The 54,292-nt window shown below is 66.9% G+C and carries 61 protein-coding genes (1 of these 61 cut by a window edge); 36 read left to right on the top strand and 25 right to left on the bottom strand.

The window, feature by feature from the left end:
• The 4 genes from hflK to D5084_RS03100 all read left to right on the top strand — a co-directional run.
• Positions 1-712 carry the 3' portion of an FtsH protease activity modulator HflK gene (gene hflK, locus D5084_RS03115; protein ID WP_128514057.1) on the top strand. Its footprint begins 467 nt before the window's first position, so 712 of the gene's 1,179 nt are visible here — the last part of the coding sequence; its start codon lies off the left edge, out of view; its stop codon occupies positions 710-712.
• A complete protein-coding gene (gene hflC, locus D5084_RS03110; protein ID WP_435532656.1) occupies positions 712-1,659 on the top strand; it encodes a protease modulator HflC in 948 nt (315 codons plus the stop codon). Before hflK ends, hflC begins: the two co-directional genes overlap by 1 nt.
• Entirely contained in the window at positions 1,656-1,844 is a 189-nt protein-coding gene (locus tag D5084_RS03105) for a DUF2065 domain-containing protein (protein WP_128514055.1), read from the top strand. Before hflC ends, D5084_RS03105 begins: the two co-directional genes overlap by 4 nt.
• A gap of 159 nt (positions 1,845-2,003) precedes the next feature.
• Positions 2,004-3,458, top strand: a complete 1,455-nt coding sequence (locus D5084_RS03100) for a DegQ family serine endoprotease (protein WP_238382506.1) — start codon at positions 2,004-2,006, stop codon at positions 3,456-3,458.
• A 102-nt stretch (positions 3,459-3,560) separates the two neighbouring features.
• Here D5084_RS03100 and D5084_RS03095 read toward each other — a convergent pair whose 3' ends face one another.
• Positions 3,561-3,962: an OB-fold nucleic acid binding domain-containing protein gene (locus D5084_RS03095; RefSeq protein ID WP_128514054.1), complete on the bottom strand. Its 402-nt coding sequence runs from the start codon at positions 3,960-3,962 to the stop codon at positions 3,561-3,563.
• A gap of 105 nt (positions 3,963-4,067) precedes the next feature.
• Between D5084_RS03095 and D5084_RS03090 the strand changes: the two genes are divergently transcribed.
• On the top strand, positions 4,068-4,391 hold the full coding sequence (locus tag D5084_RS03090; protein WP_128514053.1) for a 2Fe-2S iron-sulfur cluster-binding protein: 324 nt from the start codon (positions 4,068-4,070) through the stop codon (positions 4,389-4,391).
• A gap of 75 nt (positions 4,392-4,466) precedes the next feature.
• On the opposite strand, the gene D5084_RS03085 is transcribed toward D5084_RS03090, so the two are convergent.
• Positions 4,467-4,874 (bottom strand): hypothetical protein, encoded by a 408-nt coding sequence (locus D5084_RS03085; protein ID WP_128514052.1) that lies wholly within the window; start codon positions 4,872-4,874, stop codon positions 4,467-4,469.
• Between the two features lie 92 nt (positions 4,875-4,966).
• Positions 4,967-6,169, bottom strand: a complete 1,203-nt coding sequence (locus tag D5084_RS03080; RefSeq protein WP_128514051.1) for a pyridoxal phosphate-dependent aminotransferase — start codon at positions 6,167-6,169, stop codon at positions 4,967-4,969.
• Positions 6,170-6,253: 84 nt separating this feature from the next.
• Here D5084_RS03080 and D5084_RS03075 point away from each other — a divergent pair, with 84 nt between their 5' ends.
• Positions 6,254-6,529: an FAD assembly factor SdhE gene (locus D5084_RS03075; protein ID WP_128514050.1), complete on the top strand. Its 276-nt coding sequence runs from the start codon at positions 6,254-6,256 to the stop codon at positions 6,527-6,529.
• Between the two features lie 77 nt (positions 6,530-6,606).
• Entirely contained in the window at positions 6,607-7,104 is a 498-nt protein-coding gene (locus tag D5084_RS03070) for a MarR family winged helix-turn-helix transcriptional regulator (RefSeq protein WP_128514049.1), read from the top strand.
• Positions 7,105-7,224: 120 nt separating this feature from the next.
• Here D5084_RS03070 and D5084_RS03065 read toward each other — a convergent pair whose 3' ends face one another.
• Together D5084_RS03065 and D5084_RS03060 are read right to left on the bottom strand one after the other, a co-directional pair.
• Positions 7,225-7,674 carry a DUF1178 family protein gene (locus D5084_RS03065; RefSeq protein WP_128514048.1) on the bottom strand — a complete coding sequence of 150 codons (450 nt, stop codon included), beginning with the start codon at positions 7,672-7,674 and terminating at the stop codon, positions 7,225-7,227.
• Positions 7,675-7,728: 54 nt separating this feature from the next.
• A complete protein-coding gene (locus tag D5084_RS03060) occupies positions 7,729-8,268 on the bottom strand; it encodes an NUDIX hydrolase (RefSeq protein ID WP_128514047.1) in 540 nt (179 codons plus the stop codon).
• A 164-nt stretch (positions 8,269-8,432) separates the two neighbouring features.
• Between D5084_RS03060 and D5084_RS03055 the strand changes: the two genes are divergently transcribed.
• From D5084_RS03055 to D5084_RS03010, 10 genes are all read left to right on the top strand, one after another.
• Complete coding sequence (locus tag D5084_RS03055) at positions 8,433-8,948, top strand: glutathione peroxidase (protein ID WP_128514046.1); 516 nt, start codon at positions 8,433-8,435, stop codon at positions 8,946-8,948.
• Entirely contained in the window at positions 8,945-10,084 is a 1,140-nt protein-coding gene (locus D5084_RS03050) for an acetoin utilization protein AcuC (protein WP_238382505.1), read from the top strand. The genes D5084_RS03055 and D5084_RS03050 overlap by 4 nt, the downstream gene beginning before the upstream one ends.
• Positions 10,081-10,623, top strand: a complete 543-nt coding sequence (thpR, locus tag D5084_RS03045) for an RNA 2',3'-cyclic phosphodiesterase (RefSeq protein ID WP_128514045.1) — start codon at positions 10,081-10,083, stop codon at positions 10,621-10,623. Before D5084_RS03050 ends, thpR begins: the two co-directional genes overlap by 4 nt.
• A 74-nt stretch (positions 10,624-10,697) precedes the next feature.
• Positions 10,698-11,726, top strand: a complete 1,029-nt coding sequence (locus tag D5084_RS03040) for an N-acetylneuraminate synthase family protein (RefSeq protein ID WP_128514044.1) — start codon at positions 10,698-10,700, stop codon at positions 11,724-11,726.
• Positions 11,723-12,502 (top strand): glycosyltransferase family 25 protein, encoded by a 780-nt coding sequence (locus D5084_RS03035; RefSeq protein ID WP_128514043.1) that lies wholly within the window; start codon positions 11,723-11,725, stop codon positions 12,500-12,502. Before D5084_RS03040 ends, D5084_RS03035 begins: the two co-directional genes overlap by 4 nt.
• Positions 12,499-13,251, top strand: coding sequence for a hypothetical protein (locus D5084_RS03030; RefSeq protein ID WP_128514042.1), 753 nt, complete (start codon positions 12,499-12,501; stop codon positions 13,249-13,251). Before D5084_RS03035 ends, D5084_RS03030 begins: the two co-directional genes overlap by 4 nt.
• Positions 13,248-14,378: a hypothetical protein gene (locus D5084_RS03025; protein ID WP_128514041.1), complete on the top strand. Its 1,131-nt coding sequence runs from the start codon at positions 13,248-13,250 to the stop codon at positions 14,376-14,378. The genes D5084_RS03030 and D5084_RS03025 overlap by 4 nt, the downstream gene beginning before the upstream one ends.
• Complete coding sequence (neuC, locus tag D5084_RS03020; RefSeq protein WP_128514040.1) at positions 14,371-15,495, top strand: UDP-N-acetylglucosamine 2-epimerase; 1,125 nt, start codon at positions 14,371-14,373, stop codon at positions 15,493-15,495. Before D5084_RS03025 ends, neuC begins: the two co-directional genes overlap by 8 nt.
• Positions 15,488-16,747, top strand: coding sequence for a 3-deoxy-D-manno-octulosonic acid transferase (locus D5084_RS18830; RefSeq protein WP_274378860.1), 1,260 nt, complete (start codon positions 15,488-15,490; stop codon positions 16,745-16,747). The genes neuC and D5084_RS18830 overlap by 8 nt, the downstream gene beginning before the upstream one ends.
• On the top strand, positions 16,744-18,042 hold the full coding sequence (locus tag D5084_RS03010; RefSeq protein WP_128514038.1) for a 3-deoxy-D-manno-octulosonic acid transferase: 1,299 nt from the start codon (positions 16,744-16,746) through the stop codon (positions 18,040-18,042). Before D5084_RS18830 ends, D5084_RS03010 begins: the two co-directional genes overlap by 4 nt.
• Before the next feature lie 44 nt (positions 18,043-18,086).
• Here D5084_RS03010 and D5084_RS03005 read toward each other — a convergent pair whose 3' ends face one another.
• The 11 genes from D5084_RS03005 to D5084_RS02955 form a co-directional block, all read right to left on the bottom strand.
• Positions 18,087-19,034, bottom strand: a complete 948-nt coding sequence (locus D5084_RS03005) for a Gfo/Idh/MocA family protein (RefSeq protein WP_155523090.1) — start codon at positions 19,032-19,034, stop codon at positions 18,087-18,089.
• Positions 19,028-19,816, bottom strand: a complete 789-nt coding sequence (locus D5084_RS03000) for an SDR family NAD(P)-dependent oxidoreductase (protein WP_128514036.1) — start codon at positions 19,814-19,816, stop codon at positions 19,028-19,030. The genes D5084_RS03005 and D5084_RS03000 overlap by 7 nt, the downstream gene beginning before the upstream one ends.
• A complete protein-coding gene (locus tag D5084_RS02995) occupies positions 19,809-20,516 on the bottom strand; it encodes an acylneuraminate cytidylyltransferase family protein (RefSeq protein ID WP_128514035.1) in 708 nt (235 codons plus the stop codon). The genes D5084_RS03000 and D5084_RS02995 overlap by 8 nt, the downstream gene beginning before the upstream one ends.
• Before the next feature lie 24 nt (positions 20,517-20,540).
• Positions 20,541-21,965 carry an amidase gene (locus tag D5084_RS02990; protein ID WP_128514034.1) on the bottom strand — a complete coding sequence of 475 codons (1,425 nt, stop codon included), beginning with the start codon at positions 21,963-21,965 and terminating at the stop codon, positions 20,541-20,543.
• A gap of 71 nt (positions 21,966-22,036) precedes the next feature.
• The gene (locus D5084_RS02985) at positions 22,037-23,059 is read right to left on the bottom strand and encodes an ABC transporter substrate-binding protein (RefSeq protein WP_128514033.1); all 1,023 of its coding nucleotides are present in this window, start codon (positions 23,057-23,059) and stop codon (positions 22,037-22,039) included.
• A 33-nt stretch (positions 23,060-23,092) separates the two neighbouring features.
• A complete protein-coding gene (locus tag D5084_RS02980; protein WP_128514032.1) occupies positions 23,093-23,893 on the bottom strand; it encodes an ABC transporter permease in 801 nt (266 codons plus the stop codon).
• Complete coding sequence (locus D5084_RS02975; RefSeq protein ID WP_128514031.1) at positions 23,886-24,797, bottom strand: ABC transporter permease; 912 nt, start codon at positions 24,795-24,797, stop codon at positions 23,886-23,888. The genes D5084_RS02980 and D5084_RS02975 overlap by 8 nt, the downstream gene beginning before the upstream one ends.
• Positions 24,798-24,799: 2 nt before the next feature.
• Positions 24,800-25,876 (bottom strand): ABC transporter ATP-binding protein, encoded by a 1,077-nt coding sequence (locus D5084_RS02970; protein ID WP_128514030.1) that lies wholly within the window; start codon positions 25,874-25,876, stop codon positions 24,800-24,802.
• A gap of 40 nt (positions 25,877-25,916) precedes the next feature.
• Positions 25,917-27,389: an amidase gene (locus D5084_RS02965; protein ID WP_128514029.1), complete on the bottom strand. Its 1,473-nt coding sequence runs from the start codon at positions 27,387-27,389 to the stop codon at positions 25,917-25,919.
• A 96-nt stretch (positions 27,390-27,485) separates the two neighbouring features.
• The gene (locus D5084_RS02960) at positions 27,486-29,123 is read right to left on the bottom strand and encodes an ATP-binding protein (RefSeq protein WP_162302364.1); all 1,638 of its coding nucleotides are present in this window, start codon (positions 29,121-29,123) and stop codon (positions 27,486-27,488) included.
• 105 nt (positions 29,124-29,228) lie between these two features.
• The gene (locus D5084_RS02955) at positions 29,229-29,573 is read right to left on the bottom strand and encodes a DUF6476 family protein (RefSeq protein ID WP_128514027.1); all 345 of its coding nucleotides are present in this window, start codon (positions 29,571-29,573) and stop codon (positions 29,229-29,231) included.
• On the opposite strand from D5084_RS02955, the gene D5084_RS02950 reads away from it, so the two are divergent.
• Positions 29,572-30,654 (top strand): RluA family pseudouridine synthase, encoded by a 1,083-nt coding sequence (locus D5084_RS02950; protein ID WP_128514026.1) that lies wholly within the window; start codon positions 29,572-29,574, stop codon positions 30,652-30,654. The genes D5084_RS02955 and D5084_RS02950 overlap by 2 nt on opposite strands.
• 297 nt (positions 30,655-30,951) lie before the next feature.
• Entirely contained in the window at positions 30,952-31,209 is a 258-nt protein-coding gene (locus tag D5084_RS02945; RefSeq protein ID WP_128514025.1) for a YjhX family toxin, read from the top strand.
• A gap of 118 nt (positions 31,210-31,327) precedes the next feature.
• Here the strand turns inward: D5084_RS02945 and D5084_RS02940 are convergent, their stop codons facing one another.
• Positions 31,328-31,879 carry a DUF4189 domain-containing protein gene (locus D5084_RS02940; RefSeq protein ID WP_128514024.1) on the bottom strand — a complete coding sequence of 184 codons (552 nt, stop codon included), beginning with the start codon at positions 31,877-31,879 and terminating at the stop codon, positions 31,328-31,330.
• A gap of 268 nt (positions 31,880-32,147) precedes the next feature.
• On the opposite strand from D5084_RS02940, the gene rpoH reads away from it, so the two are divergent.
• The 10 genes from rpoH (at position 32,148) to D5084_RS02890 (ending at position 41,526) form a co-directional block, all read left to right on the top strand.
• Entirely contained in the window at positions 32,148-33,044 is an 897-nt protein-coding gene (rpoH, locus tag D5084_RS02935) for an RNA polymerase sigma factor RpoH (RefSeq protein ID WP_128514023.1), read from the top strand.
• An 86-nt stretch (positions 33,045-33,130) separates the two neighbouring features.
• Positions 33,131-33,823: a phosphatidylserine decarboxylase gene (locus D5084_RS02930; protein WP_128514022.1), complete on the top strand. Its 693-nt coding sequence runs from the start codon at positions 33,131-33,133 to the stop codon at positions 33,821-33,823.
• Between the two features lie 3 nt (positions 33,824-33,826).
• Positions 33,827-34,579 carry a CDP-diacylglycerol--serine O-phosphatidyltransferase gene (gene pssA, locus D5084_RS02925; protein ID WP_128514021.1) on the top strand — a complete coding sequence of 251 codons (753 nt, stop codon included), beginning with the start codon at positions 33,827-33,829 and terminating at the stop codon, positions 34,577-34,579.
• Between the two features lie 83 nt (positions 34,580-34,662).
• Positions 34,663-35,280: a class I SAM-dependent methyltransferase gene (locus D5084_RS02920; protein ID WP_128514020.1), complete on the top strand. Its 618-nt coding sequence runs from the start codon at positions 34,663-34,665 to the stop codon at positions 35,278-35,280.
• A gap of 54 nt (positions 35,281-35,334) precedes the next feature.
• Positions 35,335-36,318: a Gfo/Idh/MocA family protein gene (locus D5084_RS02915; protein ID WP_128514019.1), complete on the top strand. Its 984-nt coding sequence runs from the start codon at positions 35,335-35,337 to the stop codon at positions 36,316-36,318.
• Between the two features lie 101 nt (positions 36,319-36,419).
• The gene (locus tag D5084_RS02910) at positions 36,420-38,246 is read left to right on the top strand and encodes a M3 family oligoendopeptidase (protein WP_128514018.1); all 1,827 of its coding nucleotides are present in this window, start codon (positions 36,420-36,422) and stop codon (positions 38,244-38,246) included.
• Between the two features lie 90 nt (positions 38,247-38,336).
• Positions 38,337-38,660: a hypothetical protein gene (locus tag D5084_RS02905; protein ID WP_128514017.1), complete on the top strand. Its 324-nt coding sequence runs from the start codon at positions 38,337-38,339 to the stop codon at positions 38,658-38,660.
• A 122-nt stretch (positions 38,661-38,782) separates the two neighbouring features.
• Entirely contained in the window at positions 38,783-39,820 is a 1,038-nt protein-coding gene (locus D5084_RS02900; protein ID WP_238382504.1) for a LysR family transcriptional regulator, read from the top strand.
• Positions 39,821-39,926: 106 nt separating this feature from the next.
• The gene (locus D5084_RS02895) at positions 39,927-40,751 is read left to right on the top strand and encodes a DUF481 domain-containing protein (RefSeq protein WP_128514015.1); all 825 of its coding nucleotides are present in this window, start codon (positions 39,927-39,929) and stop codon (positions 40,749-40,751) included.
• 319 nt (positions 40,752-41,070) lie between these two features.
• The gene (locus tag D5084_RS02890) at positions 41,071-41,526 is read left to right on the top strand and encodes an MmcB family DNA repair protein (protein WP_128514289.1); all 456 of its coding nucleotides are present in this window, start codon (positions 41,071-41,073) and stop codon (positions 41,524-41,526) included.
• Between the two features lie 56 nt (positions 41,527-41,582).
• On the opposite strand, the gene D5084_RS02885 is transcribed toward D5084_RS02890, so the two are convergent.
• Genes D5084_RS02885 through D5084_RS02875 form a run of 3 tightly spaced genes read right to left on the bottom strand, consistent with a single transcriptional unit; the run spans position 41,583 to position 45,658 of the window.
• Positions 41,583-43,784, bottom strand: coding sequence for an RNA degradosome polyphosphate kinase (locus D5084_RS02885; protein ID WP_128514014.1), 2,202 nt, complete (start codon positions 43,782-43,784; stop codon positions 41,583-41,585).
• 45 nt (positions 43,785-43,829) lie between these two features.
• The gene (locus tag D5084_RS02880) at positions 43,830-44,495 is read right to left on the bottom strand and encodes a P-loop NTPase family protein (RefSeq protein WP_128514013.1); all 666 of its coding nucleotides are present in this window, start codon (positions 44,493-44,495) and stop codon (positions 43,830-43,832) included.
• On the bottom strand, positions 44,492-45,658 hold the full coding sequence (locus D5084_RS02875) for an AI-2E family transporter (RefSeq protein ID WP_128514012.1): 1,167 nt from the start codon (positions 45,656-45,658) through the stop codon (positions 44,492-44,494). The genes D5084_RS02880 and D5084_RS02875 overlap by 4 nt, the downstream gene beginning before the upstream one ends.
• 220 nt (positions 45,659-45,878) lie before the next feature.
• Here D5084_RS02875 and D5084_RS02870 point away from each other — a divergent pair, with 220 nt between their 5' ends.
• Genes D5084_RS02870 through D5084_RS02860 form a run of 3 tightly spaced genes read left to right on the top strand, consistent with a single transcriptional unit; the run spans position 45,879 to position 47,303 of the window.
• Positions 45,879-46,142: a PepSY domain-containing protein gene (locus D5084_RS02870; protein WP_128514011.1), complete on the top strand. Its 264-nt coding sequence runs from the start codon at positions 45,879-45,881 to the stop codon at positions 46,140-46,142.
• 1 nt (position 46,143) lies between these two features.
• Positions 46,144-46,779, top strand: a complete 636-nt coding sequence (locus D5084_RS02865) for a cytochrome b/b6 domain-containing protein (RefSeq protein ID WP_128514010.1) — start codon at positions 46,144-46,146, stop codon at positions 46,777-46,779.
• Positions 46,776-47,303 (top strand): helix-turn-helix transcriptional regulator, encoded by a 528-nt coding sequence (locus D5084_RS02860; RefSeq protein WP_128514009.1) that lies wholly within the window; start codon positions 46,776-46,778, stop codon positions 47,301-47,303. Before D5084_RS02865 ends, D5084_RS02860 begins: the two co-directional genes overlap by 4 nt.
• Positions 47,304-47,359: 56 nt before the next feature.
• Here the strand turns inward: D5084_RS02860 and trhA are convergent, their stop codons facing one another.
• Both trhA and D5084_RS02850 read right to left on the bottom strand, forming a co-directional pair.
• Entirely contained in the window at positions 47,360-48,019 is a 660-nt protein-coding gene (trhA, locus tag D5084_RS02855) for a PAQR family membrane homeostasis protein TrhA (protein WP_128514008.1), read from the bottom strand.
• An 86-nt stretch (positions 48,020-48,105) separates the two neighbouring features.
• Entirely contained in the window at positions 48,106-48,762 is a 657-nt protein-coding gene (locus tag D5084_RS02850) for a ThuA domain-containing protein (RefSeq protein WP_128514007.1), read from the bottom strand.
• Positions 48,763-48,911: 149 nt separating this feature from the next.
• On the opposite strand from D5084_RS02850, the gene D5084_RS02845 reads away from it, so the two are divergent.
• Genes D5084_RS02845 through D5084_RS02830 form a run of 4 tightly spaced genes read left to right on the top strand, consistent with a single transcriptional unit; the run spans position 48,912 to position 51,213 of the window.
• The gene (locus D5084_RS02845) at positions 48,912-49,358 is read left to right on the top strand and encodes a hypothetical protein (protein ID WP_128514006.1); all 447 of its coding nucleotides are present in this window, start codon (positions 48,912-48,914) and stop codon (positions 49,356-49,358) included.
• Between the two features lie 3 nt (positions 49,359-49,361).
• A complete protein-coding gene (locus tag D5084_RS02840; protein WP_128514005.1) occupies positions 49,362-49,583 on the top strand; it encodes a helix-turn-helix transcriptional regulator in 222 nt (73 codons plus the stop codon).
• A gap of 23 nt (positions 49,584-49,606) precedes the next feature.
• A complete protein-coding gene (locus tag D5084_RS02835; RefSeq protein WP_149078351.1) occupies positions 49,607-50,248 on the top strand; it encodes a DUF2306 domain-containing protein in 642 nt (213 codons plus the stop codon).
• Positions 50,245-51,213, top strand: coding sequence for an NAD(P)-dependent alcohol dehydrogenase (locus tag D5084_RS02830; RefSeq protein ID WP_128514003.1), 969 nt, complete (start codon positions 50,245-50,247; stop codon positions 51,211-51,213). The genes D5084_RS02835 and D5084_RS02830 overlap by 4 nt, the downstream gene beginning before the upstream one ends.
• On the opposite strand, the gene D5084_RS02825 is transcribed toward D5084_RS02830, so the two are convergent.
• The 3 genes from D5084_RS02825 to proS are packed head-to-tail and all read right to left on the bottom strand — an operon-like array spanning position 51,210 to position 53,734.
• On the bottom strand, positions 51,210-52,199 hold the full coding sequence (locus tag D5084_RS02825) for a potassium channel beta subunit family protein (RefSeq protein ID WP_128514002.1): 990 nt from the start codon (positions 52,197-52,199) through the stop codon (positions 51,210-51,212). The genes D5084_RS02830 and D5084_RS02825 overlap by 4 nt on opposite strands.
• On the bottom strand, positions 52,166-52,396 hold the full coding sequence (locus D5084_RS02820) for a hypothetical protein (RefSeq protein WP_128514001.1): 231 nt from the start codon (positions 52,394-52,396) through the stop codon (positions 52,166-52,168). Before D5084_RS02820 ends, D5084_RS02825 begins: the two co-directional genes overlap by 34 nt.
• On the bottom strand, positions 52,397-53,734 hold the full coding sequence (gene proS, locus D5084_RS02815; protein WP_128514000.1) for a proline--tRNA ligase: 1,338 nt from the start codon (positions 53,732-53,734) through the stop codon (positions 52,397-52,399).
• Positions 53,735-54,292: the final 558 nt, after the last annotated feature.

Raw genomic sequence — 54,292 nt, 5'->3', positions numbered from 1 at the left:
CAAGGGTCTGATGCTGACGCGCGACCAGAACATCGTCGACATCGGCTTTCAGGTGGTCTGGAACATCTCGGACCCCGAGAAATATCTCTTCAACCTCGTCGATCCCGAAGAGGCGATCCGCGCGGTCAGCGAAAGTGCGATGCGCGACATCATCGCCCGGTCGGAACTGTCGCCGATCCTGAACCGCGACCGGGGTGTCATCGCCGCGGATCTGCGGACGGCGGTGCAGTCGACGCTTGACAGCTACAATGCCGGGATCACCGTGATCCGGGTCAACCTGCAGACCGCCCAGCCCCCGCGCGAGGTGATCGACGCCTTCCGTGCCGTGCAGGCCGCCCAGCAGGAACGCGACCGGCTCGAGAAAGAGGCCGACGCCTATGCCAACCAGGTCACCGCCGGCGCCCGGGGCGAGGCGGCGCGGCTTCTGGAAGACGCCGAGGCCTATCGCGCCCAGGCCGTGAACGGCGCCAAGGGTGAGGCGGCGCGCTTCCTGTCGGTCTACTCCGAATACGTGAAGGCGCCCGAGGTGACCCGGCGGCGGCTATATCTCGAAACGATGGAACGGGTGCTTGGCGGCATGAACAAGGTGATCCTCGATGGCGTCTCGGGCGGTGAGGCGGGGCAGGGCGTGGTGCCCTTCCTGCCGCTGAACGAGCTGGGACGGATGGCGCCCAGCCAGGGCGGCGGCGCCGTGGCAGGGGGGAACAACTGATGCGCGCGATCTATCTTGTCCCCGCCTTCGTGGTGCTTCTGGTGCTGGTCCTGTCCTCGGTCTTCATCGTGGACGAACGCAAGAAGGCGCTGGTGCTGCAATTCGGCCAGGTCGTCCAGGTCAAGGAGGACCCCGGCCTTGGCTTCAAGATCCCGCTGATGCAGGACGTGGTGTTGTATGAGGACCGTATCCTCGGCCTTCAGACCCAGCCGATCGAGGTCACGCTTCTGTCCGACCGCCGTCTGGTGGTGGATGCCTTCGCCCGCTGGCGCATCGTCAATCTGGTGGAGTTCCGCCAGTCGGTCGGCACCGCGGGGGAAGAGCGCGCCCGGCAGCTTCTGAGCAACATCCTCAGCCAGGCGATCCCGGAAGTTCTGGGCAACGCCACGCAGGAACAGGTGCTGTCGCAGGACCGTGCCGGCCTGATGAACCAGATCCTGACCATCGCCAAGCGCGAAGGCCAGGCCCTTGGCATCGACGTGATCGACGTGCGGCTGACCCGCACCGACCTGCCCGAACAGAACCTCGAGGCGACCTTCGCCCGGATGCGCGCCGAACGTGACCGCGAGGCGGCGGACGAACGCGCCCGCGGCGGCGAGGCCGCGCAGCGGGTGCGGGCGGCGGCGGACCGGACGGTGGTCGAGCTGACCTCGGACGCCCGGCGTCAGGCCGACGTGATCCGCGGCGAGGCCGATGCCGAACGCAACGGCATCCTGGCCGAAGCCTATGGCCAGGACCCGGAGTTCTTTGCCTTCATCCGGTCGCTTGCGGCCTATGAGGCCAGCCTCAAGGGTGCCAATTCGTCCATCGTGATGCAGCCCGACAGCGAGTTCTTCGACTATCTGCGGTCGGATGCCGGGCGCGCAAGCGGGGCGTCGGTCGGGCCGACGACTCCCGCCCCGGCGCCAGCGGCACCAGCGGTCGAAGGGGCTCCGACCAACCCGTGAGCCAGGTCGTCCTGGCCCTGGGGCTGGTTCTGGCGATCGAGGGGCTGGTGCTTGCGCTGGCCCCGCGCCGGATCGAGGATGCGCTGCGGCTGATCGCGGCGCTGCCCCCGGACCAGCGCCGCCTGATCGGGCTTTGCGCGCTTGCGCTGGGTGTGCTGATCGTCTGGCTGGTCAAGGCAGCCTGATCCGCCACCCCGGCGCGACATTTGCGTTCACATCCCTTTGAAGCGCCGCGACGGGGTTTGCATTGCGGGGGCCTTCCACTAACTGTTTTGTCAGCAGCGACGGGGAGAGGCTGTTCCGGCCGCCACCCCTGCCTGACCCGATGAACAGGAGTTCACATCGTGCCCGACCTCTCCCCTTCCATCCGCGCTGCCCTCCGCTCCAGCACGCTTCTGGCGCTGGTCCTGGGTTTCGGTCTCAGTGTCGCCCCGGCCAGCGATGTCCAGGCCTTCAGCGCCCCCGAGAGTTTTGCCGAACTGGCCGAGAAGATCAGCCCTTCGGTCGTGAACATCACCACAAGTACCGTGGTCGCCGCCCCGGCGGATGGGATGCCCATGGTGCCCGAAGGCAGCCCGTTCCAGGATTTCTTCGATGACTTCGGCGCGCCCGGTCAGCGGGGACCGCAGCGGTCCGAGGCGCTGGGATCGGGCTTCGTCATCAGCGAGGACGGCTATATCGTCACCAACAACCACGTCATCGAAGGTGCCGACGATATCGAGATCGAGTTCTTTTCAGGCAAGAAGCTGAAGGCAAAGCTGGTCGGCACCGATCCAAAGACGGATATTGCGCTGCTGAAGGTCGAAAGCGACACACCGCTGCCCTTCGTCAGCTTCGGCAACAGCGACCTGATGCGCGTGGGCGACTGGGTCATGGCCATGGGCAACCCGCTGGGCCAGGGCTTCTCGGTCAGCGCGGGCATCGTCTCGGCCCGCGGACGCGAGTTGAAGGGCGCCTATGACGATTACATCCAGACCGACGCGGCGATCAACCGCGGCAACTCCGGCGGGCCCTTGTTCAACATGGACGGCCAGGTTGTGGGGGTGAACACCGCGATCCTGTCGCCCAACGGCGGGTCGATCGGCATCGGCTTCTCGATGTCCTCGAACGTGGTGGCCAAGGTCGTCGATCAGCTGAAGCAATATGGCGAGACCCGGCGCGGCTGGCTGGGCGTGCGCATTCAGGACGTCTCGCCCGAGATCGCGGAATCGATGGGGCTTGAGGTGGCGGCGGGCGCGCTGGTGTCGGACGTTCCTGATGGTCCGGCCAAGGCGGCCGGGATCAAGGCCGGCGACGTCATCACCCGCTTTGCCGGGCAGGAAGTCGCAAGTGCCGGCGATCTGACCCGCCGGGTGGCCGATGCGCCGATCGGCGAGGCGGTCCCCGTGATCGTGCTGCGCGGCGGCAAGACCGAGACCTTGCAGGTCACGCTGGGTCGCCGCGAGGAGGCCGAGGCGGCGGCGGTGCCGGCTTCGGCTCCGGCAGAGGCCGGTCCCAAGGAAATGGAGACGATGGGCCTGACGCTGGCACCCGTGGACGACGAGATGCGCGCCAGGCTGGGGCTGGAGCCTTCGGTGCAGGGGCTGATGGTCCTTGGCGTCGATCAGGCCTCCGAGGCCTTCACCAAGGGCCTGGCCGAAGGCGACATCATCACCGAGGTCGGCCAGCAGAAGGTGGTGCGGTTGCAGGATCTGAAGGACCGGATCAAGGAAGCGAAGGATGCAGGCCGCAAGTCGATCCTGCTTCTGGTCCGCCGCGGCGGCGACCCGCGCTTTGTGGCGCTGTCGATCGAGGACTGAGCGCCGGAGTCAGGCTTTGGAATGGCGGCGGGGTCCTCTTCGCCGCCGTTTCGATTCCGGGGGGCGGAATTTTGCCGGTTTGGTTTCTTCGAAGAAATCGGGTTACGGCTGGTCTCCCGCCCGCGCCCCGTCATGCCGGAAGCCGGGATCCAGAAGCCGGTCCAGAAGCGGTGACAGGTCCTCGATCCGCTCGGCCACCACATGCACCACCCCCGCCTCGCGCTGAAGCCGTCCCGTCACCCGCAGCAGCCGCCCCGCGATCACTGCCCGGCGGAAGCGTTCGTAGACATTGGCCCAGACGACGACGTTCGCCGTCCCCGTCTCATCCTCCAGCGTGACGAAGATCACCCCCTTCGCCGTGCCCGGCCGCTGCCGCACCAGCACCAGCCCCGCCACCGTGACCCGCGCGCCGGCCGGAGGCTCGCCCAGCCGGGCGGCCTGCAAGGCGCGGGGCGGGCGCGGCCAGGAGGTGCCGCGCGGGGCAGGGGCAGGCAGCAGCGTCATGCGAACAGTACTAGAACATCCGTGCGGCAAGGCAAGCCCGCGCCCCTCTGGCAAAAGCCGGCAGACTGGCCTATGTCACGTCTGTCGATCCCGGGAGACCCAGACATGGCGAAGATCACTTACGTCGAACACAATGGCAAAGAGCACGTCGTCGAGGTCGCGAACGGCCTGACCGTGATGGAAGGCGCGCGCGACAACGGCATCCCGGGGATCGAGGCCGATTGCGGTGGCGCCTGCGCCTGTTCGACCTGCCATGTCTATGTCGATCCGGCCTGGGTGGATCGCCTGCCGCCGAAGGACCACATGGAAGCCGACATGCTCGACTTCGCCTGGCACCCCGATCCGGTCCGCTCGCGCCTGACCTGCCAGCTCAAAGTGACCGACGCCCTGGATGGCCTGCGCGTGCAGATGCCGGAAAAGCAGATCTGACGACCCGCTCATCGGTGACTTCCTCCCTCGTCGCTGATCTCCGGCGACGAGAAGCCGAAGGCGAACGAGGAGCCCTCAGTCCGTGGTCTTGCCCAGCCGGTCGGCCTTGCGCCGCACCAGCATCGACCGCAGGTCGTGCATCGCCAGCAGAAGCTGGTCCGTCACCGCTTCAAGCTGGGCATCCGTCGCCCGCGACTGCGCCCATTGCGTCGTCAGGTTCAGATGGTCCACCGTGCGCAGGATGTCGTCCACCTCGCGCATGGCAAGCTGCGCCTGACGCGCGGCAAGCCAGTCCTTGATCGCGGCCCGGTCGGCCTCGGTCAGCTGCACCTCGCCATGCGGCTTGATGGTGCCGTTCTTCACATTGACCGTGGCGATCTCGTCCATCTCGATCCGGCGCTGACGGTTTTCGGTGCCCAGACGGAACACCACGGCGCCGTTCTCGCGCACCCGGAAGTAATAATCGGGAAGATCAGCGGTCATTGTTTCTAAATGCCTATTTCGATCACATCAGGACAACCCCGGCGTGCAAGAGATATTCCTTCCCGAGCAAGGCAGAGTCGTCAACCCTGCCGTCAGACAAGACTGGCGCAGAAGGTCTGGATGCGGGCGCAGGCCTCGCGCAGCACCTCGTCCGAGGTGGCATAGCTGACCCGGAAATTGGGCGACAGACCGAAGGCCGCGCCGAAGACGACCGCGACCCCGGTCTCCTCCAGAAGTGCCGTCGCAAAGACCTCGTCGTTGGTGATGACGGTCCCTGCGGGCGTGGCCTTGCCGATGCAGCCCGAGATGTCGGGATAGACGTAGAACGCGCCCTCGGGCCTGGGGCAGCGGATGCCTTGCGCCTGGTTCAGCATCGACACCACCAGATCGCGGCGGCCCTGAAAGACCTTCCGCCAGTCGGCCAGAAACTCCTGCGGGCCCGACAACGCCTCCAGCGCCGCATGCTGGCTGACCGAACAGGGGTTCGAGGTGGACTGGCTCTGGATCGTCCCCATCGCCTTGATCAGGGCCACCGGGCCGCCGCAATAGCCGATCCTCCAGCCGGTCATCGCATAGGCCTTGGACACGCCGTTGCAGGTGAGCGTGCGGTCGTAAAGGCCCGGCTCCACCTCGGCCGGGGTGCAGAATTCGAAATCGTCGAAGACGAGATGTTCGTACATGTCGTCCGACATCACCCAGACATGGGGGTGCCGCATCAGCACATCGGTCAGCGCCTTCAACTCGGCGCGCGTATAGCCCGCGCCCGTGGGGTTGGACGGCGAGTTGAAGATGAACCACTTCGTCTTCGGCGTGATCGCGGCCTCCAGCTGTTCCGGCGTCAGCTTGAAGGCGGTCTCGATGCCCGCCACGACCGGGACAGGCGTGCCGCCCGCCAGCAGCACCATGTCCGGGTAGCTGACCCAGTAGGGTGCGGGGATGATGACCTCGTCACCCGGGTTCAGCGTCGCCATCAGCGCGTTGTAAAGGATCTGCTTTCCGCCGGTGCCGACGCTGATCTGCTGCGGCGTGTAGGTCAGCCCGTTCTCGCGCAGGAACTTGGAACAGATCGCCGCCTTCAGCTCCGGGATGCCGTCCACTGGCGTATACCGGGTCTTGCCGCTGTCGATCGCGCGTTTGGCGGCCTCGCGGATGTTTTCCGGCGTGTCGAAATCCGGCTCGCCCGCGCCCAGACCGATCACGTCGCGGCCCTCGGCCTTCAGCGCCTGTGCCTTCGTGGTCACGGCGATGGTGGGCGAGGGCTTCACCCTGGCCAGCGTGTCGGACAGGAAGGCCATCAACAGCCCCTTTCGATGGTGGAGTTTCCGTTGCGCCTGTCTTAGGGTCCGCCCTGACAGGGTTCAAGCAGGAACGATGGACGAATGGACGAGACGGCTGAAGCGCGCCTGAAGCGGATGAGGATGCGGTCCTGGCGGCGCGGCACCAAGGAGATGGACCTGGTGCTCGGGCCCTTTGCCGATGCGCATCTGGCCGACCTGTCCGTGCCCGATCTCGAGCTTTACGATGCGCTTCTGGCCGAAAACGATCAGGATCTGATGGCCTGGATCCTTGGCCAGTCCGTCCCGCCCGGTGCGCTCGCGCCGCTGCTGGCGCGGATCGCCGCCTTTGCCGAGACGCGGCTGAAAGCGGCAAGATAGGCGAAGTTCTTCGCAAGTTTACGGAATGTTTGCGCTTTGTGCCGATTCTGTCCCCGTCCGAATGGTGGAGAGATGGTATGACGCATTATGCCCCGGTGCTGGATGGATCGCAGAAGGCTTTCCTGTCCTGCTACCTTGACAACCTTGCCCTGGTGGAGCGGCTGCATCGGCTGCTGCTGGATGTGATCAAGGACGAATTCGAACGGCTGAACATCCTCGAGATCAACTCGGTCCAGGCGCTTTTGCTGTTCAACATCGGCGAGAACGAGGTGACGGCCGGCGAATTGAAGTCGCGCGGCTACTATCAGGGCTCGAATGTCAGCTACAACCTGAAGAAGCTGGTGGAACTGGGCTACATGCACCACCAGCGGTCGGAAATCGACCGCCGGTCGGTCCGGGTGCGGCTGACGGACAAGGGGCGCGAGGTGCGGGGGCTGCTGTCGGACCTCTTTGCCCGCCATGCCGAGGGGATCGAGAAGCGGGCGCTGATCGACGCTTCCGGGATGGATGAGATCAACATGTCGCTGAAACGGATGGAACGGTTCTGGACCGAACAGATCCGCTATATCTACTGATCCGCGCGCATCGCCGATCTTGGGCTGTCGTGGCGCGGTCAGACCTTTATCAAAGGTAAATGTCCGCAGCCAACCCCTTGATTTCAGGGGTATCGCAAAAGGCGCCGCGCGCGGCGCGTGTCAGTTGACCTTGCGGGCGGGCAGGAAGGGCAGGGGGGCGACCGGCAGGCCTTCCTCGATCATCGCCCGCGCCTCGTCGGGCCTGGCCTCGCCATGGATCGGCCGCCCCGGGGCTTTTCCGGCATGGATGGCGCGCACCTCGGCCGCGAAGTTCATCCCCACATATTCCGAATTCGCCTCGATCAGCCGCTTCAGCTCGGCAAGTTTCGCCTCCAGCTCGGACGCGGGGGCCGAGAGGTCGGGTCGTCCGGTGGTCTCGGGCGGTGTCGCGGCTGCGGCAGACCGCGCGGGGCGGACGGCGGGGGCCATGAGGTCCTTCGTCACCGAGGTGGAGCCGCAGACCGGGCAGGCCACCTGACCCGCCGCCTGCAACGCCTCGAAGGCGTCGGCGCCCTTGAACCAGCTGTCGAACCCGTGGTCCCCGGAGCAACGAAGACTGTATCGGATCATCTTTCGCCCGTCCGCATCGAAATCAGCCTCTACCTAATGAGGCCCGGCAAAAGGTCAATGCCCGCGGCCCTTGCCGTCGCCGAGGCGCGGGTCCGGGGCGGCGTCGTCATCTTCGGCCGCAATCGGGGCGGGACGACCGTCCTTGGGCGGCGTGAAGCCGGCGATGATCCGCGACAGTTCCGGTTCCGCGACCAGAGCTGCCGCCTCGTCCAGCGGGAACCATTTGCGGCGGCGTTCCTTCATTTCGGGAAAGCTGGAGGCCAGGCTTTCCACCCGCAGCCCGTAGACCGCGACGGCGCAGGGGATCGCGGTGCTGGCCGACAGACATTTCTGATAGCCGAACCGCCCGATGCAGCAGGGATTGATCTGGCCGTGCACGCCCGCCTCTTCCCAGGCCTCTTGCGCGGCGGCGGCCTCGGGGGCCAAACCGGGCATCGGCCAGCCCTTGGGGATGACCCAGCGCCCCGTGTCGCGGCTGGTAATCAGCAGCACTTCCACCCCCTTGCCGCCGTCACGCCAGCACAGGGCGCCATACTGCACCTTCACACCCCCGGCACCGGCATCCCGTGCCTGAATCTTCTGTTGCCAACCCATTCCACGCCTACCTGACCGCCCCTTTTCGGGACTGGCCGCTGCTCGCAATCCTCAACAGCAATATGGCATGATCGTGAAGAAAGTCCCAGCAAATTCAGGATAAGTTGACCAGGACAGAGGTCGGGTTATCTGACTGTGCGGCACAGGATGCAAAAGAGGGCAGCATGATCCGACGTGTGATTACCCTTGTGGCAGGTCTTGCGGCGATGCCTGCCCTGGCGGCCGAGGGGTTCCGCTTTGCCTCGATCGACGGGGGCGAGATCGACCTGGACGAATGGCGCGGCAAGCCGGTGCTGGTGGTCAACACCGCTTCGCTGTGCGGCTATGCCGGGCAGTTCGACGCGTTGCAGGCGCTGCACGAACGGTTCGGTGACCGCGCGCTGATCCTGGCGGTGCCCTCGGACGACTTCAACCAGGAGCTTGCCGATGAGGCAGCCGTCAAGGAATACTGCACACTGACCTTCGATCTGACCCTTCCGATGACGGAAATCACCCATGTCAAGGGCAAGGACGCGCATCCCTTCTATGCCTGGCTGCGCGACAAGACCGGCTTTGTCCCGGGCTGGAACTTCAACAAGGTGTTGATCGCCCCCGACGGCAGCATCGCGGGCACCTTCGGCGCGCCGGTCAAGCCCGAGGGGCCGCAGATCGCGGGCCGGATCGAGGCGATGCTGGAATGATCGAAGGCGCGCCGCCCGTCCGCTTGACGATGGCCGCGCCGCTGTTCATCGGGTCCGAGATCTATCGCGGCTCGTCCTACGGGTCGCGCCACCCGTTGCGGGTGCCCCGGGTCTCGACGGTGATGGACCTTGCCCGCGCCTTGGGCTGGCTGCCACCCGACCGCTTCCGGGCAAGCCCGCGGGCCAAGCCCGCCGCCTTGCAGCTGTGGCACGAGGCCCCCTACGTCGCTGCCTTGCAGCAGGCCGAGGCCTTGGGCGAGGCCACGCCCGAGATGCGCGACCGCTTCCACCTTGGCACCCTGTCGAACCCGGTTTTCCCGCAGGTCTTTCGCCGCCCCGCCACCGGGGCCGGGGGCACGATGCTGGCCGCAGAGCTTCTGGCCCGGACGCCCGGCGTGATCCATGTGCCGGGCGGGGGCACGCATCACGGGTTGCCGGGGCGGGCGAACGGGTTCTGCTATCTCAACGACGTGGTGCTGGGGATCAAGGTCCTGCAACGGGCCGGGCTGGGGCGGATCGTCTATGTCGATCTTGACGCGCATCATTGCGACGGGGTGGAGCTGGCCTTTGCCGCTGATCCGGGGGTGCGGATGATCTCGGTCCACGAAGAGGGGCGCTGGCCGTTTACCGGCGCGCTGGAGGATCGGGCAGGCGGCAGCGCGTTCAACCTGCCGGTGCCCAGGGGTTACAACGACAGCGAGGCGCGGGCCGTGCTGCACGGGTTGATCCTGCCGCGGGTGGCCGAGTTCCGCCCGGACGCGCTGGTGCTGCAATGCGGGGCGGACAGCCTGCGCGAGGACCCGCTGTCGCGGCTGGCCCTGTCGAACCGCGCCTATCTGGAGGCGGTGCGGGCGCTGCTGCCCCTGGCGCCGCGCGTGCTGGTGCTGGGCGGGGGCGGCTACAATCCGTGGTCGGTCGGCAGGCTCTGGACGGCGATCTGGGGCCTTCTGGCGGGACGCGAGCTGCCGGACCGCCTGCCGGAGGCCGCGCAGGACGTGCTGCGGGGGCTGGGCTGGGGCGGGGGCGGCCGACCGGTGCCCGAGCCCGAGATGTGGACGACGCTGCTGGACGCGCCGCGCGAAGGGCCGGTGCGGGAGGAGATCCGGGACCGGCTGGCGGTGCTGGCGCGGCGATGATCCGGGCGTTTCTGGGCATCGACCTGCCGCAGGCCGTGCGCGGGGCGTTGCAGGTGCAACAGGTGCTGATGGCGCTGCCGCGCAAGGTCGAAGCGCAGAACCTGCATCTGACGCTGGTCTTTCTGGGCGAATGTCCCGAGCCGGTGCTGGACGCCGCGCACGAGGGGTTCGACGCCCTGCGCGAAAGGCGGTTCACCCTGTCCTTGCAGGGGCTGGGGCTGTTCGGCAAGGCCAGGCCGCACACGGTCTGGGCCGGTGTCGCGCCTTCGGCTCCGCTGACCCATCTGCAAGCCAAGGTCGAAACCATCGCGCGCCGCGCCGGGTGCCCGATCGACGCGCGCAAGTTCGTGCCGCATGTCACGCTGGGACGGCTGCCCGCGATGGACCCTGCCGACACCGCCCGGCTGGAGCAGGCGGTGGCCCGGGGCGCAGGGTTCCGCAGCGAGCCCTGGGAGGTGAGCGAGCTGACCCTCTGGCGCAGCCATCTGACCGCGCGCGGTCCGCAGTACGAGGTGCTGGTCCGCTATCCGCTGGGCTGAGCCGCCCGTTGCCCTGGTCGTCTTGACAGGCGCGGCGGGCTGACGCACCACGGGCGGCAACGATGGAGACCCCCATGAAGATCGCCCACCGCGAGATCGGCCCCGGCCACCCCCCGCTTGTCATCGCCGAGATCGGCATCAACCACGGCGGCGACCTTGCCGTGGCGAAAGAGATGGTGCGCCTGGCCGCCGGTGCGGGCTGCGAGATGATCAAGCATCAGACCCACATCATCGAAGACGAGATGACCGAAGAGGCGAAGTCGATCTTCCCGCCGAACGCCGATGTCTCGATCTGGCATGTGATGGAGCGCTGCGCCCTCAGCCGGGACGAAGAGGCCGAGCTGAAGCGCTATACCGAAAGCCTGGGGATGATCTGGATCTCCACCCCTTTCAGCCGGGCGGCGGCGGATTTCCTGGAAACGCTGGACGTGCCGGCCTACAAGATCGGCTCGGGCGAGGCGGACAACCTGCCCCTGATCCGCCACATCGCGCGGAAGGGCAAGCCCGTGATCCTGTCCACGGGGATGCAGACCATCGAGACGATTCGCGCCAGCGTGGAGATCCTCGATCAGGCCGGGATCGACTATGCGCTGCTGGAATGCACCAACCTCTACCCCAGCCCGGCCGAGATCGTCAGCTTGCGCGGGGTGACGGAACTGCGCGAGGCGTTCCCGAAGGCGGTGGTGGGGTTCTCGGACCACTCCATCGGCCCGGAAATGGCCTTGGCCTCGGTGGCGCTGGGGGCCTGCATCCTGGAACGGCACTACACCGACACGCGCTATCGCAAGGGGCCCGACATCATCAACTCGATGGACCCGGCGGAGCTGCGGTTCCTGATCGACCGGTCGAAGGAGATCTGGATCGCAGCGAACAACCCCAAACAGCGGTCCGCGCCAGAGGAGGACGTCTATCGCTTTGCCCGTGGGTCCGTGGTCGCCGACCGCGACCTGCCCGAAGGCCATGTGATCGGCGAGATGGACATCTGGGCGCGGCGACCGGGGTCGGGCGAGATCGCGGCCTATGATTTCGACAAGGTGGTGGGCAAACGGCTGAAGCGCGCGGTGACGCGGAACACGCAGCTGAAGTGGGGGGATCTGGGGTGAGCCTCGCCCGCGCCGACATCGGCATCTGGCTCATCAACCTGCCCCGTGACGTGGACCGCCGCGCCCGGATGGAGGCGCAGCTGAAGGCACTGGGGCTGGAGGCGCGGCTGTTCCCGGCGATCGACGGCCGGGCCGAGGAGGGGCGGTTGATGCAGCGCGCCGATGCGCAGGCCTATGCGCGCAACATGGGGGCGCCGCTCTTGCCGGGAAAGCTCGGGGTCTATGCCAGCCATCTGGCGGTCTGGGAGGAGCTTCTGGCCTCGCCGCACCGGGCGGCGCTGATCCTGGAGGATGACGTGGTGTTTCACGACGACTTCCTTCAGGCGCTGGATACGGCGCTGGCCCATGCCGATCTGTGGGATCTGGTGCGGTTCAACTGCATCCGCGCCAAATGGCCGGTGACGCAGGCCCGTCTCGGCCCCTATCGCCTGAACGCCTATGTCGGCCCCTTCACCGGGAACGCCTGCTATCTGATCCACCGCGAGCTCGCCGCCCGTCTGGCCCCGCGCCTCTGGCCGCAGACCCGGGCGCTGGATCACGAGTTGAACCGGTTCTTCCTGCATGATTACCGCCAGCTCGGGCTGGAACCCTGGGCGAGCCACCCCGATGACGGTGGGACCAGCACCATCACAGGCACTGGCTTTGCGCTGGTGAGAAAGCCGCATTGGACCAGGCGTCTGCCGTACTACGGACAAAAGGCCGCGAACTATTTCCGGCGCGCCTTGTGGCTGTGGCGCAACGGGGCGCTTCGCGCGAAGGACGGGCGGGCATCGTGACGGATCTTCCGCTTCCCGTCCTGACCTTCCCGAAAGAGGTTGCGGCCTTCGTAAGACGCACCTATGCGGAAGCCGCCGTCATCCTTGAGTACGGCTCCGGCGGCTCGACCTTCCTGGCAGCCTCTTCCGCAGGCAAGCGCATCGTTTCCGTCGAAAGTGACCCCGCTTGGGCGCACCGCATGCGCGAGATTGCAAACGCGCATGACCTCCCCTCGCCACCGACGGTTGTCTATGCGGATATCGGGCCGGTCGGGGCCTGGGCGCGCGCGCTTGACCACCGGCATCTGAACGACTTTATCGGCTATGCCCAGGCCATCTGGGCAAGTCCCGACTTCGTGCATCCCGACGTCGTGCTGGTGGACGGACGATTTCGCGCCGCCTGTTTCATGACGGCCTATCTCTGCGCAGAGCGGCCGATAACTCTCCTGTTTGACGATTACAGCAAGCGGAGCGAGTATCATGTGATTGAACGGCTCGTGAAACCGACGCGTATGGTGGGCCGAATGGCCGTTTTCGACATTCGTCCGGAGATGAGACGCGAAGTAGAGCCCTGGCTTCTGCTCTCGACCTATTTTGAAGCGGTCTGTTCCTTCCGGGTGGGAGTGGCACCACGTGGGCCCAAGCTCAAGCGCCGTCTGGTCCGCAGCCTATCGCGGATGCTCAGCCTGCAACCGCAGAGCGACCCGACCCCGCCTGGCATGACACTGGGGCGTCTCTGGCGGAAGCCAGGGCCGAGGCAGTTGTTATGAACCAGGAAGCTTCGCTTTCCAGCATCGTGCTGCCCTCGGTAAGCTTGGTCGAGCGTGACCTGCCCGTGCGCGCCCAGCGTGGTCTGGGTGCAGATCCCGCCAACTGGCAAGAGTATGACCGTCGGACCCTTGTCTACGACGCGATCTACCTGCCGAACTCGGACCTGGTTCGTCTGTATCTGCCGCGTCTGCTCAATCTTCAGGGCATCCTTTTGCGCAGCCGGTTCTTCATTGACGGGCAAGAGACTCGCCCGACCCGGCATAAAGTCTTTCGCCGGTTCGAGGTTGTCGACTTCAGACATCGCAATCCACCGCCAGAGCGGATCGAGATCGAAACCGAGTCGATCGGAACATTTGAAGCCCGGATCAACCCGGCAGCGCATGAGGCCTTCAAGGGTCGGCGCGTGGTCTACACTTTGCTCCGAAACGAAAAGCTGGAATGGATACGGGACTGGCTGACATTTCATCAAGCCGTTCAAGGGGCGGACGCGGTGCTGATAGCCGACAACGGCAGCACAAGCTATAGTTCCAGCGATCTGCGGGAAGCCATTGCCGAAGTGCCGGGATATGTGGTTAGCCACGTTGTCTCCGTGCCGCTGCCCTGGGGTCCAAGGGGGGCTGCCCCAGGGGTGGATGACGGCAAATACCTCCAGACGGCACTCCTGAACCTCATGCGTGACCGGTTCCTTCTGCTCGCCGACGGAGTCCTGAACCTCGACGTCGATGAACTGCTGTTGCGACTCGGGCGAAAGAGCGTGTTCGATCAGGTGAAGCGTTGGGGATTCCTGACCTTCCCCGGTGAGTGGCGCTATCCGGATGCCTCTGTCGTGGACCCCCTGCACCGCGATCACATATTCCGCGACAGTTCGGACAAGCCCTGCGCAACGAAATACTGCTTCCGCCCCTCATCGCTGCTTGGCCGGATGTGCCTGTCGGTGCACAGCCTTGAACACATCAACCGGCGCCTCTTTTCTGGACGTCGGCAATTCACCTTCCTTCACTGTCGGAATATCTCGACCGGATGGAAGTACGACCGGACAAGGTTCGCCGACGGTAACATGAAAGTCGACCCGGCGACTGTGACCGCGTTGGACGCTGTTTATGGACGGCAAACCGAAAATGGATAGTCCGTCCCGCCACCTTCTCTTCCTCACCGGGACCCGCGCCGATTTCGGCAAGCTGGAACCCTTGGCCATCGCCGCCCGCGATGCCGGGCACCGGGTCACCTTCTTCGTCACCGGGATGCACCTGCTTGATCGCTACGGCCTGACGGTGAACGAAGTGCGGCGGCTCTCCGGGGTGGGGGTGCATGAATTCCTCAACCAGCGCCCCGGCGATCCGCAGGATGTGATCCTGGCCAAGACGGTCATGGGCTTTTCAGACTATGTCACCGAAAACCGCCCCGACCTGATCGTGATCCACGGCGACCGGATCGAGGCGCTGGCGGCCTCTCTGGTCGCGGCGACGAACTACATCCGCTCGGCCCATGTCGAGGGGGGCGAAGTCTCGGGCACCATCGACGAGGTGTTCCGCCACTGCAACTCCAAGCTCTGCACCAGCCATTTCGTCTCCTCCGAGGCGGCGGCGCGGCGCGTGGCGGCGCTGGGGGAACCCGCCGAGGCGATCCATGTCATCGGCTCGCCCGAGCTGGACTTCCACGCACGCCCCTCGGGCGTGACGCTGGACGAGGTGCGGGCGCGCTATGCCATCCCCTTCGCCGACTACGGCATCGCGGTCTTTCACCCCGTCACCTCGGAGCAGGACAGCATCGGTGCCCAGGCGGCGGACCTGTTCGCGGCGCTGGAGGCCTCGGGGCGCAACTTCGTGGTGATCGCCCCGAACAACGATCCGGGCTCCGAGGCTATCTTCGCCGTGCTCGACCGCCTGCCGAAGGACCGTTTCCGGGTGCTGCCCTCGATGCGGTTCGCGCATTTCTCGGAACTGATGAAGAACGCGGCCTGCATGGTGGGCAATTCCAGCGCCGGCGTGCGCGAGGCGCCGTTCCTGGGGGTGCCGTCGCTGGATGTCGGCACGCGCCAGACCAACCGGGCCGAGGCACCCTCGGTCATCGCCTGCAAGGCCAGCGACCGCGCGGTGATCCTTGACTTCCTGCACCACCACTGGGGTCGCAGGGCCGAACAGCATGACGGCTTTGGCAAGGGTTCGGCTGCGGAACGGTTCGTCGAGGTCCTGTCCCGCCCGGTCTTCTGGCAGCAAGGCCTGCAGAAGGCCTTCCGTGACTAGGACGCCGACTGCCCCGACCGGAGCGGCGCTGCGGGCCTATCTGGCAGCCAGCCGGGCCATCCCGCTGGTGGCGCGCCCCGCCCTGCGCCGCCGCCTGGCGCGCGGCAAGGAACTGCCCGACCGCTGGCGGGAAAAGCTGGGCGAACCCGGCCTGCCGCGCCCCGATGGCCCGCTGGTCTGGCTTCATGCCGTGGGTCTGGGCGAGACGCTGGCCCTGCGCGGGCTCATCGCGGCGATGGCGGATCAGGCGCCGGGGCTGGAGTTTCTGGTGACCTCCGGCACGCGCGGATCGGCCGAGGTCTTCGGCGCGAACCTGCCGCCCCGCACCCGCCACCAGTTCCTGCCGCTGGATGCGCCGCCCTTTCTGGCGCGGTTTCTGGACCATTGGCGCCCGGCGCTATCGGTCTGGGCGGAACAGGATCTCTGGCCCGGCGCGGTGGTGGCGACGGCGCGGCGCGGCATCCCGCTGGCTCTGGTCAACGCCCGGATGAATTACGCGGCTTTCACGCGCCGCAGACGCGGGGCCGGGTTGTTCGGCGACCTCCTGGCCCGTTTCGCGCTGATCGCCGCGCAGGACCAGGGCACGGCCCGTCACCTTGCGCAACTGGGGGCGCGTGACGTCCGCATCACGGGCTCGCTGAAGGCTGCGGCCCCGCCTCTGACAGCCGATCGGGGGCAGCTGGAACGGCTCGGCTCTGTGCTGGCCGATCGCCCGGTGGTGCTGCTTGCCTCGTCCCATCCCGAGGATGAGGCGGTGACGCTTGCGGCCTTGCGCCGCTTGCATCGCCGCCCGCTGTTGCTGATCGCCCCGCGGGAGCCGTCGCGGGGGGCGGAGATCGCGGCGCAGGTCGCGGCACTGGGCCTGCGCGCCTCCCGGCGCGGGGCGGGGCAGGGACCGGAGGCGGATGTCTGGATCGTCGACACGCTGGGCGAGATGGGGCTTTGGTATCGGCTAAGCCCCATCACGCTGGTCGGCGGCAGTTTCGGCGCGACCGAGGGGCATAACCCGTGGGAGCCCGCCGCACTCGGCTCGGCGATCCTGCACGGGCCGCGCATCGGCAACTTTTCCACCGACTATGCCCGGCTGCACGCCGCAGACGCCGCGTTGCAGGTCGATGCGGAAACCCTGGGACCCGCCCTTGTCGCCGACCATTCGCCCATGGCCGCACGCGGGCGGGCGCTGTCCACCGCCGCGCGGGGTGAGCTGGTGCCCCTGGCGCGCGATCTTCTGGCGCTGGGGGGCCTTTCATGAAGCTGTGGGCCTTTCTGAGGCTGTGGTCGCTGATGTGGCATCTGGGACTGCCCGCAGTGCTGGTCTACCTCTGGAGGCGTGGCCGCAAGGACCCGCTGTACGTCCGGCACCTGTCCGAACGCTTTGGCCGCCATCCGTCCGGCTTGCCGGGTGCGGTCTGGGTCCATGCGGTCAGTCTGGGCGAGATGCGATCCGCCGTGCCGCTGGTCCGGGCGCTGCTGGATCGGGGGGAACGGGTTGTCACCACCCATTTCACCCCTGCCGGCCGACGCGAGGCCGAACGGGTCTTTGCCACCGAAATCGCGCAGGGCCGTCTGGCCGCTGTCTGGGTTCCGTTCGAGACATCATGGGCTTACGCAGGGTTCTTCAAGACCTTTCGTCCGAAGCTGGGCCTGGTGATGGAGATCGAGATCTGGCCCCGGATGATCTTTGCTGCCAAGGACGCGGGCGTGCCGCTGTTCATGTGCAACGCGCAATACCCCAGCGATTCCATGGCGCGGGACGCCCGGTTCGGCTTGCGCCCCGCCCTGATGCGCGGCTTTGCCGGGGCCTTCGTCAAGTCAGAGCTGCAGGCGCAGCGGTTTGCATCGGTGGGGGTGCAGAACATCGCGGTGACGGGCGAACTTCGTTTCGACCAGCCGATCCCCGCTGCGCAACTGGCCGCCGCAAAGGCCCTGCGCCCCGGTCTTGGCCCGCGCCGGGTCATCGCCTTCGCCTCGGTGACCGAGGCCGAGGAAGGGCTGTTCATCGCCGCCGCGCGCGAGATCCTGTCGGTCCGCACCCCGCCGCTGGTGATCCTGATCCCGCGCGCGCCGGAACGCTTTGACGCGGTGGCGCGGATGCTGGCTGACAAGGGCGTCCTCTTCGACCGCCGCAGCACCCGCTTCAGCCGCAAGTTCGTGCAGCAGTCCCGGTCGCCGATCGACGTGCTTCTGGGGGATTCGCTGGGCGAGATGTATTTTTACCTGGCAATGGCCGACCGCGTGGTGGTCGGCGGCGGCTTTCAGCCCAAGGGCTCGCACAACATCATCGAACCTCTGGCGCTGCAGCGTCCCGTGATCGTCGGGCCGAACATCCAGACCATCGAATATCCGGCAGCCGAGGCGATTGCGGCCGGGGTCTGCCGTCAGACGACCGCAGAGCGACTGGTGCAGGATGTGCTGACCTGGCCCGATCCAGACCCCGAAACGATCCGGACCTTCATGGCCGCCCATGCCGGGGCAACCCGAAGGACGCTGGCCGCGCTGGAGCCGCTGCTTTCCAATTCTGACTTCAGGGCGCGCGGAACGAGTTGATCGCACTGCCCCCTCCGATGCGCTTCACAGGCCATTCGTGATGGTTACAGTTCCATCTCGATCTGGCCGGTGAACACCCGGGCTTCCCAGGCCGCCGCGATCAGCTCGTTCGTCGCGCGCATCCGATCAAATCGCGGGCGCAAATGATCTTCTGGCAAGTCCTCTCCGGCTGCGAGTGCCAGGAAATCCTGCATGGCCGCCAGGAACATTGCGTTGCGTTCAAAGGGAAAAACGCGGTGCTCTTGACCAGAAGCCGTCAGCACGTCCAAGCGCGCGGCCTGGAAATCCGTCTCTATCCTGCCAGAGGCGGTCGACAGTACCAGTCGCCGCACAAAGACAGGAGAGATGTAGTCCATCGCCACCGATCCCGCAGCGCCGGCAGGGGCGCTCAGGTGCAGGCTCGTTGCGAAATCGACACCCGGAAATCCGGCATGCCCAAGACTTCGGACATCGTGCAGACGCATCCCCGGAAACAGGGCCAGCATCAGGTCGATCTCGTGACACAGGTCCAGCAACACGCCGCCGCCTTCGGCTCGCGCGGCATAACTCTCGGCAAAGCGCCAGTTCTGGCGCCACTTCCGGACGTCATGACCGATCTCGGCATTAAAACGGAACGTCCGGGACAGGTCCATGGCCGCCAGCGCCCTGACGACCGGATGGTAGCGCATCATGAAGCCGATCATCGACCGGCGGGCAACCGGCTCGGCTGCGGTGTGGATCTCGGCGACCTGCGCTGCCCTCCAGGCCAAAGGTTTCTCGGTGTAGAACGGCCAGCCCCGGTCGGCACATAGCCGGATCAGGTCAAGCCTGATCGGGGTCTCCGTGGCGATGATCATGCCCGCCACATCGCGCCGAGTGGCCACTGTATCGCGCTGGAAACTCCGCCATGGGATCAGCTCTGCCCTGGCTCCCAGCGCGACAAGGTTCTCGGCATGGCGCCGCCCGATTGATCCCGCCCCGATGACAAGGATGGTTCCGGTCGGGATCACCACGCCGAGAACCCTCCATCGACATTGACCATCTGCCCGGTCATGTAGCCTGCCTGCGGGCTGCACAGGAACAGCATGACACCGGCGATCTCGTCGGGGCTGGCCATGCGGTTCAGCATGATCAACTCGCCGACGCGGCGCTGGAACTCTTCGGAATGGTTGTTGAAGACGGCCCCCGGAGCGATGGTGTTCACCGTCGCTCCGCGGTGGGCCCAATAGCCTGCAAGCCAGACCGTAAGCCCGTGGATTCCGGCCTTGGACACACCATAGGCGGCGAAGTTCTTGAACGGCATGCCGTCGTAGATCCGGTGATGCGCGCCGTTCAGGGCGTACATCGAGGCGACATTGATCAATGTGCAGGGCCATCTGCCCACGATGTCGCGGTCCATCTGCCGCGCGATCATGAAGGGGGCGGTCAGATTGGTGCGCATCGTCCGCTCCCAGTCGGTCACGCTGATGTCGGCGAAATCGGGAAACGGCTTGCCGGCCCCCATCAATAGCTCGCCCGTGATGGCGGCATTGTTCACGACCACGTTCGGTTGCCAGCCGTCAGCCAGGATTCGTCGGAAGATTTCGGACACCTGAGCTTCATCGCTGACGTCGAGTTCGTAGAATCGGAACCGCTCGTTCCCGGCATGGGCGTTCTGCAAAGCCTCTGCCCGCGTTCCTGGCAGGTCCGAGGCGATGACCCGTGCCCCTGCCGACAGCATCTGCCGCACATAAGTCGAACCCAGAACCCCGCCGGACCCGGTGATGAAGATGGTGCGCGATGCAAGGTCAGTCATGCGATCCCTCTTTCAGCCTTTCGCTCAGCAGCCATTCCACAAGGCGGAAATCGAACGAAGTGTCGATGTCCACGCAGCGTTCCGGCGGAATTTCATAGGGGATGACGCGACCCTCGTAGATGCTGGTCGCGCGCCGCAGGTAATCTGGGTTGACCACATAAGTGCTTGCCGCATGCTCCCAGACCTTCGGCGCGGATTGCCGCGACCAGACGCCACCCGGCAGTTCCTTCGATACTTTAAGTCCGCCATCTGGGCGAAGTTCCACAAGGTTGAAATATGGATTCTTTCGCGCTTCGCAGACGCTCATCACCATGTCTGGATGTTCGATTTCGTAAAGTGACAGGGCGCCGTCGATGTCCTCGGGCAGGCGCAGCGGCGAGGTGCAGTCGAGGTCGAGGAAGGCCGATACCGGCCCGGTCAGCGCCTCGCTGGCCGCGAGAGCATGCTGCCAGACCCTCCATTTCGGCGCGCTGTCGGTGGCAAGCTCGGCCGGGCGCAGGCCGATCTCCAGCGCACCGCGCCTGACGGCGTGGTCATAGATCGCTTCGTCATCCGTCGAGACGACAACCGCCCCGACGCGCGGGTTGGCGAAAAGCTGGTCCAGCGACCAGTCGATCAGCGGCTTGCCGCAGAGCATGCGGAAGTTCTTCCCCGGCACGCCCTTCGACCCCTTGCGCGCCCCGATATGCCCCAGGATCATCAACGCCTCCCTTTTGGCAAAGCCTTACCGCGACGCGGGCGCGGATGCCAGAGAGGGCGGTCGGCGCTGGGGCCATTCGGTCGCCCGGTGCCAGGCCTGTCCGATGGCCAGCACGCGGGCATCCGCGCCCGACCGGCCGATGATCTGCATCCCCATCGGCAGGCCCCGCGCGCCAAAGCCCAGCGGCACCGACAGCGCAGGCAGGCCGATCAGGCTGGCCGGCACGACGACTTCCATCCAGCGGTGGTAGGTGTCCATCCTGCGCCCGGCGATCTCTTGCGGCCAGCGCCAGTCGGCCGGGAAGGGCCAGACCTGCGCCGACGGCAGGACCACGGCGTCGAAGCGCTGGAACATGCGCGCCGCATGGGCATGCCAGCGGCTGCGGATGGCGCTGGCCTCGTAGACGGCCTGGGCCGTCAGCCCCAGACCCTGCTCGATTTCCCAGATCGTCTCGGGCTTGGTCAGCGCCCGTTTGGCGGGGTCTTCGGCCAGGGCCCGCTTGCCGCCCGCGTTCAGCATCGCCCGCAGCGTGACCCAGGACTGCCACAGCTTCTCGGTCGGGAAGGGTGGGGCGAGCGGCTCGACAATGGCGCCCATGTCTTCCATCCGGCGCAGGGCGCTCTCGCAGAGATCGAGGATACCCGGCTCCATCGGATAGGCCCCGCCCCAGTCGCCCAGCCAGCCGATCCGGCAGCCCCGCATCCCGCCTTCCAGCCCCGTCAGCAGATCGGGCAGCGCGCGCGGAAACGGGACCTCGGGGTTCTCGCCCGCCAGCACCGCAAGCAGCCGCGCCAGATCCTCGACCGTGCGGGCCATCGGCCCCTCGGTCGAAAGCGTGGACAGATAGGTCTCCCCCTCGGCATCATGCGGCACGAGACCCCAGGTCGGGCGAAAGCCGTAGACGTTGCAGAAGGCCGCCGGGTTGCGCAAGCTGCCCATCATGTCCGACCCGTCTGCCACCCAGGCCATGCGCGCGGCCAGCGCCGCCGCCGCCCCGCCCGAAGACCCGCCCGCGCTGCGCGACAGGTCGTAAGGATTGCGCGTGACCCCGAACACCGGGTTGAAGCTGTGCGACCCCTGGCCCCATTCCGGCACGTTGGTCTTGGCCGCGATCACCGCCCCCGCCGCCCGCAATCGCGCGGCCACCAGATCGTCGCGCGCAGGCACATGATCCTTCCAGATCGGCGAGCCCCAGGTCGTCCGCAGCCCGGCCGTTGCCACAAGGTCCTTGACGGCAAAGGGAATTCCATGAAGCCAGCCCGAAGGCACCCGATCGTCCAGCCCCCGCGCCTCGACCAGCAGGTCATCGGGATCGCGCTGGCTCACGATGGCATTCACCGCCCCGTTCGCCGCCTGCACCTGCGCCAGCCAGACCGCCATTACCTCCGACGGAGCCACCTTGCGGGCATGGATCGCACGGGACAGGTCGGAGGCAGACCATTCCAGCATGGGTTTGCCTTTTCGGAAATACTCCACGGGGGTCCGGGGGTGTGAAACCCCCGGAGGTCAGCCAAGGGGCGCTACTTCTGCAACTCGGTCCAGATCGCCGTGATGTACTCCTGCGCCTTCGGGCTGCAGGTCGGGATGAAATGCCCCGCATCCTTCAGCTCGGCCGGGATCACCAGTTCGGGCGCGTCCTTCATGTCATCGGGCATGAAGGGCTCGGTCCCGGAGATCCCGTTGGCATAGCGGGCAAAGGCGCTGATCATCGCGGCGTTTTCCGGCACCATGATGAAGTCGAGGAACTTGTAGGCCTCCTCGACGTTCTTGGCGTCCTTCAGAAGCATCACCTGGTCCATCCAGACGACGAAGCCTTCCTTCGGATAGCCATAGACGATGTCGGGGTTCTTCAGCCGCGCGCGCAGTATCGCGCCGTTCCAGTAGACCGAGGCCGGGACGTCGTTCGTGGCCATCTTGTCTTCCATGCCGTAGTCCATCGACATCCAGTAGGGCTTGGCGGCCAGAAGCGCATCGCGTGCCTTCTTCAGGACTTCGGTGTCCTCGGTGCAGGGCTCGCCGCCGACATACATCGTGGCCAGCGCCACCACGTCGTTCATCTCGGGCGTGACGTTGATCTTGCCTTTCAGCTCTTCCGGCGGGTCCAGCCAGATCGCGCTGGTGTTCACGTCGCCGGCATAGACCGACTTGTTCACCGCGACGCCGGTCGTGCCCCACTGCCACGGAATCGAGTATTTCCGGCCCGGATCGTAGTCCACGTTCATCCATTCCGGGGCGATGTTGGCGTGGTGGGGCAGCTTGGACAGGTCCAGCTCCTGCACCAGGCCCTTCTCGATCCAGATCGGGACATAGTTGGCCGAGGGCACCACCAGATCGAACCCGGCCCCGCCGGCCTCGACCTTGGCCAGCGCGGTGTCGTTGCTGTCGTAATCGGTGACCGTGACCTTGATCCCGGTCTCCTTCTCGAACTTCGCCAGAAGCTCGGGGCTGGTGTAGTCGCCCCAGTTGAACAACTGCAATGTGCCTTCCGCAAGCGCCGGGTTCGCCGCGAAAAGCAGGGCCAGGGCAGTCAGTGTCCGTTTCATTGTCGTCTCCTTGATGGGCGGCGGCGTCTTTTGTCAGCGCCGTTCGCGGGTGAGCAGGAAGAAGGCGGTCAGGATGACCACGGTGAGGCCAAGTAACGCGGTCGAGATCGCGTTCACTTCCGGCGTCACGCCGCGGCGCAACTGACCCAGCATGTAGGTCGGCAGGGTATCCTGACCGGCGGATTTCACGAACTCGGTAATCACGACATCGTCCAGCGAGGTGATGAAGGCCAGCATCGCCCCGGCCACGATCCCCGGCGCCAGCAGGGGCAGCGTCACCCGACGGAAGGTTTGCCACGGGGTGGCGTAAAGATCGGCGGCAGCGGTTTCCAGGCTCAGGTCCATCCCCTCCAGCCGGGCGCGGATCGGCAGGTAGGCGAAGGGAATGCAGAAGGCCGAATGGGCCAGGATCAGATAGCCGAGGCCCTGATAGCCCGTCTGCACCTTGACCCAGGCGAAGACGATCAGCAGGGCGACGGCGGTCACGATCTCGGGCACCATCAGGGGCTGGTTGATCGCCACATAGACTGCGGTCTGCCCCTTGAAGGGCCTGCGCCGGGTGGTGCCAAGGGCTGCCATCGTCGCCACGGTGGTGGAGATCAGCGTGGCCCAGAAGGCGATGACGACCGACCGCCAGGCGGCCTCCTGCACGGCAAGGTTGCCCCAGGCCACCGCATACCATTGCAGGGAAAAGCCGTCCCAGCCCATCACGGTCTTGCCGGCGTTGAAGGAAAAGAACACCAGCGTGATGATCGGGATGTACAGCGCCAGGAAGGCAAGCACCGCAATGGCGGTAAAGCCCGGCAGGCGGTTGATGGCGAAACGGTCAGCCATGATCGGACCTCGGACGGTTGGCGGCCCGGACGTAGAACAGAAGCGCGATGGTCACGATGATCAGAAGCGTCATCGACAGCGCCGCGCCCAGGGGCCAGTTGCGGCCCTGACCGAACTGCAACTCGATGAAGTTGCCGATCATCATGTTCTTGCCGCCGCCCAGCACGCGCGGCGTGACATAGGCCCCCAGCGAGGGCACGAAGACCAGGATCGACCCGGCCACGACCCCCGGCTTGACGATCGGCAGCACGATCCGGCGCAGGGCCATCCAGCGGCTGGCATAGAGGTCGTAAGCCGCCTCCAGCATCCGCATGTCAAACCGGTCGATGGCGGCATAGAGCGGCAGCACCATCAGCGGCAGGTAGACATAGGCCATCCCCAGAAGCACCGCGCCGTCGGTGTAAAGCATCTGGATCGGCGTCTCGATGATCCCCATCCGGATCAGCGCCGTGTTGATCAACCCTTCGGAGCGGATCACCTCGAGGATTGCAAAGGTGCGGATCAGCAGGTTCGTCCAGAAGGGCAGGGTCACCAGGAACAGCCAGATCGGCCGTTGCCGGGCGGGCCGGGTGGCGATGAACCAGGCGGTGGGAAAGCCGATCAGGAAGGCCAGCAGCGTCGTCACCGTGGACAGCCAGAGCGAACGCCAGAAGATCGTCAGATGCGCATCCGCCAGGCTGAGCGTGCCGTCGAAGATGTCGCGCTGGAACAGGATCGAGACCCAGCCGTCCGTCGAGAACTCCCACTTCACATTGCCGAAGTCGCCGGGGGCGAGGAAGGAATAGACCAGCATGACCAGAAGCGGCAGGATCGCGGCCAGTCCCAGCACGACCAGCGCCGGGGCCACCAGAAGCCAGCCGTTGCGGTCCGATCGCTGAAGAACGGCTTCCTCGGCCGGGCTCATCGTCAGTCCTCCACCCGCTGGACCGCGCCCTGGGCGAAGGTCACGCCGACCTCCTGCCCCTCGGTCAACCCGGCCTCGCCCGAGGCCGGACTTTGCAGCCGCGCGACGATCTCGGTCCCGTCGGACAGCGCAAGATGGCAATGCGTGTCGGTGCCGAAATAGACCAGAGAGCGGACGCGGGCCGTGATCCCGCCGTCCTCGGGTCGGCCAAGACGCAACTGCTCGGGCCGGACGCAGACAGTGGCCGTCCCGCCCGGGGCAAGACCCGGAACCTCGATCCGGTTGCCGGTCGCCAGCCGCAAGGCGCCAGCTTCGGCGGTGCCGGTCAGGAAGTTCGTCTCGCCGATGAAACTGGCGACAAAGCGGTTCCGGGGATGGATATAGATTTCCTTGGCGCTGCCGACCTGCTGGATCTTCCCCGCGCTCATCACCGCGATGCGGTCGGACATGGTCAGAGCCTCTTCCTGGTCATGGGTGACGAAGATGAAGGTGATGCCCGTCTCCAGTTGCAGCCGCTTCAGCTCGATCTGCATTTCCTTGCGCAGCTTCAGGTCCAGCGCCGACAGGGGTTCGTCCAGCAACAGCACCTTCGGCTGCGGCGCCAGCGCCCGGGCCAGCGCGACGCGCTGCTGCTGGCCGCCCGAAAGCTGGCTGGTCTTGCGCCCTGCCATCGCCTCCAGCTTCACCAGCGCCAGCATGGCCGACGTCCGCGCCTTGATCTCGGACGAGGGTTTGCCCAGCATTTCAAGCCCGAAGGCGACGTTCTGCGCCACGGTCAGGTGCGGGAACAGCGCATAGCTTTGAAACACCGTGTTCACCGGGCGCCGGTTCGGCGGCAGGGTCGAGATGTCGGTGCCGTCCAGAAGGATCGTGCCCTCGGTCGGCATCTCGAACCCGGCGATCAGACGCAGCAGCGTGGTCTTGCCGCAGCCCGATGGCCCCAGAAGCGTGAAGAATTCGCCTTGCCGGATGTCGACCGACACATCGTCCAGCGCCCTGACTGCGCCCGCGCCCTGCCCGAATGCCTTTACGACATTCCTGGCAGAGATGGTCACCTCACCCGCCACGGACACCCCCATGCTGCCGATTCATTTGATCATACTGGTCGGAAACTTTCTTTCACGACAAGCGATTCGTTGCGGATTCCCCGGCCATGGGCGCTCTGATCCCCGCCCAGGGGGTGGCGCGCTCGATCTCTGCGCAAAGGCCGATGAGAAGTTCGTCCTGCCCGAAGGCGGCGGCGAGATGGATGCCGATGGGCAGGCCGTCGTCCGACCAGCCAAGGGGCAACGAGGCGGCAGGCTGGCCGCTGGCATTGAAGATCGCGCAGAAGGGTGAATAGGCGAAGATGCCGTCGGGGCCGGTGCGATAGGCCACATAATCCTCGGTGTCATGCGCAAAACGCCCGACCTTCGCCGGCGGCTCGGCCAGCGTGGCGGACAAGAGGATGTCGGGGCCTGTCCCGCCTTCGGGGTCGAAGAACGCGGCCATCTGGCGGCCGAAGGCGTGGATTTCGCCTACCGCCTCCAGATAGCGCGTCGGGTGCAGGGTCTGCGCATGGGCCCAGGCGCCGCGCCCGACGCCTTCGACCTCGTCGGGGCGTGGCGGTCGGTCGCCGAGTTTCGAGCGGATGGTCAGGGCCGTGCCGATCCCCACGATGTCGGTCCAGGCGCGCATCATCCGTGCGACATCGGCCTTGGGGCGGGAAGGCTCGACTCTGTGTCCCATCGCCTCCAGAAGCCTGCCAGCGTCGCGCACGGCGGCAGACACTTCGGGATGGATCGGCTCGCCCGTCAGCGTCGTGTCGCACAGCGCCACCCGCAACCGGCGCGGCGGGCGCGAGATCGCGTCGGCGTGGCTCCGCGCCAGGGGCGGGGCGACATAGGGCGCGCCGAGGTCCGGCCCGGCGCAGGCGTCCAGCATCACCGCCGTGTCGCGCACCGACCGCGTCAGGAACCCGTCGATCGCCATCCCCGCCCAGCCTTCGCCCGCATAGGGCCCGTCCGGCAGGCGTGCCCGCGTCGGCTTGAACCCGAACAGCCCGCAGGACGAGGCCGGGATCCGCACCGATCCGCCCCCGTCCGAGCCATGCGCCATTGCGACGATCCCCGCCGCCACCGCCGCCCCGGCCCCGCCCGAGGACCCGCCCGGAGTATGGTCCAGGTTCCAGGGGTTGCGCGTCGGCCCGCCATAGACCGCCGCCTCGGTCGCCGCGCCGATCCCGCCCTCGGGGCTGGTCGTGCGCCCGAAGGTCACCACGCCCGTGGCCTTGATCCGCTGGAAGATGCTGGAATCGCCCGGATAGACGGTATTGGCGAACAGCCGCGAGCCATTGTGCGACGGGAAATCCTTCGCCTCGATGCCAAGATCCTTGATGAGGAAGGGCACGCCCCGGAACGGCCCCGTCGGCAGGCCATCGGCAATCGCCTTGCGGGCCACGCCTTCCTGGATCAGCACCACGGCGTTCAGCGCCGGATTGCGCGCCTCGACCGCCGCCAGCGCGGCGTCGAGCAGTTCGTCCGGCGTGACCTCGCCCCGCGCCACCAGGTCGGCCAGGGCCGTCGCATCCGTCACGCCAAGATCGCCAATCATCCGTGGTTCCCTTCGATGTTCCGGGCCAGCCTGCGCCGTCCGGGCCGGTCGCGTCATGTCCGCAACCGACACCCCATGCCGCTCGCGCGCCGCCGCTCAGCTTCCCGGCAGGACCCGCCCCAACACCTCGCGCAGGGCTTCGGGCAGGATCGGCTTGGCCAGGAACCCGTCCAGCGCCGCCCGCAAGGCGTCGTCGCGGCGCACCGCAAGCACATCGGCCGTCATCGCGATCACCGGGATGCGGTTGCCGTGGCTTGCCCGGATGTGGCGCAGCGTCTCTGCCCCGTCCATGCCCGGCATCATCAGGTCCAAGAGCACCACGTCGACCCCGCCCTGCGCCAGGCGTTCCAGAGCCTCGGGCCCGCTGGCCGCCTCGATCACCCGCGCGCCCGAAGCCATCAGAAGCTGGCTGGCGACCAGCCGGTTGGTGGCGATGTCGTCGACAACCAGCACCACGCGGTCCCGCAGATCCGCGGCACCCATCCGTGGCCCCACGGCCTCGGCCTCGGGCGCAAGCACGGTCAGGCGGAAGGTCGCGCCCTGCGCGGTCGGCACGATCACCAGATCGCCCGACATCTGCCGCGCGACGGCCCGGCTGATCGACAGCCCAAGCCCCACGCCCGGCGTTTCGCTGGAACCGCGATAGAAGGGCTCGAACACCTGCTCGTGCAGGGCGGGAGGGATGCCCTTGCCCTGATCCGCCACGTCGATCACCAGCCGCGACCGGGCGTAGCGCACGGTGACCGAGACCGGCCCGCGCGACGAATGTTTCAAGGCGTTGCCGACAAGGTTGCCCAGGCATTGCCGGACGCGCTGGCTGTCGATCAAGAGATTGGTCGGGACGTCACGCTCGACCGTGACCAGAAGCTCGCGGCCCTGGTTGCGAGCTTGCAGGTCGAAGACCAGAAGATTGGCGGACAGTTCGGCACGCACCGCCACCGGGCGCGGGGTGATCGCCACCCTCCCCTCGGTCAGCGCGGAGTAGTCGACCGCATCGTCCAGCATCACCGCCAGATCGCGGGCCGAGGTCACGACCGTCCGCAGCCTCTGGCGCGAGGGGCCGGTCGCCGTGGCCGCCTCGATCTCTCCCAGGCCGATGACGGCATTCAGAGGGGTGCGCAGCTCGTGGCTGATCTGGGCCAGGAACCGCCCCTGCGCCGCGTTCGCCGCCCGGGCAGCTGCGGCCGCGTCCATCGCCACGCGGTGCAGGCGGTTGTTCGACACCATGGCGGTCATCGCATAGCCCGTCACGACGATGACGGTGACGGTGGAGACCGCAAGGCCGACCAGGTTGTCCTGCGACAGCCAATGGTGGGTGTTGAAGATCAGCACGACGACCGCGGCCGTCAGCATCCCGATCACGCCGAGGGTCAGGTGGATCGACCTGACCGAGGACAGATGCAGCAGCGAGCCCACCACGATGCCGACGGCAATCGCCTTGGCATAGGCGTCGTCCTGAAGCCAGACCAGGCCTGCGGCCGAGATGATGGCGGCCTCCATCGGGACAAGCGACAGGAGGAACCCGAGATAGCGGCGCGGAGATCGGACCGGGTCAAGCCCGCGCAGCAGGCGTTGCGAGATGAACTCGCCCAGGATCTCGACAAGGAACAGCGCCCCGGCAACGACGGGTGGGATGAACAGCGAGCACAGCCCATAGGCCACCGCGACCAGGATGATCCGGGGCAGGAACTCGCCCCGGATGATGCGGTATTGCCGCGCCAGCTCTTCGCGCAACCGCTCCCCTTCGGAAGTTGACAGTCTGGGGAAGGAACGCATCGCCGGGACGCACCAAGGGTTGTGGGCGGTTCGCAGACAGTAGCCCCGACGTTGCCGGATCGGTCAAGGCCCGGCTGGGGCCGTGAGGCGAAGCTCCTGCCGAAGGGCGCCATTCCTGCCATAGATCAGGATGCGATCGTCTGTCGTGACGACCGCGATCCAGTCGCTGCCGAAGGTGATGGCGGCGGGTTCGGTGCCCGCGGGCAGGGTCAGACCCTCGGGCAAGGTGGGGCTGGTGGTGCTGAAAGCCTGGGGCATGCGGGTGACAAGCAGCCCGACCACGGTTATCACCCCGCCGATCATCGTCAGGGTCAAGAGGATGACAAGCCACTTCAAAAGCCGCAGGCTGGCTGGCAGCGGGGCTTCGGAGGGGTCGGGGGCGATGACAGGCGGGACGGGATCGGACATGGAAGAGCCTTACGAGGACGACGACGAGGTCGCAAGTGGTCGGGGGACGGGCCCTGCGGCCGGTCCGGGGACGGGCCTTGCCGTCACCATCGGCCCGGATGCCCCGGCCCGTCTGGACAAGGCGCTTGCCGCCGCCGTGCCGGAGGAGGCCGCGCTGTCGCGGTCGCGGCTGATGCGGCTGATCGCCGAAGGCGCGGTCAGCCGGGACGGGGTGGCGGTCACCGATCCCAAGGCAAGGGTCGCCGAGGGCGAGGTCTACCACCTGCACCTTGCCCCGGCCGCGATCGTCGAGACCCTGGCCGAGGATATCCCGCTGTCGGTCGTGTGGGAGGATGCCGATCTCGTCGTCATCGACAAGCCAGCCGGGATGGTCGTCCACCCGGCGCCGGGCTCGCCTTCCGGGACGCTGGTCAACGCGCTGCTCCACCACTGCGGCGACACGCTGTCGGGGATCGGGGGCGAAAGGCGGCCGGGGATCGTGCACCGGATCGACAAGGATACCTCGGGCCTTCTGGTCGTGGCCAAGTCCGACCGGGCGCATCATGGGCTGGCGCGGCAGTTCGAGGATCACTCGGTCACCCGGCACTACCTGGCGGTGGTCCATGGCCTGCCCTCGGCCACCGATCCGCGGCTGCGGGGGCTGCGGGGGATCAGTTTCGAGGCGGGCGGCATCCTGAAGATCGCCACCCACCTCGCGCGGCACAGGACCGACCGGCAGCGGCAGGCGGTGGTCTGGGATGAGGGCCGGCACGCCGTCACCCGGGCGCGGGTGGTCGAGGGCTTCGCAGGGCAGGCGGCGCTGGTCGACTGCTGGCTGGAGACCGGGCGCACCCATCAGATCCGGGTCCACCTGTCCTATGCCGGGCACGGGCTGGTGGGCGACCCGACCTATGGCGGGAAGAAGCGGCTGTCGGAGAAGGTGCTGGGGCAGGGGGCCCGCCTCGGCAATGCCTTCCCCCGGCAGGCGCTGCATGCGGCGAGCCTGGGGTTCGACCATCCGGTGACGGGGGAGAGGATGGAGTTCTCCTCGCCCCTGCCTGCCGACATGGCCGGGCTGATCGAGGCCCTGCGGGCGGGATGAGGGCGTGCGCGCCGCGCGCGGCGCTTTTTCTCCGTCCAATGAAATCAATTGGTTGGCTGTGGGCGTTAAGCTTCTGGCAATGTTTTCCCACGCGGTTGCGGGGGCCGGTTGTCTGCGGTAATCTCCCCCTTGCACTGGCCGCCAACGGCCGATGGAGTGCCCTTATGTCCGAGATTGTATTCGCCCGCTGACGTCATCCGCCCCTTCGCAGGGGCCCGCCGGATGACATGAACGACCCGACGAAGTGCCTTTCCCTTCGTCCGGTCCGGCATGGCGACATACGACGGACTTACCCGAATGAACATCTCACGGACCGAGCAGCGCGTGCTGCATGTCCTCGCCCTGGGCGGGCGCATCGATCATTCGCGCAACGGCAAACGGATCGACGAGATCCTTTGCGTCACCCGCGACGGCCTGATCCTGGCCGACTGCACGCTGGAGGTCTTCCAGCGGCTGCGGCGCAAGGGTCTGATCGCGTCGGAAGGCGGCGGTCCCTACCGCATCTCGCGGCTGGGGCGCGTTTCGGTGCGGGCGCAGGCCGACAACCAGGGCTGAGGAAACAGGAGCAGGGTCCGGTCGGAAGGCCGGGCCCTGCGCCTGTGGGGGCCGGGGCCTCCGGCGGGAGTATTTTGGAAAAGAGCAAGCTGCCGGGCAGCGACGAGGACGGCCGGACCTACTGGCCGACCCAGGCCGCCGGGCTGTCGAGCACCTGTTCGACCTTGCAGCCCTTGCCGCCCTGGGCCTTGCAGTATTTCAGGACCTTCTTCCTTGCCTCGCGCGGGTCGGTGCCCCAGTCCGAGTACAACATGCCGCCGGTATCGACGGCAACCGCGATGGACCCGTTGACGACGTAGGTGGCGACGACGCAATCGGCCAGGCCCGTGGCGCGGCACTGGTCCATCGCTCCGGCATCCGCGACGGCCTGGCTGGGGGCGTTCAGATACCAGGCATAGCTTGGCTGGCCGCCCCTGTCGGTGCCCCAGACCAGCGTCGCATACTGGTCGACCCAGTAGCCCTGCGGAGCACTGTCATCGTTGTAGGTGCCGTCATCCTCGCCCACGTATTCGCACAGCGGCACCGACGCCACGCCGTTTCCGCCCTCGGTCTGGCCGACGATGATTTCGCCGGGTCCTGCGAAACCGCAGGGGTATTCGGCACGGGCGGGACCGGACAGAAGCAAGGCAAGGGTGAGGACGGCGAGCGGGGTGAGTTGAGAAGGGCGCATGGCAACCTGCGGCGAAGGGCGGTGTTGTCCCGAGGCTTAGCAGACCGACCGCGCGAGGGCAGGTGGGGAGAACCCGACATGGGGCCTGCCGCCTTGCCCCACCTGACATTCGCGTGAAACGCTTGACACGTTTCCTTGTGCGCCACGGAGGAACCTATACTTGGCGTTAAAAGTTGAATGTCAGATGGGCCTTGCAAGCGGGTGGCGGTTACTTTAGGTTATCGCCTTCCCGGGGGCGCTGACGCACCGGGCAGATTAGGGGGCAATGATGAGCACCTACACGAACCTTCCCGCGCCAAGCCCGGAACAGGGCTTGAACCGGTATCTGCAGGAAATCCGCAAGTTTCCTCTGCTGGAGCCGGAAGAGGAATACATGCTGGCCAAGCGCTGGGTCGATCACCAGGATACGAGTGCTGCGCACAAGCTGGTCACCAGCCATCTGCGGCTGGCCGCGAAGATCGCCATGGGATATCGCGGCTATGGCTTGCCGCAGGCCGAGGTGATTTCCGAGGCGAACGTGGGCCTGATGCAGGCGGTCAAGCGCTTTGACCCGGAAAAGGGGTTCCGGCTGGCGACTTACGCGATGTGGTGGATCCGCGCCTCGATCCAGGAATACATCCTGCGGTCGTGGTCTCTGGTCAAGCTGGGCACGACAAGCGCGCAGAAGAAGCTGTTCTTCAACCTGCGCAAGGCCAAGGCCAAGCTCGGCGCGCTGGAAGAGGGCGATCTGCGCCCGGAAAACGTGGCCCAGATCGCCCGCGATCTGTCGGTGTCCGAGGATGAGGTCATCGACATGAACCGGCGGCTGTCGGGGTCGGATGCGTCGCTGAATGCGACCGTGGGCTCGGACGGGGACAGCGCCACCCAGTGGCAGGACTGGCTGGAGGACGAGGACAGCGACCAGGCCGAAGCCTATGCGGAAAAGGACGAGCTGGACGCCCGCCGCGCGCTTCTGGTGCAGGCGATGAGCGTGCTGAACGACCGCGAGAAGGATGTGCTGATGCAGCGCCGGCTGTCGGAAGAGCCCGTGACGCTGGAGGAATTGTCGGAAAGCTATGGCGTCAGCCGCGAACGCATCCGCCAGATCGAGGTCCGGGCCTTCGAGAAGTTGCAGGCCAGGATGCGCGAGCTGGCCCGCGGCAAGGGCATGGCGATCCCGGCCTGAGCCGGGGCAGACGGGCAAGGGGCCGTGACAGCGCGTCACGGCCTTTTTGTTTGCCCATCGGCGCAGGGAGCGGTAGACGGACGCCCATGCGCATGATCGACACCTTTGTGAAACCGATGCACCCCGAGGGGTGGAAATTCGTGCCCGTCTTCGCGCTGGTCACGCTGATCCTGTTCTGGATCTGGGACCCGCTGGGCTGGCTGGGCCTGGGCCTGACGGTCTGGTGCTACTACTTCTTCCGCGACCCCCGGCGCGCGGTGCCGGAAAACGCGGGGCTCATGGTCAGCCCGGCGGATGGGGTGGTCAGCCTGATCGAGCGCGCGGTGCCTCCGGCGGAACTGGGGATGGGCCCCGAGGCTCTGGTGCGGGTTTCGGTCTTCATGTCGGTCTTCAACTGCCATGTGAACCGGGCGCCCATCGCGGGGACAGTGACGGCGGTGGCCTACCGTCCGGGCAAGTTCTTCAACGCCTCGCTGGACAAGGCATCCGAGGAGAACGAGCGCAATGCGCTGGCCATCGAGATGGCGGACGGCCGCAAGATCGCGGTGGTGCAGATCGCGGGCCTGGTGGCGCGGCGGATCATGTGCTGGAAGCAGCCGGGCGAACGGGTGCGGACCGGCGAACGCTTTGGCCTGATCCGCTTCGGCAGCCGTCTGGACGTCTACCTGCCCGAGGGCGTGCAGCCGCAGGTGGCGCTGGGCCAGACCATGATCGCGGGCGAGACGGTGATCGCGCTGATCGGTCAGGACGCCCCGGCGCGTGCGGCGCGGGTGGAGTAGCCCATGGCTCGCAACCCGACCGACGCCCCGCGCGAGCTTTTGCTTCTGAAGCTGTTGCCGAACCTGGTGTCGATCCTGGCGCTGTGTTCGGGGCTGACGGCGATCCGCTATGCGATTGCCGGGAATTACACGCTGTCGGTGCTGCTGATCGGCGTCGCGGCGGCGCTGGACGGGCTGGACGGGCGGCTGGCGCGGATGCTGAAATCGGAAAGCGCCATCGGGGCGGAACTCGACAGCCTGTGCGATTTCGTGAACTTCGGCGTGACGCCGGCGCTGGTCCTGTATCTGTGGGGGCTGCGGCCCGAGACGAGCCTGGGGTGGATCGCGGTGCTGGTCTATGTGGTCTGCTGCATGTTGCGGCTGGCCCGGTTCAACGTGGGCAGCAAGGTGGCGGCGGGAGAGGCGGCGGAGAAGACCACGTTCATCGGGGTGCCTTCGCCTGCGGGCGCGCTGCTGGTGCTGTCGCCGCTGTATCTGGTCTTTGCCCTGGACCGGACCCTGCAGATTTCGCCGGTGCTGGTGGCGGCCTGGATGGTCGGGATCGGCGCGCTGATGATCAGCCGGGTCCGCACGCCGTCGCTGAAGCGGATCACCGTTTCCTCGGACCATGCGCGCTATGTGCTGGTGGCGGCGGTGGTGGTTGTCGCGGCGGTCCTGACCTACCCCTGGGTCACGCTGCTGGCGCTGTGCCTGGCCTATCTGGCGGGGGTCCTGTGGCTGGCGCTGCGGGGATGGCGCCGGGCGCCGACCGGCTGACGCACGCCAGGGTTGCGTCTTTTGCTTGCAATCCTGCGCAGGCCGGGCACAGTCCCGGGCGCGGGAATTTTCACGAGAGTCGCATGCAGATCGATGCCATTCAGAAAACCTATCGTCGTTGGGCCCCGGTCTATGACCTGACCTTTGGCCGCATCACCCAGGGCGGCCGCATCCTGGCTGCGAACCATGTCAACGCCCAGGGCGGCGTGGTGCTGGAAGTGGGGATCGGCACCGGCCTTGCGCTGGACTACTACGCCCCGAATGTGCGCATCACCGGAATCGACCTGTCGGCCGAGATGCTGCGCGAGGCCGCGAACCGCGCCCAGCGGAAGGGTCTGAAGAACCTGGCCGGGCTTTACCAGATGGACGCCCGCGAGATCGCCTTTCCCGATGCCGCCTTCGACCATGTGGCTGCCATGCACATCATGTCGGTCGTCCCCGAGCCCGGGCGGGTGCTGGACGAGATGGCCCGCGTCTGCCGGCCCGGCGGCTCGGTCATGATCGCCAATCACTTTGCCGGGCGGGCCGAGGGCTGGACCTGGGCCGAGCGGCTGGCGGCACCGCTGGCCGATCTTCTGGGCTGGCATTCGGATTTCGCCATCGAGCGGGTGCTGGGCCATCCGAAGCTGAGACTGGAGGAACAGGTCCAGGTCCCGCCCTTCGGACTGATGACCTTCCTGCGCTTCCGGCGGGTTGAATAGTCCGGCAAACTCTGCCCTAGTGCGCCCGACATCCGGCAAGCAGGGGGGGCGGTCATGAAACCAGTCAGATGGGGTGTGCTTGGCGCCGCCAATTTCGCGCGCGAACACATGGCCCCCGCGATCCATGCCGCCGAAGGGGCCGAACTGGTGGCGCTGGCGACGTCGGACCCGGCGAAGGCTGCGGGGTTCCGGGCCTTCTGCCCCGGCCTGACAGTGCATCCCACCTATGAGGCGCTGCTGGCCGATCCGGGGGTCGACGCGGTCTATATTCCGCTGCCGAACCATCTGCATGTGGAATGGACGCTGAAGGCGCTGGCGGCGGGCAAGCATGTGCTGACCGAAAAGCCCATCGCGCTGCGGGCCGAGGAGATCGACCGGATCATCGCCGCGCGTGACGCATCGGGCCTTCTGGCGGCCGAGGCCTACATGATCGTCCACCATCCGCAATGGCAGCGCGCGAAAGAGTGGTTCGAGGCGGGCGAGATCGGCGATCTGGTCCATGCCGATGTGTCCTTCAGCTTCAACCTGACCGACCTCGGCAATATCCGCATGAAGCCGGAAACCGGCGGCGGGTCCTTGCGCGACATCGGGGTCTATACCTTCGGCTGCGCCCGGTTCGTCACCGGGGCCGAGCCGGTGGACCTCTCGGCCCGGATCGCCTGGGCGAACGGGGTGGATGTCTTCGCCCAGGTGGCCGCGACGATGGAGGGGCCGCGCGGGCGGTTCACCTATGGCTCGATGACCTCGATGCGGATGTACAACCGGCAGGTGGCGACCTTCCAGGGCACGAAGGGCATGATCCGGCTGGAAGGCGGGCCGTTCAACGCCAACGTGAACGACCTGGCCGAGGTAGAGCTGCATCAGAACGGCAACCGGGTGACGGTGGAACGCTTTCCCACGGCGAACCATTACAGGCTTCAGGTCGAGGCGTTCTCGCGGTCGGTGCGGACGGGGGCGGCCTATCCCTGCCCGCTGGAATTCGTCCGCGGCACCCAGGCGATGATGGACCGCGCCTATGAGGTGGCGGTCGCGATCTGAGGCGCCACGCCGAGAGGCCGAAAGGCGCACGCGGAGCGGTCGGGGGCTTTCCCCGGGCCGGTCCGGCGCATAGATGATGTGAAACCAGCCCGGAGAGTGCCATGACCCTTGATCTGCCCCAGCCCGTTTTCGACGCCAATGCCAGCGGGGGCGGGTTCGGCGATTTGCCGGACTGGGATCTGACGGACCTTTACCCCAGCCCGGACGGCCCGGAATTCGCCGCCGACATGGCGGAACTGGAACGCGCCTGCGCGGCTTTTGCCAATACCTACGAGGGCCGTCTGGGCCGGCAGGACGCGGCGGGCCTTCTGGCCTGCGTGCAGGAATACGAACGGATCGAGGTGATCGCCGGGCGGCTGATGTCCTATGCCGGCCTGCGCTATTATCAGAACACCATCGACCCCGAACGCGCCCAGTTCATGGGCAATGCCCAGGACAGGGTGACGACGGCGACGACTCCGCTGGTCTTCTTCAGTCTGGAATTCAACCGGCTGGACGACGACCATCTGGCGCGGCTGATGGCCGAAAACGCCGGGCTCGCCCGCTACAAGCCGGTCTTCGACCGGATGCGCGCGATGCGGCCGCACCAGTTGTCGGACGAGCTGGAACGCTTTCTGCACGACGAAAGCGTGGTGGGCGCCAGCGCCTGGAACAAGCTGTTCGACGAGACGATGGCGGGGCTGATGTTCACCGTGGACGGCGAGCCCGAGGAGCTGAACCTGGAAGCCACGCTGAACCTGCTGACCGACCCGGCGCGTCCCCGGCGCGAGGCGGCGGCCCATGCGCTGGCCGAGGTGTTCGGCAGGAACATCAAGCTTTTCACCCGCATCCACAACACGCTGGCCAAGGAAAAGGAAATCCACGACCGCTGGCGCAAGATGCCCTCGCCCCAGCATTCGCGCCACCTGGCGAACCATGTCGAGCCCGAAGTGGTCGAGGCGCTGCGCAATGCCGTGGTCGCGGCCTATCCGAAGCTTTCCCACCGCTATTACCGGCTGAAGGCGAAGTGGATGGGGCTGGACAGGTTGCAGGTCTGGGACCGCAACGCCCCCCTGCCCACGGAAACCCCGCGTCTGGTGGACTGGGCCGAGGCGCGCCGCACCGTGACCGAGGCCTATGCCGCCTTCGACCCCCGGATGGCGGACCTTGCCGCCCCGTTCTTCGACAAGGGCTGGATCGACGCGGGCGTGAAGCCCGGCAAGGCGCCGGGGGCCTTCGCGCATCCCACTGTCACCACGGTCCACCCCTATGTCATGCTGAACTACCTCGGCAAGCCGCGCGACGTGATGACGCTGGCGCATGAGCTGGGCCACGGAGTGCATCAGCTGCTGGCGGCGGGGCAGGGGGAGCTTCTGTCCTCCACCCCCCTGACGCTGGCGGAAACGGCGAGCGTGTTCGGCGAGATGCTGACCTTCCGCAAGCTTCTGGATCAGGCGCAGACCCCGGCCGAGAAGAAGACCCTGCTGGCGGGCAAGGTCGAGGACATGATCAACACGGTCGTCCGCCAGATCGCCTTCTACGACTTCGAATGCAAGCTGCACGCCGCCCGCGCGCAAGGCGAGCTGACGCCGGACGACATCAACGCGCTGTGGATGTCGGTGCAGGCGCAATCCCTGGGCGATGCCTTCGAGTTCATGCCGGGCTACGAGACCTTCTGGACCTATATCCCGCATTTCGTCCATTCGCCCTTCTACGTCTATGCCTATGCCTTCGGCGATGGCCTCGTGAACGCGCTTTATGCCGCCTATGCGGCGGGTCTGCCGGACTTTCAGGAGAAATACTTCGCCATGCTGAAGGCGGGCGGGTCGATGCACCACAAGGACCTGCTGGCGCCCTTCGGTCTGGACGCCAGCGACCCGACCTTCTGGGACAAGGGCCTGTCGATGATCGCAGGCTTCATCGACGAGCTGGAGGCGCTGGAGGCGTGACCGCCCGCCCTGCGGCGGAACGGCGCGGGGAAAGGGGCTTGGCAACGGCCAGAGGCACCCCTAGTCTTTATAGCGTGACAGGAGGTCCGCATGTCAAAGCTCGTCCGTCTCTACATCGAAAGTGTCCTGCTGGGCTTCCTGATTTCGGCGGCCTTCACGGTCGGCCTTCTGTGGCTGGACGTGGCGGGGCTTGGGCATCTGGTCCTTGGCTCCAGCATCGGCTGGGTCGCGGCGGTGATGCTGGTCGTGTTCAACGGCATCGTGTTCGCGGCCGTCCAGTTTGCCTTCCGGATCATGGGGATGGCCGAGGCCGAGGATGGCCCCCGCGGCGGGCGCGGCGTGCGTGAGCCGGTTGCCGTTCCTGTCACGGTCCCCGCTGCCGTCCCGCTGCGGAGCAGCCAGCCTCGGCGCTGATCCGACCGGGCTCACGATCTGCTGCGACGGGTTTCGCCCGGCCAGAATAGCTGTGAGCAATTGCTGCGCCCTTGGGCAGGGATTTGGGCCCGGCGGTCGCAAGGGCTTGGATTCCGTCGCAAATGATGCAGCTGTCCCGGGACCTGTTCCTCGGGAGTGCGTTCGTGGACCTGCAACTGATCAAGACCTTTCTCGAAGTCTCGGCGACCGGATCCTTCGGCGCCGCCGCCGGTCGGCTGTTCGTGACCCAATCCGCAGTCTCGCTGCGGATCCAACGGCTGGAGGACCAGCTGGGCCGCCCGCTGTTCGAACGGACCAAGGCGGGCGTGGTGCTGACGGCGGCGGGGCGTGAGTTTCGCGGCTTTGCCACCATGATCCTGCGCAACTGGGAACAGGCGCGGCAACGGGTCAGCGCGCTGGACGAGCGCGCGCGGACGCTGGTCATCGGGGCGGAAAGCACGCTCTGGCCGCGTTTCGGCTTTCGCTGGATCGACCGCCTGCGTGAATCGCATCCCGAGCTGGAGATCCGCGCGGTGCTGGCCGAGCCCGACGGCCTGGTGCAGATGGCGCTTTCAGGCGAAGTGCAGGCGATGCTGACCCACGGGCCGCTGGACCGGCCGGGCCTGCATTCCGAACGCCTGATCGAAGAGCAGATGGTCATGGTCTGCCCCTGGGCCGAGGCCACGGTGGAAAGCGTCGCCTCGGCCTATGTGCTGGTGGGCTGGGGGCCGGAGTTCCTGCGCTTTCACGAAACCGCGTTGCCGGGTCTGACCAACCCGCGCCTGACGCTTGGCGATGGGGCGATGGCGGCCTGGTTCCTGCGCTCGCGTCCCTGTGCGGCCTATATCCCGACCCGACTTGCGCATGCCTCGCTGGAGACCGGGCAGCTTTTCGCGGTGCAGGACGCGCCCGGATTTTCGCTGGTGTCCTGGGCCGTCTGGCGCGATGACACCGACGAAGGTCTGCGCACTGTTGCAGAGAAGGCACTGGCCGAGACGCTGGCGGCCGTGCGCGAGGACGCCAGCGAGGTCCTGGACCAGCCTGATCCGCCGGGGCCGGGCGGGCATGGCACTGATTTCCGGGCCGTTTTCCGACATCGCCCCGACCAGTGGGATCGTGACGCCCCGGATCAAGACCCGGACCCCACGAGAAATACTTGAGACCCCCTCAAGTATTCCAAATTTTTCTTAGCATTATCAGGATCTTATCTCTGTCTTACCGAAGCGCGGCCATTCCGGCCCCGCTTGCAGAGAATGAGGTTTCACGATGAAAAAGCACCTGTTCCTGACTGTCCCGGCCCTGGCTGTCTTCGCCGTGATGCCCGCGCTTGCGCAGGACATCACCGGCATCCAGAACCTGGACGACCGCATCACCGACATCGAGCAGGACGTGGCCGAGGACATGGCGCGGTCGAACGACGCGGCGCGGTTCGGTTCCCCGGACTACAAGCCCGGCTTCAGCGGCAGCGCCGCGCTGGGCTATGTCGCCCGCACCGGCAACACCGAAAGCCAGGAGTTCAATCTGGGCGCCCGGATGCGCTATGCCGAAGGCAACTGGGTGCAGACCTTCGGCGTGGCGGCGGACTTCGCCAAGGACGCGGGCGTCAGGACCAAGGAAGACCTCTTCGCGGTCTATGATGCGAACTACTACCTGAACGACCGCTTCTACCTGTTCGGTCTGGGCCGCGTGCAGCGCGACGGCCTTGCCTCGACCGCCGACGACATCGCCCGCGACGGCTTTGTCGGCTTTGGTCCCGGCTACCGCGTGGTGAACACGCCCGACATGGCCTGGCGCGTGCAGGCGGGTATCGGTGTCAGCTATCTGAAGGACGGCCTGGGCAATTCCGAGACCGAGACCGGCTATCTGGCCTCCTCGCGGTTCTACTACCAGATCTCGGACGCGGTCTTCCTGACCAACGACACCGACATCCTGTCCTCGGACACGGCGCTGCGGGCAAACAACGACTTTGGCGTGAACTTCAAGATGTCGGACACGCTGTCGACCCGGGTCAGCTATCTGACCGACTACAACGACGCGCGCGGGATCAGGACGGACAACCGTCTGGGCGTCTCGCTGGTGATCGGGTTCTGATTTCCCTCGGACCTGGAACCGGCGGGGAACGGGGCAGGGCGACCTGCCCCGTTTTCCCTGTTCGCGCAACCTTGGGCGGCGGGCCCGCAGCAACCGTGAGGACCGGGGTTTTCCCGAGAGCCAGAGGTCTCAGGTGGGCGCCAGATACCTGGACCAGGATCCAGGCAGAGCCAGCCCCCGTTCGCTTGCTTATCGGCCACTGGAAAATTGGCCCCGCACGCGAGGAGCAGAACCCGCCAAGGCTGAAGATAGGGCGCAGGGGGCCGGGCCGCAAGGCTGGACAGATGTTCACCTTTGGTTCATATTTCCGCGCATGGACATGCCGGTCGATCTGCCCCAGACCCTGCCCGCCCTGCCGGGCCAGCGCCTGCAACGCGGCGTCTGCCGGGGGTTGCGCGCGCTGGATTTCGTCTGCGTGGAAGAGCTGATCCCGGCTCCGGGTCTGCGTGTGGACGTGATGGCGCTGGGGCCGAAGGGCGAGGTCTGGGTGGTGGAATGCAAGTCGGGCCGGGCGGATTTCCGCGCGGACCGCAAGTGGCAGGGCTATCTGGACTGGTGCGACCGGTTCTTCTGGGCGGTGGATGCCGATTTCCCGGTAGAGCTGCTGCCGGAAGGGACCGGCCTGATCCTGGCCGACGCCTGGGACGCCGAGGTGGTGCGGATGGCGCCCGAGACGCCCTTGTCGGGCGCGCGGCGGAAGGTGGTTCTGCGGACCTTCGCGCGGGCGGCGGCGGGGCGGCTGCAACAGCTGCGCGATCCCGGCGCGGGCGTCTAGGCGCGAATCCTTTCGAAAGGATTTGCAGATTCCTTCGAAGGAACCTGTCCCGGCCGCTACTGCGCTGCGGCCACGGCGCCCGGATCGTCATCCCGGACCGGGATCAGACGGGGCGCATCCTTGGCCGCAGTTCCCCGGCCCGAAAGCGACGGATTTTCCATGAAGAACTGGTGGCAGTTGAACAGCTTGCCATCCCGGGGCTGAAGGTCGCGGGCATAGCTGCCATCGGGGGACAGTACCCAGCTTTGCGCCTCGTCCCGCAGGTTCGCGGCCATGATCTGGCTGAGGATCTGGTTCTTCACCGTGGGGTTATGCGCCTCGACCAGGGTTTCCACCCGCCGCGTCAGGTTGCGGCCCATCCAGTCGGCCGAGGAGAAGAACACCCGCGCCTTCCTGGCGGGCAGGCCGAAGCCGTTGCCGAAGCAGACGATGCGGGAATGTTCGAGGAACCGCCCCACGATGGATTTCACGCGGATGTTTTCCGACAGGCCCTTCACGCCGGGACGCAGGCCGCAGATGCCGCGCACGACAAGGCTGATCTTCACCCCGGCCTGAGAGGCGGCATAAAGCGCGTCGATCACGTCGGGCTCGATGATCGCGTTCATCTTGGCCCAGATCTCGGCAGGCCGCCCGGCGCGGGCATGATCGGCCTCGGCTGCGATCAGTTCCAGAAGCCGGGGCTTCAGCGTGATGGGCGAAATCGCCAGGTTCTCCAGCCCCTCGGGCTGCACATAGCCCGACAGATAGTTGAACACCTTGGTCGCATCGCGCCCCAGCGCCGGGTCGCAGGTGAAGAAGCTGAGGTCGGTGTAGATGCGCGCGGTGATCGGGTGGTAGTTGCCGGTGCCGTAATGGGTGTAGGTGACCAGATGGTCGCCCTCGCGCCGGACCACGGTGCTGATCTTGGCGTGGGTCTTGTAGTTGACGAAGCCGTAGACGACATGCGCCCCCGCGCGTTCCAGCCGGCGCGACTGGCGGATGTTCGCGGCCTCGTCGAAGCGGGCCTTCAGTTCCACCAGCGCCGTGACCGATTTGCCCGATTCCGCCGCCTCGCACAGCGCGCTGACGATAGGGCTGTCCCAGGAGGTGCGATAGAGCGTCTGCTTGATCGCCAGCACGTTCGGGTCGGTCGCCGCCTGCTGCAGGAAGCGGATGACCATGTCGAAGGTCTCGTACGGGTGATGCAGCAGCATGTCCTTCTGCCGGATCGCGGCGAACATGTCGCCGTCGTGATCCTGCACCCGTTCCGGCACCCGGGGGGTGAAGGGCGGCCACATCAGATCCTTGCGCGAGGGGAGGATCAGTTCCTTCAGGTCGGCCACGCCCAGCAGGCCCTTGACCTCGACGACCTCGTCCTCGGTGACGTGCAGTTCCTCCATGATGAGGTCGCGCAGGTCCTCGGGCGCGCCGGCCGAGAGCTTCAGGCGGATCACCTCGCCCCGGCGGCGGCGTTTCAGCGCGGTCTCGAATTCGCGGACCAGATCCTCGGCCTCGTCCTCGACTTCAAGGTCGCTGTCGCGCAGCACGCGGAAGGTGCAATGCCCGCGGTCGGTATAGCCGGGGAAAAGCATGTTCAGATGCAGCAGCAGCAGTTCCTCCAGCGGGAGGAAGCGATGCTCGCCCTCTTTCCCCGGCAGGGGCACGAAGCGCGAGATCTGCTGCGGGATCGGCAGAAGCGCCTTCAGCGGGCGGTGGTCGGTCATCCGCTCCAGCTCCAGCGCCAGGGAAAAGCCGGTGTTGGGGATGAAGGGGAAGGGATGCGCCGGGTCGATGGCCAGGGGCGACAGCACCGGAAAGACGTTGTTGAGGAAGTGCGCTTCCAGATGCTTGAGGTCGCGCGCCGTCAGCTTCGATCGGGTGAGGATGCTGATCCCTTCCGCCTCCATCTCCTTGCGCAGGCGGTTGAAGGTGGTCTGCTGGGTCTGCATCAGCCGCCGGGCATCGGCGTTGATGAGTTGCAGCTGTTCGGCCGGGCTGCGGCCATCCTCGGACAGGGTGGCATTGCCGTTGCGCACCAGCGCGCGCAGGCCCGCGACACGGACGGTGTAGAATTCGTCGAGGTTGGTCGCCGAGATCGACAGGAAGCGCAGCCGTTCCAGCAGCGGGACCGCCGGATTCGCCGCCTCTTCGAGGACGCGCCAGTTGAAGGCGAGCCAGCTGAGTTCGCGGTTGAAGAACCGTCCCGGCCCGGCGGTTTCCGCAAAGGGAAGCTCGACAGGGGCGGGAAAGGGGGTCTTGAGGAAATCGGCCTGGGTCATGGCGCGCTTATGCCGTGCGGTGCGTGACGGGATTGTGACACTGTTTCACTCGGGGCCAAGGCTGTCCAGCACCTCGGCTGCCAGCGCCCGGGTTATCGGTCGCCCGGCGGCCAGCGCGCGGGCGTCAAGATTGGCCACAAGCGCGCGCGCGGCACCGATGGAACGGGGCATCCGGCCGATCAGGTAGGGGATCAGGTTCGACGGCACGGCCACCTGACGGTCTGCGAACAGCTTGACAAGGACCGCCGACAGAAGGGCGTCGTCCGGCAGATCCAGCGTGGCGATCTGGGTCGCCTGCATCCGGCTGACAAGGTCCGGCAGGGTCAGGCCCCAGTCCCGCGGCGGAGTGCGGGCTGTCAGCAGAAGCGCCGCGCCCGAGGTGGCCAGGTTGTGCAGGTGAAAGAGCTGCGCCTCGGCCGGACCGATGCGGTCGGCGTCGTCGACCACGACGGGCCTGCCGGCAAGTGCCGCGATGTCGGCTTGGGCCAGGTCGGGGCCCGCCACGATCTCGGCCCCGGACAGGGCCGACCAGACATGCGCCAGATGGGTCTTGCCCGCGCCCTCGGGGCCGATCAGCAGAAGTTTGCGGCCCGGCCAGCCTTGCCAGCCTTCGAGGGACTGGAGCGCCAGGGCATTGGATGGCGCAAGGAAGAAATCCTCGCGGGTCATGGCCTCGGCGGTGGGCAGCGAAAAGGCCAGCTGGCGGGTCAAGCGCCGGGACCTCCGGCTTGCGTTTTCGGGGCGGCCGGTTTGCGGCGCGGGCGACGGGCCGGAGCCGGGGGCGGGGGAGCGCTGGTAAAGCTGGCGCTCTGCGCCGAAACGCCCGCCCGGCCCTGATAGAGCAGGCTTGCGCGGTACTGCTCGATCGCGAACCGGGTCAGGACCCCGATCGAAGCGGCAACCGGCACGGCGATCAACATGCCGACAAAGCCGAACAGCGTCCCGAAGGCCGACAGCGCGAACAGCAGCCAGACCGGGTGCAGGCCCACCGACTTGCCGACAAGGCGCGGGGTCAGGATGTTGCCCTCGACGAACTGCCCGACGGCAAAGATCGCGGCGATCAGACCGATCTGCACCCAGTCGCCCCAGAACTGGAACAGCGCCAGCCCGATGGCCAGCGCGCCGCCCACCAGCGATCCGACGTAAGGAATGAAGGTGATCGCGCCGGCGATGGCGCCCACGATCAGGCCGAACTGGAGGCCCGCAGCCATCAGGGCGACGGCATAGAAGGTCCCCAGCGCCAGGCAGACCGAGACCTGGCCGCGCACGAAGCCCGCGAGCACGGCGTCGATCTCGCGCGCGAGGCGGCGGATGGTGGGTGCATGGTCGAGGGGCAACATGCTGTCGATCCGGGCCACCATGTCGTCCCAGTCAAGCAGAAGGTAGAAGGCCACCACCGGCACCACGACGATGAACAAGAGGACCGAGATCACCCCCAGCGCCGAGCTGAGCACGCCCTGCGCCAGCTCGGCCCCGCGCGACTGGATCGCCGCGCCGATCTCGGCCAGGGTCTGGCGGATGGTCGAGGTCGAATCGGCCAGGTCCGGGAAGCGTTCCAGAAGGAACCCCTGCAACCTTTTGGCGATGTCCGGGGCCGCGTTGACCAGTGCGGTCAGCTGGTTGACCAGGGTCGGGATCACCGCCAGCACCAGAAGCACGACCATGACCACCGCGAAGAGCGAGATCACCGCGGTCGCCGTGACGCGGCTGAGGCCCGCCCGCTCCAGCCGGTCGGCAACGGGGTCGAGGAAATAGGCGATGGCGCCACCGACGAGGAAGGGCAGAAGCACATCGCCCAGTGCCCAGATGACCAGGAGAAACACCGCAGCGGCGATGCCCCAGTAGCGGAACTGGTGATTGATCGGCAGGGCCATCGCATGTTCCTTCGCTTTGTCCCACATATCACCGCAGCGTCCGCCCCGTGCAAGAGGCGGCTCCGGCGAAAAACCGCTGTCAGCATCCGCTTAGGCCGTGCGGGGTAAGCTGGCCCGCAATGGAGACCGGGTCTGCCGCGGGTCATGGTCGGGGCATCCGGGACAGGGTGTTCCGGGCCAGACCCGTTGTGCAAAGCGGGTCCAACCGAAAGGCAAGACGATGAAACTGAAACTTCTTTCCCTTCTGGCGCTGACAACGATGCCGATGGCCGCGCTGGCGATGCCCGCCGTGGGCGACCTGATCGGCACCGATCCCGAAACGGCCAAGGCCGCTCTGGAAAAGGCCGGCTGCCCGGTGACCAAATTCGAAGCCGAGGGCGGCAAGGTCGAGGCCAAGTGCAAGGATGCCGCCACCGGTGCCACCATGGAGATCTACATCGACCCGGCCAGCGGCAAGATTGCCGACATCAAGTCGGGAGACTGAGATGGCCGCCCCCCGGACCCGTATTCCCGTCGCTCCGCCCAGGCTCTGGGACCCCGTCGTGCGCCTGACGCATTGGGGCATCGCGGCCTCGGTCGTGCTGAATTCGTTTCTGGACGAGGGCGGAAGCCTTGTCCATGTCTCGGTCGGCTGGGTTCTGATGGCGCTTCTGGTGATGCGGCTGGTCTGGGGGGCGATCGGCCCGGCGGAGGCCCGATTCTCGGCCTTCCCGCCGAACCCGATGGCCGCGCTGCGCCACTTGCGCGATCTGGCGATGGGGCAGGTGCGGCCCTATCCCTCGCACAATCCGGCCGGAGCGCTGATGGCCTATGCGCTTTGGGCCACCTTGTCCGTGGTGATCGTCACCGGCCTTGTGATGACCGGCGGTGCGACACCGATGCAGGTCGCCGAGGAGAAGGCGGCGGTTGCATCCGGCGACTGGTCTGCTTTGATCAAGACCGGCGAAGGCGAGTCAGACGAGGATCGCGCCTTCGGAAAAGCTGCCAAGGAGGTGCATGAAGTGGCCGCGAACCTGTTGCTAGTCCTGGCGGCGCTCCACCTGGCTGGAGTGTTTCTGGAAAGCCGCGCCCTGCGGCGGAACCTTGTCGCGGCGATGCTGACCGGCCATCGGCCCAAATGACGACCAGCCCTGAAATCCGAACGGCCGGGCGCCGCCAGACCGTGGCGCTGTCGGTCTTCCTGTTGATCCAGACCCTGGGCGCGGTGTTCTACGTCGGGGACGTGATCGGCGATCTGCGCGATGACCCGGCCTCGGCGCATTTCGTCTTCGAGGCGATCGTGACCACCGCGCTGGTCCTGGGTATCGTGTTCGGGACCTTCGCCCTGCGTCGCACGATCGAAGTCCTGCGCGCGCAGGATCAGGCCCTCGCCGTTGCCCGAGGTGCCCTGTCCGACGTGATCGAGGCACAATTTTCGGCCTGGGCCCTGACCCCGGCCGAGCGGGACGTGGGGTATCTGGCGCTGAAGGGCCTGGACGTGGCCGAGATCGCGGACCTGCGCGGTGCGGCGCAGGGGACGGTGCGGGCGCAACTGACGCGGATCTATGCGAAGGCGGGGGTCTCGGGCCGCGCGCAGTTCGCCGCCTTCTTCGTCGAGGATCTGCTGGGGTCCGGGATCGCGCCGGTCGAGGTTGCCCTTTCCTGAGCCACGCCGTCTCGGGCCACGGCAGGGGGCGCGCCGAAGGCAACCGGCCGGGCCGGTCAGGCGACGGCGACGGCGATGGCGGCGAAGTGCAGCCCGGCGGCAATGGCAACAAAAAGGTGCCAGATCGCGTTCTGGAAGTGCAGCCGTTCCCAGACATAGAAGCCCACCCCCGCCACATAGGTCACCCCGCCCGCGACGAGAAGCCAGAGCGAGGCCGCCGGCAGCGCGGCCATCACCGGCCCGGCGGCGATGACGCCGACCCAGCCGAGCAGCACATAGGCCAGGATCGCCAGCCGGTCATAGCGCCCCGGCAGCGCCACCTTGACCACGATCCCGAGCGCGGCACCCGTCCAGACCACCGCGCCCAGCGTCCAGGCCCAGACCCCGTCCAGATGCGGGATCACTGCGGTATAGGTCCCGGCGATCATCACATAGATCATCGAATGGTCGAACCGCCGCAGCAGCCATTTCAGCGCCGAAGGCGGGGTCATGTTGTAGGCCAGAGAAAAGCCCCACATCAGGAAGAAACCGGCGGCATAGACGGCGAGGGCCGCGAAGGTGCCAGGCCCCGCCGTGGTAAGCCCGTGGAACAGCAGCAGCGGAAAGGCGATCAGCCCCGCCAGCAGCGCCAGCGCATGGACGATGCCATCGGCCAGCAACTCCTCTACCGAGAGGTCGCGCTTGAGGGTCCGGTAGTGATCGGCGGGCAGGGTCATGGGCTCAGTCTTGCAGGCAAATGTTGCCAAAGCATGACCGGCGGAAGGCGCGGGGCCAAGTCACCTTCGCGGGATCGGACGCAGCGTCAGCCCCTCCGCGCCGCCCAGAGGAGACCGCGCCGCATCAGTTCCGCCGCCGGGCCCTGGTCGATGACGGTCTTCTGGTGGCCCAGCGCGTTGTAATAGACCCGGCCCCGGCCATAGCCCTTGGTGAAGACGACCGGCATCGCCACGGGGCCGTTCACGCTGTGCGGCCCCTCGACCACCGGGAAGTCGCAGACCGCATGGACCTTCACCGCCGGATCGACATGCAGGTAATACTGTTCCGTCCTGACGGTGAAATCGCCGATGCCCGCGACCAGAGGGTCATCCGAGGTGATGCGGACGACATATTCCACCCCGTCATTGCCCGGATGCGCCACCCATTGCGCGCCGGTCAGGAACTGCCAGTCCACATTCTCGCGGAAGGCGTCGCACATGCCGCCGTGGCAGCCCGCGATTCCGGTCCCCGCCGCCACCGCCGCGCAGACGTTCAGCGCCTGGCTCTTCCCGATCTTCGACATGGTCCAGACCGGGACGATCAGGTCATAGGCCTGCACCGCCTGCGGGTCGTCAAAGCAGGACAGACTGTCGGTCAGCGTCACCTCCATCCCCGCCTCGCGCAGCCAGTCCGCGAACATCGGGCCGACCTTTTCGGGCTCGTGCCCCTCCCATCCGCCCCAGGTGACCAGTGCCTTCGTCATGTCCGACCCTTTCGCTCTGGCCGCAGGCTAAGAGCGCCCGGACCCGCGGTCAATCGACATGCCGAGGTCTGGAATCCCTGACACTATGTCAAAGATTGTTGACTTCAGGTCCGCTGAACTTTACCCGATCCGCAAGAAGGGAGCCCGACATGTCCTATGGCGAACGCGAAGCGCTGTCCGGCCTGGTCACCAGTCTGATCGTGATCTGCCTGTTTCTGTGGCGCCTGTCCGGCCAGCACGCGGCGGGCGTCTTCGAGGGGCCGGAGGCCCTGAAGCTCTGGGCGCGGGCGGTTCTGGTCCTGATCGGCTGGTCGATCGGCATCGCCATCGCGGTGGCCATCGCCTTTGCCGTCCTGCACAACATCCTGACCGGCGAGAAACCGAACGATCGCCGGGACGAACGTGACCGCGACATCGACCGCCGCGCGCTGATCTGGGCCTGGTACCTGCTGTCCTTCGGGCTGCTGGGGATCATCGTCAGCCTCGCTTTCGGCCAGACCGCCTTCCTTGCGATGAACATGGTGCTTGCGCTGTGCATCCTGTCGGAGGCCTTCAAGGACGCGATGAAGCTGGTCCTCTACCGGCGCGGGGCCTGAGGCATGGCCGCCCGACCCGGCCGCATCGAGAACCGCATCCGCCGCCTGCGGTTTGACGCGGGCGAGATGACGCAGAAGGACCTGGCCGACCGGGTCGGCGTCACCCGCCAGACCATCCTTGCCATCGAGAACGGCAAGTATTTCCCCACGCTGGAGCTTGCCTTCCGCATCGCCCGCACCTTCGGCGTCGGCCTCGACGAGGTCTTCACCTACCACGACGACTGATCGCAACAATCATGGAGAGTCCCATGTTCCGCTACTTTTCGCGGCCGATCCCGCTTGTCCTGCTGCTGGCCTTCCTGACGGTCATTCCGGTCCTGACATCCCTGACAGAGGTGTTTCAGATCCCGACCGGAACCTACCCTGCCGACAGCGCCCGGCTGGCCGTCGCGCCCGTGGCCTGGTTTGCCCATGTCCTTGCCGGGGTGGCCTTCGGGATCACCGGACCCCTGCAGTTCGTCCGGGCGCTGCGCCACCGCTTCGGCAGGCTGCACCGGATCGCCGGGCGGATCTTTGTCGTGGCGGGTGCGGCTCTGGGCCTGTCGGGCCTGTCGCTGCTGGCGCAGGTGACATCGGTCCGGACACCCGTGGCCGATATCGCCCGCGGGCTGTTCGGACTGGCGCTGCTGGTCGCACTGGCGCTGGCGATGGCCGCAATCCGCGACCGCGACATCCAGCGCCACCGCGCCTGGATGATCCGGTCCTATGCGGTCGGCATGGGGCTTGGGGTGGTCGGCCTGGTCTTCTTCCCGATCTATCTGGTCACCGGCGCGCCACCGACGGGCCTGGGGGCCGACATGCTGTTCGTCGCATCGTGGCTGGTGTCGATCTTTGCTGGTGAGGTGGTCATCCTTCGCCTGTCCACGGCAACGAACCGGAGGCCGGCATGAAGATCGCCAGCTACACCGCCTATGGCGGCCCCGAGACCATCGCCTTCACCGATGCGCCGATCCCCACCCCCGCTGCCGGCGAGGTCCTGGTCCGGGTCCGCGCGGCACCCGTGACGGCAGGGGATGCGCGGCTGCGCTCGGGCAAGGTGCCGCGCGGGCTGGGGCTGATGCTGCGGGCGACCATCGGCTGGCGCCGCCCGAGGGTGGCCGCAGGCTGGGCCTTTTCGGGCGAGGTGGCCGGGCTTGGGGCAGGGGTGTCGGAGTTTGCCCCCGGCCAGCGGGTCTTTGGCCTGACGGGTTTCAAGGGCGGCGCGCATCGGGAGTTTCTGGTGATCCGCGCCGATGGCCGGGTTCTGCCCCTGCCCGACAGCCTGACCCACGAGGAGGGTGCCGCCTTCTTCTTCGGCGGGCTGACCGCGGCAGAGTTCCTGATCGACCGGGCGCGCCTGCAACCGGGTGAGCGGCTGCTGGTCTGCGGAGCGACCGGCGCGGTCGGGGGGGCGGCGGTGCAGATCGGGCGGCATCTCGGCGCGCGGGTCAGCGCCACCGCTTCGCCTGCCAATCACCCTTTGGCCCGCGCGCTTGGGGCAGGGGAGGTCACGGATTACCGCAGGATGCCGCCACCCGGGCCCTTCGATGTGATCCTTGACGTGATGGGCAAGCTGGGCTGGGCCGGCGCGCGGGGCCTGCTGGCCCCTGCGGGCCGCCATGTCCAGATCACCGCCGACCTGTGGGAGATGCTGGGCGCAACCCTGCGGCCCCGGCGCGAGGGGCGGCGGATCATCATGGGCACGAACAGGGACGACCGGCCGTCGATGCAGCGTCTGGTCGCGCTGCATCGGGCGGGCGGCTACACCCCGGCGCTGGGTCCGGTCCTGCCCTTTGCCGAGCTTGCCCGTGCCCATGCCATTGCCGAAGGCTTCCACAAGCCCGGCAATCTGGTGGTGACGATGGCGGCCGTCTAGAACCGCTGCGGCGCTTCCGGCTTGTTCTGCACCACGTCCTCGATGGCGGCCATCACATCGGGCGTGAGCTTCGCCTTGTGGTCGAGGGCCTTCAGGTTGTCCTGCAACTGCTCCAGCCGCGAAGCGCCGAGGATCACCGTCGAGACGCGCGGGTTGGCCAGGCACCAGAGAAGCGCGAGGTGATGGATCGGCAGCCCCGCGCCGTCCGCGATCCGCGCCAGCGCCTTCACCTGCTCGACCCGCTGCCGCCCCTTGGGTCCCGCGATGATGTCGCGCAGCCATTCATAGCCCGGCAGGGCGGCGCGGCTGTCCTGCGGGATACCGTCGTTGTATTTCCCGGTCAGGAGGCCCGAGGCCAAGGGCGACCAGATCGTCGTGCCGAGGCCGTAGGTGTCATAGATCGGCAGATAATCGTGTTCGACCTTGTCGCGTTCGAAGAGGTTGTACTGCGGCTGCTCCATCGTCGGCGGGGTCAACCCGTCGCGGCGGGCGACCAGATGCGCCTCGGTGATCTGCTGGCCCGACCATTCCGACGTGCCCCAATACAGGACCTTGCCCTGGACGATCAGGTTGTGCATCGCCCGGACCGTCTCTTCGATCGGTGTGTCGATGTCGGGACGGTGGCAGAAATAGAGGTCGAGGTGGTCGACCCGAAGCCGCTTGAGGGCCGCATGGCAGGCCTCGGTCACATGCTTGGCCGACAGACCCCGCTGGGTGGGCTTTTCGCCGCCCCAGAACACCTTGGACGAGACGATATAGCTGTCGCGGCTCCACCCGAGCTCCTGGATCGCCTGGCCCATCACCAGTTCCGACTTGCCCGCCTCATACCCTTCGGCATTGTCGAAGAAGTTGATCCCGGCGTCATAGGCGGCGGTCAGCAGCTCCTTGGCGGGGCGCAGGTCCACCTGCCTTGCGAAGGTCACCCAGGAGCCGAAAGAGAACTCGCTGACCCTCAGACCCGATTTGCCGAGACGACGATAGTCCATGACGCTCTCCTGTTTGCTATGTCGGACGGCAAGGTGACGGGTGCAGGCGAAAGATCAAGCCTGATCGCTTCACAAGGGCGGCAAAGCCCGTATTCGCGGACAGGCTTGGCAAAAGGCGGCTGGTCCCGGTTCATCACCTGGAAGGCCAGCAGGAACAACAGGTCGAGGCCGTAAAGCGCGGCCGCGACCTTTTCCACTCAGCGCCCGGCGTAGATCTGGGCGATCCGGTCGACTGCGGCCTCGGGAGAGACCTCTTCGCTCTCGCCCGAGCGACGCGAGGTCAGTTCGACCACCCCGTTCGCCAGCCCCCGCGGCCCGACGGTGATCCGCCAGGGCAGGCCGATCAGGTCCATCGTGGCGAACTTCGCCCCGGCCCGTTCGTCGCGGTCGTCATACAGCGCCTCAAGCCCCTTCGCGGCGAGCGCCTTGTAAAGCCCCTCGCAGGCCGCATCCGCCGCGCTGTCGCCCTGCTTGAGGTTCACGATGCCGACCGGGAACGGGGTCACGCCTTCGGGCCAGATGATCCCCTTGTCGTCGTGGCTGGCCTCGATGATCGCGCCCAGAAGGCGGGAAACGCCGATCCCGTGGCTGCCCATCTCGACCGGAACCTTGGTCCCCTGTGCGGTGGTCACCTCGGCCCCCATCGCGGCGGAATACTTGGTGCCGAAGTAGAAGATCTGCCCGACCTCGATCCCGCGCCCGACCTTGCGGTGGGCCTCGGGCACGGTCTCGAACACCGCCGGGTCGTGCGTCTCGTCGGTGCGGGCGTAAAGGGTGGTGAACTCCTCGCAGACTTTCGCGACCTGTTCGCGGTCGTCATAGTCGATCTCGCGGGTGCCCAGTTTCAGGGCGGTCACGCGGTCGTCGTAGAACACCTCGGATTCGCCGGTCTGGGCGAGGACCAGGAATTCATGCGTGTTGTCCCCGCCGATGGGGCCAGAGGCCGCGCGCATCGGGATCGCGGTGAGCCCCATGCGTTCGTAGGTCCGCAGGTAGCTGACCATGTGGCGGTTGTAGGCGTGCAGCGCGCTGTCGCGGTCCACGTCGAAGTTGTAGCCGTCCTTCATCAGGAACTCGCGCCCCCGCATCACCCCGAAGCGGGGCCGCATCTCGTCGCGGAACTTCCACTGGATGTGGTAGAGCGTGAGCGGCAGGTCCTTGTAGCTGGTGACGTGGGACCGGAAGATGTCGGTGATCATCTCCTCGTTGGTGGGGCCGTAGAGAAGCTCGCGCTTCTGGCGGTCGGTGATCCGCAGCATCTCCTCGCCGTAGTCGCCGTAGCGGCCGGATTCGCGCCAGAGGTCGGCGGGCTGGATGGTGGGCATCAGCAAGGGGATGTGACCCGCCCGGATCTGTTCCTGATGGACGATCTCTTCGATCCGGCGCAGGACCCGGTAGCCGAGCGGCAGCCAGGAATAGATGCCCGCGGCCTGCTGTTTGATCATCCCGGCCCGCAGCATGTAGCGGTGGCTGACGATCTGCGCCTCGGCGGGGTTTTCCTTGAGGACGGGGAGGAAGTAGCGGGAGAGACGCATTTTGGGCCTGCCATGGGAAAGGGTCCCGGGTTTCCTAGCGGGTCAGGCGGAGGCAGGCAAGCGCCGCGCGCGGCGCTTGTTTTGGGGTGAATGATTTCAAGGGGTTGGCTGTGGGCGTTTACGAGTTGGTAAGATGTGCCGCGGGTGGGTTCCCACCCCCGGCGCCTCTACACGGAGGGGGAGGGGAGGCGGTTTGGGCGGGTCGGGTGGGGTGAGGGGTGGTGGGCCGGGGGAGTCGGGGTGAACCCCGACCTACGCGGGGCGTATCAGCGCCGCGACGGCGGGGAGTCGTAACGCGCCGAGGAAACTGGATCCCCGCCTTCGCGGGGATGACAGGGAGTGGAGAGAGTCGGTCTGAAGCCCGACCTACGGGGTGCGGGAGGTCCCACCCCGGCTTGAGCCGGGGACTCGGGGTGACACAGGAGGCCCCGGGTCAGGCCCGGGGCGCGGGGTTTCGGGGCGGCGGCGAGGGGCAAGGCGATGCTGTCCCGTCGAGTGGTGTAGCTGGCGCTGATCGTCACCGTGATGTTCGGCGCGGGCCTGCTTGATCAGGATGCC

Source organism: Tabrizicola thermarum (genome assembly GCF_003574395.1).
Taxonomy (GTDB): domain Bacteria; phylum Pseudomonadota; class Alphaproteobacteria; order Rhodobacterales; family Rhodobacteraceae; genus Tabrizicola; species Tabrizicola thermarum.
This window is presented reverse-complemented; position numbering and strand designations above follow the sequence as displayed.

Excerpts from the sequence above, each read along its gene's own strand:
- hflC (WP_435532656.1), top strand. The coding sequence starts at position 712 with ATGCGCGCGATCTATCTTGTCCCCGCCTTCGTGGTGCTTCTGGTGCTG.
- D5084_RS03095 (WP_128514054.1), bottom strand. The coding sequence starts at position 3,962 with ATGACGCTGCTGCCTGCCCCTGCCCCGCGCGGCACCTCCTGGCCGCGC.
- D5084_RS03090 (WP_128514053.1), top strand. The coding sequence starts at position 4,068 with ATGGCGAAGATCACTTACGTCGAACACAATGGCAAAGAGCACGTCGTC.
- D5084_RS03085 (WP_128514052.1), bottom strand. The coding sequence starts at position 4,874 with ATGACCGCTGATCTTCCCGATTATTACTTCCGGGTGCGCGAGAACGGC.
- D5084_RS03080 (WP_128514051.1), bottom strand. The coding sequence starts at position 6,169 with ATGGCCTTCCTGTCCGACACGCTGGCCAGGGTGAAGCCCTCGCCCACC.
- D5084_RS03075 (WP_128514050.1), top strand. The coding sequence starts at position 6,254 with ATGGACGAGACGGCTGAAGCGCGCCTGAAGCGGATGAGGATGCGGTCC.
- D5084_RS03070 (WP_128514049.1), top strand. The coding sequence starts at position 6,607 with ATGACGCATTATGCCCCGGTGCTGGATGGATCGCAGAAGGCTTTCCTG.
- D5084_RS03065 (WP_128514048.1), bottom strand. The coding sequence starts at position 7,674 with ATGATCCGATACAGTCTTCGTTGCTCCGGGGACCACGGGTTCGACAGC.
- D5084_RS03060 (WP_128514047.1), bottom strand. The coding sequence starts at position 8,268 with ATGGGTTGGCAACAGAAGATTCAGGCACGGGATGCCGGTGCCGGGGGT.
- D5084_RS03055 (WP_128514046.1), top strand. The coding sequence starts at position 8,433 with ATGATCCGACGTGTGATTACCCTTGTGGCAGGTCTTGCGGCGATGCCT.
- D5084_RS03050 (WP_238382505.1), top strand. The coding sequence starts at position 8,945 with ATGATCGAAGGCGCGCCGCCCGTCCGCTTGACGATGGCCGCGCCGCTG.
- thpR (WP_128514045.1), top strand. The coding sequence starts at position 10,081 with ATGATCCGGGCGTTTCTGGGCATCGACCTGCCGCAGGCCGTGCGCGGG.
- D5084_RS03040 (WP_128514044.1), top strand. The coding sequence starts at position 10,698 with ATGAAGATCGCCCACCGCGAGATCGGCCCCGGCCACCCCCCGCTTGTC.
- D5084_RS03025 (WP_128514041.1), top strand. The coding sequence starts at position 13,248 with ATGAACCAGGAAGCTTCGCTTTCCAGCATCGTGCTGCCCTCGGTAAGC.
- neuC (WP_128514040.1), top strand. The coding sequence starts at position 14,371 with ATGGATAGTCCGTCCCGCCACCTTCTCTTCCTCACCGGGACCCGCGCC.
- D5084_RS03010 (WP_128514038.1), top strand. The coding sequence starts at position 16,744 with ATGAAGCTGTGGGCCTTTCTGAGGCTGTGGTCGCTGATGTGGCATCTG.
- D5084_RS03000 (WP_128514036.1), bottom strand. The coding sequence starts at position 19,816 with ATGACTGACCTTGCATCGCGCACCATCTTCATCACCGGGTCCGGCGGG.
- D5084_RS02995 (WP_128514035.1), bottom strand. The coding sequence starts at position 20,516 with ATGATCCTGGGGCATATCGGGGCGCGCAAGGGGTCGAAGGGCGTGCCG.
- D5084_RS02990 (WP_128514034.1), bottom strand. The coding sequence starts at position 21,965 with ATGCTGGAATGGTCTGCCTCCGACCTGTCCCGTGCGATCCATGCCCGC.
- D5084_RS02985 (WP_128514033.1), bottom strand. The coding sequence starts at position 23,059 with ATGAAACGGACACTGACTGCCCTGGCCCTGCTTTTCGCGGCGAACCCG.
- D5084_RS02980 (WP_128514032.1), bottom strand. The coding sequence starts at position 23,893 with ATGGCTGACCGTTTCGCCATCAACCGCCTGCCGGGCTTTACCGCCATT.
- D5084_RS02975 (WP_128514031.1), bottom strand. The coding sequence starts at position 24,797 with ATGAGCCCGGCCGAGGAAGCCGTTCTTCAGCGATCGGACCGCAACGGC.
- D5084_RS02970 (WP_128514030.1), bottom strand. The coding sequence starts at position 25,876 with ATGGGGGTGTCCGTGGCGGGTGAGGTGACCATCTCTGCCAGGAATGTC.
- D5084_RS02965 (WP_128514029.1), bottom strand. The coding sequence starts at position 27,389 with ATGATTGGCGATCTTGGCGTGACGGATGCGACGGCCCTGGCCGACCTG.
- D5084_RS02950 (WP_128514026.1), top strand. The coding sequence starts at position 29,572 with ATGGAAGAGCCTTACGAGGACGACGACGAGGTCGCAAGTGGTCGGGGG.
- D5084_RS02955 (WP_128514027.1), bottom strand. The coding sequence starts at position 29,573 with ATGTCCGATCCCGTCCCGCCTGTCATCGCCCCCGACCCCTCCGAAGCC.
- D5084_RS02945 (WP_128514025.1), top strand. The coding sequence starts at position 30,952 with ATGAACATCTCACGGACCGAGCAGCGCGTGCTGCATGTCCTCGCCCTG.
- D5084_RS02940 (WP_128514024.1), bottom strand. The coding sequence starts at position 31,879 with ATGCGCCCTTCTCAACTCACCCCGCTCGCCGTCCTCACCCTTGCCTTG.
- rpoH (WP_128514023.1), top strand. The coding sequence starts at position 32,148 with ATGAGCACCTACACGAACCTTCCCGCGCCAAGCCCGGAACAGGGCTTG.
- D5084_RS02930 (WP_128514022.1), top strand. The coding sequence starts at position 33,131 with ATGCGCATGATCGACACCTTTGTGAAACCGATGCACCCCGAGGGGTGG.
- pssA (WP_128514021.1), top strand. The coding sequence starts at position 33,827 with ATGGCTCGCAACCCGACCGACGCCCCGCGCGAGCTTTTGCTTCTGAAG.
- D5084_RS02920 (WP_128514020.1), top strand. The coding sequence starts at position 34,663 with ATGCAGATCGATGCCATTCAGAAAACCTATCGTCGTTGGGCCCCGGTC.
- D5084_RS02915 (WP_128514019.1), top strand. The coding sequence starts at position 35,335 with ATGAAACCAGTCAGATGGGGTGTGCTTGGCGCCGCCAATTTCGCGCGC.
- D5084_RS02910 (WP_128514018.1), top strand. The coding sequence starts at position 36,420 with ATGACCCTTGATCTGCCCCAGCCCGTTTTCGACGCCAATGCCAGCGGG.
- D5084_RS02905 (WP_128514017.1), top strand. The coding sequence starts at position 38,337 with ATGTCAAAGCTCGTCCGTCTCTACATCGAAAGTGTCCTGCTGGGCTTC.
- D5084_RS02900 (WP_238382504.1), top strand. The coding sequence starts at position 38,783 with ATGATGCAGCTGTCCCGGGACCTGTTCCTCGGGAGTGCGTTCGTGGAC.
- D5084_RS02895 (WP_128514015.1), top strand. The coding sequence starts at position 39,927 with ATGAAAAAGCACCTGTTCCTGACTGTCCCGGCCCTGGCTGTCTTCGCC.
- D5084_RS02890 (WP_128514289.1), top strand. The coding sequence starts at position 41,071 with ATGCCGGTCGATCTGCCCCAGACCCTGCCCGCCCTGCCGGGCCAGCGC.
- D5084_RS02885 (WP_128514014.1), bottom strand. The coding sequence starts at position 43,784 with ATGACCCAGGCCGATTTCCTCAAGACCCCCTTTCCCGCCCCTGTCGAG.
- D5084_RS02875 (WP_128514012.1), bottom strand. The coding sequence starts at position 45,658 with ATGGCCCTGCCGATCAATCACCAGTTCCGCTACTGGGGCATCGCCGCT.
- D5084_RS02870 (WP_128514011.1), top strand. The coding sequence starts at position 45,879 with ATGAAACTGAAACTTCTTTCCCTTCTGGCGCTGACAACGATGCCGATG.
- D5084_RS02865 (WP_128514010.1), top strand. The coding sequence starts at position 46,144 with ATGGCCGCCCCCCGGACCCGTATTCCCGTCGCTCCGCCCAGGCTCTGG.
- D5084_RS02860 (WP_128514009.1), top strand. The coding sequence starts at position 46,776 with ATGACGACCAGCCCTGAAATCCGAACGGCCGGGCGCCGCCAGACCGTG.
- trhA (WP_128514008.1), bottom strand. The coding sequence starts at position 48,019 with ATGACCCTGCCCGCCGATCACTACCGGACCCTCAAGCGCGACCTCTCG.
- D5084_RS02850 (WP_128514007.1), bottom strand. The coding sequence starts at position 48,762 with ATGACGAAGGCACTGGTCACCTGGGGCGGATGGGAGGGGCACGAGCCC.
- D5084_RS02845 (WP_128514006.1), top strand. The coding sequence starts at position 48,912 with ATGTCCTATGGCGAACGCGAAGCGCTGTCCGGCCTGGTCACCAGTCTG.
- D5084_RS02840 (WP_128514005.1), top strand. The coding sequence starts at position 49,362 with ATGGCCGCCCGACCCGGCCGCATCGAGAACCGCATCCGCCGCCTGCGG.
- D5084_RS02835 (WP_149078351.1), top strand. The coding sequence starts at position 49,607 with ATGTTCCGCTACTTTTCGCGGCCGATCCCGCTTGTCCTGCTGCTGGCC.
- D5084_RS02830 (WP_128514003.1), top strand. The coding sequence starts at position 50,245 with ATGAAGATCGCCAGCTACACCGCCTATGGCGGCCCCGAGACCATCGCC.
- D5084_RS02825 (WP_128514002.1), bottom strand. The coding sequence starts at position 52,199 with ATGGACTATCGTCGTCTCGGCAAATCGGGTCTGAGGGTCAGCGAGTTC.
- proS (WP_128514000.1), bottom strand. The coding sequence starts at position 53,734 with ATGCGTCTCTCCCGCTACTTCCTCCCCGTCCTCAAGGAAAACCCCGCC.